The 57,671-nt window shown below is 67.8% G+C and carries 43 protein-coding genes, 2 tRNA genes and 1 pseudogene; 27 read left to right on the top strand and 19 right to left on the bottom strand.

Going from position 1 to position 57,671, the window contains the following annotated elements; all coding sequences use genetic code 11:
- Positions 1-823 precede the first annotated feature (823 nt).
- From AB0I04_RS41850 to AB0I04_RS41835, 4 genes are all read right to left on the bottom strand, one after another.
- A complete protein-coding gene (locus AB0I04_RS41850; RefSeq protein ID WP_360897953.1) occupies positions 824-1,024 on the bottom strand; it encodes a hypothetical protein in 201 nt (66 codons plus the stop codon).
- A gap of 317 nt (positions 1,025-1,341) precedes the next feature.
- Positions 1,342-1,893: a hypothetical protein gene (locus tag AB0I04_RS41845; RefSeq protein ID WP_360897951.1), complete on the bottom strand. Its 552-nt coding sequence runs from the start codon at positions 1,891-1,893 to the stop codon at positions 1,342-1,344.
- A 141-nt stretch (positions 1,894-2,034) separates the two neighbouring features.
- The gene (locus AB0I04_RS41840) at positions 2,035-2,436 is read right to left on the bottom strand and encodes a hypothetical protein (protein WP_360897949.1); all 402 of its coding nucleotides are present in this window, start codon (positions 2,434-2,436) and stop codon (positions 2,035-2,037) included.
- A gap of 87 nt (positions 2,437-2,523) precedes the next feature.
- A complete protein-coding gene (locus AB0I04_RS41835) occupies positions 2,524-2,955 on the bottom strand; it encodes an ATP-binding protein (protein ID WP_360897947.1) in 432 nt (143 codons plus the stop codon).
- A gap of 374 nt (positions 2,956-3,329) precedes the next feature.
- Between AB0I04_RS41835 and AB0I04_RS41830 the strand changes: the two genes are divergently transcribed.
- From AB0I04_RS41830 to AB0I04_RS41820, 3 genes are all read left to right on the top strand, one after another.
- Positions 3,330-4,178 carry a helix-turn-helix transcriptional regulator gene (locus AB0I04_RS41830; RefSeq protein WP_360897945.1) on the top strand — a complete coding sequence of 283 codons (849 nt, stop codon included), beginning with the start codon at positions 3,330-3,332 and terminating at the stop codon, positions 4,176-4,178.
- 17 nt (positions 4,179-4,195) lie between these two features.
- Positions 4,196-4,417, top strand: coding sequence for a DUF397 domain-containing protein (locus AB0I04_RS41825; protein WP_360897943.1), 222 nt, complete (start codon positions 4,196-4,198; stop codon positions 4,415-4,417).
- A 443-nt stretch (positions 4,418-4,860) separates the two neighbouring features.
- Positions 4,861-9,075 (top strand): hypothetical protein, encoded by a 4,215-nt coding sequence (locus AB0I04_RS41820; RefSeq protein WP_360897941.1) that lies wholly within the window; start codon positions 4,861-4,863, stop codon positions 9,073-9,075.
- A 29-nt stretch (positions 9,076-9,104) separates the two neighbouring features.
- Here AB0I04_RS41820 and AB0I04_RS41815 read toward each other — a convergent pair whose 3' ends face one another.
- Entirely contained in the window at positions 9,105-9,788 is a 684-nt protein-coding gene (locus AB0I04_RS41815; RefSeq protein ID WP_360897939.1) for a hypothetical protein, read from the bottom strand.
- 69 nt (positions 9,789-9,857) lie between these two features.
- Here AB0I04_RS41815 and AB0I04_RS41810 point away from each other — a divergent pair, with 69 nt between their 5' ends.
- Complete coding sequence (locus AB0I04_RS41810; RefSeq protein ID WP_360897937.1) at positions 9,858-10,115, top strand: hypothetical protein; 258 nt, start codon at positions 9,858-9,860, stop codon at positions 10,113-10,115.
- A gap of 130 nt (positions 10,116-10,245) precedes the next feature.
- Positions 10,246-10,905, top strand: coding sequence for a hypothetical protein (locus AB0I04_RS41805; RefSeq protein ID WP_360897935.1), 660 nt, complete (start codon positions 10,246-10,248; stop codon positions 10,903-10,905).
- Positions 10,906-11,066: 161 nt separating this feature from the next.
- Here AB0I04_RS41805 and AB0I04_RS41800 read toward each other — a convergent pair whose 3' ends face one another.
- From AB0I04_RS41800 to AB0I04_RS41790, 3 genes are all read right to left on the bottom strand, one after another.
- Positions 11,067-12,071: a hypothetical protein gene (locus AB0I04_RS41800; RefSeq protein ID WP_360897933.1), complete on the bottom strand. Its 1,005-nt coding sequence runs from the start codon at positions 12,069-12,071 to the stop codon at positions 11,067-11,069.
- A gap of 392 nt (positions 12,072-12,463) precedes the next feature.
- Entirely contained in the window at positions 12,464-14,263 is a 1,800-nt protein-coding gene (locus AB0I04_RS41795; protein ID WP_360897931.1) for a S9 family peptidase, read from the bottom strand.
- Between the two features lie 40 nt (positions 14,264-14,303).
- The gene (locus tag AB0I04_RS41790) at positions 14,304-15,251 is read right to left on the bottom strand and encodes a LuxR C-terminal-related transcriptional regulator (protein ID WP_360897929.1); all 948 of its coding nucleotides are present in this window, start codon (positions 15,249-15,251) and stop codon (positions 14,304-14,306) included.
- A gap of 621 nt (positions 15,252-15,872) precedes the next feature.
- Between AB0I04_RS41790 and AB0I04_RS41785 the strand changes: the two genes are divergently transcribed.
- The 4 genes from AB0I04_RS41785 to AB0I04_RS41770 all read left to right on the top strand — a co-directional run bounded on the left by AB0I04_RS41785 (position 15,873) and on the right by AB0I04_RS41770 (position 19,668).
- Entirely contained in the window at positions 15,873-17,399 is a 1,527-nt protein-coding gene (locus tag AB0I04_RS41785; RefSeq protein WP_360897927.1) for a bacterial transcriptional activator domain-containing protein, read from the top strand.
- A gap of 494 nt (positions 17,400-17,893) precedes the next feature.
- Complete coding sequence (locus AB0I04_RS41780; RefSeq protein ID WP_360897925.1) at positions 17,894-18,364, top strand: hypothetical protein; 471 nt, start codon at positions 17,894-17,896, stop codon at positions 18,362-18,364.
- 81 nt (positions 18,365-18,445) lie between these two features.
- Positions 18,446-19,213, top strand: a complete 768-nt coding sequence (locus AB0I04_RS41775; RefSeq protein ID WP_360897923.1) for a hypothetical protein — start codon at positions 18,446-18,448, stop codon at positions 19,211-19,213.
- A gap of 155 nt (positions 19,214-19,368) precedes the next feature.
- Positions 19,369-19,668 carry a hypothetical protein gene (locus tag AB0I04_RS41770; RefSeq protein WP_360897921.1) on the top strand — a complete coding sequence of 100 codons (300 nt, stop codon included), beginning with the start codon at positions 19,369-19,371 and terminating at the stop codon, positions 19,666-19,668.
- Positions 19,669-19,748: 80 nt separating this feature from the next.
- On the opposite strand, the gene AB0I04_RS41765 is transcribed toward AB0I04_RS41770, so the two are convergent.
- The 7 genes from AB0I04_RS41765 to AB0I04_RS41735 all read right to left on the bottom strand — a co-directional run bounded on the left by AB0I04_RS41765 (position 19,749) and on the right by AB0I04_RS41735 (position 28,824).
- A complete protein-coding gene (locus AB0I04_RS41765; RefSeq protein WP_360897919.1) occupies positions 19,749-20,648 on the bottom strand; it encodes a replication-relaxation family protein in 900 nt (299 codons plus the stop codon).
- Between the two features lie 23 nt (positions 20,649-20,671).
- Positions 20,672-23,035 (bottom strand): TraM recognition domain-containing protein, encoded by a 2,364-nt coding sequence (locus tag AB0I04_RS41760; RefSeq protein WP_360897917.1) that lies wholly within the window; start codon positions 23,033-23,035, stop codon positions 20,672-20,674.
- 77 nt (positions 23,036-23,112) lie between these two features.
- Positions 23,113-24,882, bottom strand: a complete 1,770-nt coding sequence (locus AB0I04_RS41755; protein WP_360897915.1) for a conjugal transfer protein TraC — start codon at positions 24,880-24,882, stop codon at positions 23,113-23,115.
- Complete coding sequence (locus tag AB0I04_RS41750) at positions 24,879-25,805, bottom strand: PrgI family protein (protein WP_360897913.1); 927 nt, start codon at positions 25,803-25,805, stop codon at positions 24,879-24,881. Before AB0I04_RS41750 ends, AB0I04_RS41755 begins: the two co-directional genes overlap by 4 nt.
- Positions 25,802-27,232, bottom strand: coding sequence for a hypothetical protein (locus AB0I04_RS41745; protein WP_360897911.1), 1,431 nt, complete (start codon positions 27,230-27,232; stop codon positions 25,802-25,804). The genes AB0I04_RS41750 and AB0I04_RS41745 overlap by 4 nt, the downstream gene beginning before the upstream one ends.
- Before the next feature lie 271 nt (positions 27,233-27,503).
- The gene (locus AB0I04_RS41740; protein WP_360897909.1) at positions 27,504-27,851 is read right to left on the bottom strand and encodes a pilin; all 348 of its coding nucleotides are present in this window, start codon (positions 27,849-27,851) and stop codon (positions 27,504-27,506) included.
- Positions 27,852-28,071: 220 nt separating this feature from the next.
- Complete coding sequence (locus AB0I04_RS41735) at positions 28,072-28,824, bottom strand: hypothetical protein (protein WP_360897907.1); 753 nt, start codon at positions 28,822-28,824, stop codon at positions 28,072-28,074.
- A 359-nt stretch (positions 28,825-29,183) separates the two neighbouring features.
- Between AB0I04_RS41735 and AB0I04_RS41730 the strand changes: the two genes are divergently transcribed.
- Both AB0I04_RS41730 and AB0I04_RS41725 read left to right on the top strand, forming a co-directional pair.
- The gene (locus tag AB0I04_RS41730; protein ID WP_360897905.1) at positions 29,184-30,266 is read left to right on the top strand and encodes a DNA cytosine methyltransferase; all 1,083 of its coding nucleotides are present in this window, start codon (positions 29,184-29,186) and stop codon (positions 30,264-30,266) included.
- 681 nt (positions 30,267-30,947) lie between these two features.
- Positions 30,948-32,063, top strand: a pseudogene (locus tag AB0I04_RS41725) (recombinase family protein); the annotation flags it as partial.
- A gap of 559 nt (positions 32,064-32,622) precedes the next feature.
- Here the strand turns inward: AB0I04_RS41725 and AB0I04_RS41720 are convergent.
- A tRNA-Leu gene (locus AB0I04_RS41720) sits at positions 32,623-32,711 on the bottom strand.
- Positions 32,712-32,933: 222 nt separating this feature from the next.
- Here AB0I04_RS41720 and AB0I04_RS41715 point away from each other — a divergent pair.
- The gene (locus AB0I04_RS41715; protein ID WP_360897903.1) at positions 32,934-34,241 is read left to right on the top strand and encodes a M20/M25/M40 family metallo-hydrolase; all 1,308 of its coding nucleotides are present in this window, start codon (positions 32,934-32,936) and stop codon (positions 34,239-34,241) included.
- A 1,046-nt stretch (positions 34,242-35,287) separates the two neighbouring features.
- Positions 35,288-37,201, top strand: a complete 1,914-nt coding sequence (locus AB0I04_RS41710; protein ID WP_360897901.1) for a chaplin family protein — start codon at positions 35,288-35,290, stop codon at positions 37,199-37,201.
- A 300-nt stretch (positions 37,202-37,501) separates the two neighbouring features.
- Here AB0I04_RS41710 and AB0I04_RS41705 read toward each other — a convergent pair whose 3' ends face one another.
- Positions 37,502-37,687, bottom strand: coding sequence for a DUF5703 family protein (locus tag AB0I04_RS41705; RefSeq protein ID WP_345428742.1), 186 nt, complete (start codon positions 37,685-37,687; stop codon positions 37,502-37,504).
- Positions 37,688-37,834: 147 nt separating this feature from the next.
- On the opposite strand from AB0I04_RS41705, the gene topA reads away from it, so the two are divergent.
- From topA to AB0I04_RS41685, 4 genes are all read left to right on the top strand, one after another.
- Entirely contained in the window at positions 37,835-40,471 is a 2,637-nt protein-coding gene (topA, locus tag AB0I04_RS41700; protein ID WP_360897899.1) for a type I DNA topoisomerase, read from the top strand.
- 26 nt (positions 40,472-40,497) lie between these two features.
- A complete protein-coding gene (gene tmk / locus AB0I04_RS41695) occupies positions 40,498-42,519 on the top strand; it encodes a dTMP kinase (protein WP_360897897.1) in 2,022 nt (673 codons plus the stop codon).
- A gap of 296 nt (positions 42,520-42,815) precedes the next feature.
- Positions 42,816-43,970 (top strand): DNA polymerase III subunit delta', encoded by a 1,155-nt coding sequence (locus AB0I04_RS41690; RefSeq protein WP_360897895.1) that lies wholly within the window; start codon positions 42,816-42,818, stop codon positions 43,968-43,970.
- A 167-nt stretch (positions 43,971-44,137) separates the two neighbouring features.
- Entirely contained in the window at positions 44,138-45,880 is a 1,743-nt protein-coding gene (locus tag AB0I04_RS41685) for a S8 family serine peptidase (protein ID WP_360897893.1), read from the top strand.
- A 60-nt stretch (positions 45,881-45,940) separates the two neighbouring features.
- On the opposite strand, the gene AB0I04_RS41680 is transcribed toward AB0I04_RS41685, so the two are convergent.
- Positions 45,941-46,681 carry a glucose 1-dehydrogenase gene (locus AB0I04_RS41680; protein ID WP_360897890.1) on the bottom strand — a complete coding sequence of 247 codons (741 nt, stop codon included), beginning with the start codon at positions 46,679-46,681 and terminating at the stop codon, positions 45,941-45,943.
- Between the two features lie 77 nt (positions 46,682-46,758).
- Here AB0I04_RS41680 and AB0I04_RS41675 point away from each other — a divergent pair, with 77 nt between their 5' ends.
- From AB0I04_RS41675 to AB0I04_RS41665, 3 genes are read left to right on the top strand one after another with little or no spacing between them, the layout of a single operon-like run.
- Entirely contained in the window at positions 46,759-47,391 is a 633-nt protein-coding gene (locus AB0I04_RS41675) for a TetR/AcrR family transcriptional regulator (RefSeq protein WP_360897888.1), read from the top strand.
- A gap of 9 nt (positions 47,392-47,400) precedes the next feature.
- Positions 47,401-47,880 (top strand): low molecular weight protein-tyrosine-phosphatase, encoded by a 480-nt coding sequence (locus tag AB0I04_RS41670; RefSeq protein WP_360897886.1) that lies wholly within the window; start codon positions 47,401-47,403, stop codon positions 47,878-47,880.
- 2 nt (positions 47,881-47,882) lie between these two features.
- Entirely contained in the window at positions 47,883-48,830 is a 948-nt protein-coding gene (locus tag AB0I04_RS41665) for a fructosamine kinase family protein (protein ID WP_360897884.1), read from the top strand.
- A 48-nt stretch (positions 48,831-48,878) separates the two neighbouring features.
- On the opposite strand, the gene AB0I04_RS41660 is transcribed toward AB0I04_RS41665, so the two are convergent.
- Positions 48,879-51,647 carry a lectin gene (locus tag AB0I04_RS41660; protein WP_360897882.1) on the bottom strand — a complete coding sequence of 923 codons (2,769 nt, stop codon included), beginning with the start codon at positions 51,645-51,647 and terminating at the stop codon, positions 48,879-48,881.
- A 185-nt stretch (positions 51,648-51,832) separates the two neighbouring features.
- Here AB0I04_RS41660 and ricT point away from each other — a divergent pair, with 185 nt between their 5' ends.
- The 7 genes from ricT to AB0I04_RS41625 form a co-directional block, all read left to right on the top strand.
- On the top strand, positions 51,833-52,660 hold the full coding sequence (gene ricT / locus AB0I04_RS41655; RefSeq protein ID WP_360897880.1) for a regulatory iron-sulfur-containing complex subunit RicT: 828 nt from the start codon (positions 51,833-51,835) through the stop codon (positions 52,658-52,660).
- Between the two features lie 84 nt (positions 52,661-52,744).
- On the top strand, positions 52,745-54,250 hold the full coding sequence (locus tag AB0I04_RS41650) for an alpha/beta hydrolase (protein WP_360897878.1): 1,506 nt from the start codon (positions 52,745-52,747) through the stop codon (positions 54,248-54,250).
- 62 nt (positions 54,251-54,312) lie between these two features.
- Positions 54,313-54,385, top strand: a tRNA-Thr gene (locus AB0I04_RS41645).
- A gap of 330 nt (positions 54,386-54,715) precedes the next feature.
- A complete protein-coding gene (locus AB0I04_RS41640) occupies positions 54,716-54,934 on the top strand; it encodes a hypothetical protein (protein ID WP_360897995.1) in 219 nt (72 codons plus the stop codon).
- Positions 54,855-56,306, top strand: a complete 1,452-nt coding sequence (locus AB0I04_RS41635) for a hypothetical protein (RefSeq protein ID WP_360897876.1) — start codon at positions 54,855-54,857, stop codon at positions 56,304-56,306. Before AB0I04_RS41640 ends, AB0I04_RS41635 begins: the two co-directional genes overlap by 80 nt.
- A 44-nt stretch (positions 56,307-56,350) precedes the next feature.
- Positions 56,351-57,049 carry a polysaccharide deacetylase family protein gene (locus tag AB0I04_RS41630; protein WP_360897874.1) on the top strand — a complete coding sequence of 233 codons (699 nt, stop codon included), beginning with the start codon at positions 56,351-56,353 and terminating at the stop codon, positions 57,047-57,049.
- Positions 57,050-57,456: 407 nt separating this feature from the next.
- Positions 57,457-57,671, top strand: a 215-nt coding sequence (locus AB0I04_RS41625) for a hypothetical protein (RefSeq protein WP_360897872.1), incomplete at its 3' end; no start/stop codon positions are given.

Here is a 57,671-nt window from a genome sequence, read left to right as displayed (position 1 = left end):
GTGAAGGGGAGGTCGCTGTCCACGGTGTTTGCGCCGGTGAGGACCTTGAAGATCTCGCGTGCAACGTAGCGTTTGAGGCAGCGTCGTTGACGCGGGGTCGGTGAGGATCGCAACGGGCCCGACCCCAACGAGGACGAAGGCGGCCGGGACGCAGCACCAGCCCTCCGGGGCCAGTGAGGATCGCAACGTGGAGGACATGGGCGGTCCCGCGCCGACGTTCATGCAGCACCGGCCTTCCGGGGTCGGTGAGGATCGCAACCCGCCCGCAGCAGACCACGGACCGCCGAACGGATCAGCGTGATCGTGTCCTGCGTGGCCACCGCGTCAAAGATCGGAGCCGAGTCCAGCACCGCCTGCGGCTCACCAGTCCCGCCTGGGCGGCGCCACCAAAGTCCGCTCGAAGATCCGGTTCGGGCGGACCGAGGCCGCCAGCCGCGCACGCATATCCACCAACACGGTGTCCCGCGTTCGACGTAATTCAGCGGCCTAGAGCCGCGGGTCTGGGGTCTGAGCTGGGCTGACATGCTGATGGTCGCCTGGAGGGCGTTTCTCTAGGCGATGGTGTTGTTGCTGGTCAGCGGGGTGCGGGCTGGAGGTCGATGACCTGCTTGGGGGCGGGGATGTCGAGCTTGGCGAGTAGGTCGATTTGGGGCTTGGTCAGGGCGGTGACCTGCCGGAACAGGCCGGTGGGGCCGGTGATCCATCGCTACGATAAGTCTCGTACCGAGGTCATGCGCCTCCGACCATGCACCCGACCGCAGGGCGATGTTCGCCCCAACCTTGAGAATTCTCTCCTTGACCTTCCAAGGTACTTCCGCCTCGCTCACCGAGGACTCAAGGGGCAGCCGATCGGCCCGCGCCCGCAGTTCGGACGCCTTTTCGAGAAACGACCCACTCCGGGCGCAGGATCGAGCCGCTTGAGGATGCATTCCGTCATCCAGCCGATGAACTCGCCGCTGTGCGCCCAGTTCTCGTTGTAGCTGTCCGCCAGCCGGTCATAGTGAGCCCGCGTCTCGCCGTGCACCGTGGGGAGTCCTCCAGCCCCTCAACCCGCCTTCCCACTGACCATAACCGACACCGTTCGGAGGTACTCACGCTTGACCCAACGAGGCCAACCAGGAACCGCGTCGCCGCCACGAGAGTCCAACCACGTAGCCCGATCTGAACCCAGACCGCGCCCTGCAAGCCCTTCTGTCGTATTCTTGCGCTCAATGTGAGTCGCAGGCCGCGAGTTACGTCTTTCCCGCATCGGCGTTGAATTGGGCAAATCCAGGCATTTGTAGCCCATTTGCGATTGTTGGAACCTGTGTTCCTGAGCGTGTCACTTCCTGCATCACCGCATCACCGGCGTCCCTCCGATGGGCCGAGGTCGAGTGGACGGCCCTGGAGGTGATTGCGGTACTGGACGGCCAAGAGGTCTTTGGAGAGCGGCGGCCAGCGGGTCAGCCGGCCGGTGCGTTTGTCGACGACGAGTAACGTCTTGGCACTCGTCGTCCTCGGCTGCGGCATGGGCCAGGTGACGAAGCCGTCGGGGAATTCCTCCACCGCGATCAAGAGAGGGTGTGCGGTGTCGCGGTTGAGCCAGGCGTCGGCCTGGCGCCAGGCTTCGGCGCGGTCGATCTCGGCAACGCGGCAGGTGCGGTAGGCGAGTAGGGAGTCGTTGATGTGCTGGAGAGTCCGGCAGACGTCTGTCGTTCCGCAGCTCGCGCAGACGGTGACGCCATACGGGCCGGTTACGCACCGGTGTGCATGGAGTACGCCGTTCAGCGCGGCACACGCGCCGAGGATGCTGGTGCGCGCTTGGCGAAGGAACTCCGCGGTGTGAGCATCAAGCCGCCCTCGGGCGCCGACCTCTTCGATGGCGGCGCAGATCGCGGCGTTGTCGGCTCGCATCGCGGTAGCCATTATCGCGATCACATCGCCGTTCGTTTGGGCGTGTACGTCGGTTGCCGAGCGGATCATTGCATTCACTCTCTTCGTCGAGGATCAGAGGAGAACCGGGCAGAAAGCCGCCCGGGTCCAGCCTCCTGAGGGTCATTCGTGTATCGAGTCCTTGTGGAGTCGTCGACGGACAGTTATCGGCCGGACATCCACCGGCTGTGACGATGTGCGCAGGCTCAGGTCCTGGGACCGCGCATCGCCAGGAATGAAGATTTCGCAGATTCCGCGTAGGGTGCGGCAAAGACCGGTGGTTCCGCACTCGGAACAGTGAGATCCGTACCGGTGGGTGTCGACCACGCTGACCAGCGCGGCAGTGGCGTCCAGTGCCAGACGATGGGCGTGGCTGAGGGATGCGGCCGTACCCTGCTCCACCCCTGCTCGAACGAGGTCGTCGAGAAGGGCGCGGATCGTCGGTCCGTCGGTCTGGTCGGCGGCCTCGTACGCTCGATCGATGGTTGCCATGAGTTCGGCGTGCAGTCGCGCGTTGGTGTTCATGCACTGGCCTTTCCTCGGAAGCCCGAACCTGCCTGGGCGTGTGCCGTAGTCGGGCGTCGTGAGAGCCTGAGAAGCGGTTTGGCGTGATCAGCGCTCGTTGAAGACGGCGGTTACCGTGCGGCTGCTTGCGTCGCCGGTCCAACACCATCTGTCGGTCACGACGTTGATCGTGTGGAGTCCCCGTCCGGACTCTGCCGTCTCCGTGGGCGCGCGTATCGTCGGCTCGTTCGGACCGCCCTGGTCGGTCACGGCCACGGCTGCGCCCCCATACCAGCGTCGTACCTCGACGATGAAGAGCCCGCCGGGCTTCCCGGAGTAGGTATGCCGCAGGGCGTTGGCGACCAGCTCACCTGTCACGGAGACGGCGTCGTCGGCGAGCGAGCAACCGGCCAGAAGGAAGGCGACGAAGTGGCGCGCAGGGCGCGCCTGATCGGGATGGCCAGGGAATGTCCGGCGCCAGCGCATGGCGTCGGACTCACCTGCGAGACCGCCGTGGACGTCGACGAGGGAAACGGACACTCAAACACTCCTCCCATGTCGGCTGCGACCCGGCCGAAATGCTCCTTGACTTCATGAGCGTCGGTCGCGGCCGCAGCGTCTGACCGGTGGGGCGGTGTCGGGGGCACCGCCCCACCGGGGTCCTGATTTCCGGTTGGGGACGGGAGAGGTCGGGTGCGAGCCGTTTCCGGCCGATGAGCTGACCAGCGTGATCGGCGATCTCGATGGCTCACGCGCTCTCGTCACCATCCTCACTCTCTGTTCTTGACTCTGAACGCATCGTGCAGGGCGCGAGACGGTATCCGCAACAGTTTCAAGAAACAATTTCAAGATCTGTTGTGGCGATCAGGCCCAACACGGTTGCTGCTGACTGCGACGCTGGGCAGACTGACGCGGTGTCCACACGGCAACCCACAGTGCGCGAACGACGACTGGCCGCCGAACTACGGCGACTGCGCGAGGCGAGCGGGCTGACACTCGAAGAAGCGGCCGAACAGCTCGGCTGGAGCAAGACCAAGCTGTCGCGGATCGAAACCGTCATGCGACGTGTCGCTGCACCCGAGGTTCAGGGCGTTCTCGACCTGTACGGGGTCGCGGGACGCCGGCGCGACGCCCTGATCACGTTCACCAGGACCGCGCGTCAACGCGACTGGTGGGATACAGAGCCGCTGAGCACCGACTACGCCACCTACATCGGGCTGGAGGCCGAAGCCGAAGCGCTGAGCTGCTACAGCATGGGCGTGATCCACGGTCTCCTACAGACGGAGGACTACGCCCGGAACGTCATCAAGGCGGCGCTGATGCGCTTCAAGCCCCCTGCAGAGGTTGACCGTAGGGTGGCCGTGCGAATGGCGCGACAGGCCGTGCTCACCGATCGAGATCAGCCGCTGCGATTCTGGTCGATCATCGACGAAGCCGTACTCCACAGAGTCTGCGGCAGCGGCGAGGTCATGCAAGCGCAGTTCTCGCGACTCCTCGAACTGGCGGAGCTGCCGAACGTCATGCTCCAGGTGATGCCGGCAACCGCCGGTGTCCATCCCGGTGTTGCCGGTTCTTTCTCGATCCTGCAGTTCCCCGAGCAGTACTTCCCGAACGTCGTCTATGTCGAGAATGTGACTGGCGCTCTGTACGTTGAGGACGAAGGGCAGGTGCACACCCACGCCCTAGCGTTCGAGCAGATGCAGGCGACGGCTCTCAGCCCAGAGGAGACGCTGACGCTGCTCGCGCGGCTGGCGAGACAGTGATTGCAGAGGGAGACCGCGTGACCGACCGCAACAGACCTCAGGCCGTCTTCCGCAAGAGCACGTTCAGCGACGCCGGGGAAGGCTGTGTCGAAGCGGCGATGCTGCACACCTTGCGCCTCGTACGCGACTCCAAGGACCCGAACGGGCCGACGCTGGCGTTCACCTCGTCGGCTTGGGCGGCGTTCATCGACGACATCAAGCAGGGCAAGCTGGACCTGACGGGTTCGCTCGGCGCCTGAGGGACTTGCCCCCCGCTTCGCAGGCCGTCCGCAGCACTGGATGACGGAGACAGCCTGCTGATGCTGCCCGTCGGACGTACTGTCATGCCGATGAGAGTGCATCTTCAGGCCGGCTCGATGCTCATCTCGGTGTCGCTGACGCAAGGTTCGGCAAGGTTGCAGGCTCCGGACCTCCAGTGGACCTTGGCCCTCTTACCTTCGCGATCACGACGTGCGGGTCCAGCCGCTGGCGGCGCATCTGATCTCGTGAGACCTGTCCGGTCCCTGTGCAGCGCTAGCCATCTGCCGAATGCCGGTGACCGTGGCACTAAACTCGGCATCGCCGAAAGCCGCGTTGATACTTGGCTCGATTACCGCATCGGGCTTTGGCAGCTGAAATTCGGCACTGCAGTAACCCTCGAACTTGATCGCTGTTCTTGGAAGCGTTGCATTGTGAGGTACTAGTGCACCTGCTGCCCGAGATTAACTTTGAGCATATGCGTGGCAAGGCTCCATCAGGCTCGCGACGTGACGGGTTTGAGGAGCTGTGTTCTCAGCTCATGATTTCTGGTGGTCTCGTCGCCTGGCCACCGGACACCATCTTCAGCACGTTCGGCAATCCCGATGGTGGACGCGAGGGTAGGGGTGTCCTCTCGAGTGGTGCCAGCTGGTGCTGGCAGGCTAAGTACCTGTTCGAGCTCGGCGACGCCGCGTTCAGTCAGATCGACAAGTCGGTCCGCCGTGCGATATCCACGGAAGCAAATCTTGCCCGTTACTACGTCCTTCTGCCGTACGACCCCCCAGCGGGCGATACCCCCAGAACAAAGAGCGCCTTCACCAAGTGGAACGAGTACGTCGAGAGGCGGGAGGCCGCTGCCGAGTCTGTCGGCAAGACCGTTAGGTTCATCTACCTGGGTGAACATCAACTGCGCTCGTGTCTACTGCAGCCCTCACAGGTAGGACGTCTGCGGTACTGGTTTGATCTCGATGGATTCTCCGACGAGCGGTTCATTGAGATCGTTGCGCGTGCCGAGGCCGACGTCGGTGAGCGATACTCTCCCGAGCTCAACGTCGGGCTTCCCATCTCGCAGGTCTTTGAGGGCTTGGGACGAACAACAGCCTTCCAGGATGTGATTCGAGTGAAGCTCGGTGCGTTGCGCAAGGCTCGCGGCGACTACGGACTGTCGGTGCCCGAGGTCGAAACTGATCTGTTCCGGCAGGCGATCGACGACGTGAACCGCTGTCTAGACCAGCTCGACGAAGTCGTCGTACTGGCGTCCTCGCAGGCACGGGGCCCAGATGGGGTTCTCCCGGACCTGCTGTCCGAGATCGAGCCGACGTGGCAACCACTCGATTCAGTGTCGGAACTACTCCGGAAGTACTGCCTCCGCGACGGCTGCTACGTCGGCAATGCGGCCGGCCTTGCCTCAGAAGTACGCGCGATCCGGTCGGCCATCAACGAGTTGAGTGAACTCGCGCACGGCCGCGACTGGCAGAGCTTCGGTCAACGCGCCGTGCTCATCACCGGAACCGGCGGTTCGGGCAAGACGCATCTTCTCTGTGATCTTGCTAAGAAGCGCACAGCGACCGGCCTTCCTACGCTGATCGCGCTCGGGGAACAATTCGAGAAAGGCCCGATAGATGCGGAGCTCAGCAGAATCATTGGCTTTAACGGCCCGCCGGGCCAACTCCTCGCCACCTTTGATGCCGCATGCCAAACTGCTGGCGAAATCGGTCTGCTGATCATCGACGCACTGAACGAAGCGACCGACCGGAAGCTATGGAGTAAGTACCTCGGAAGCTTTTTCAACGAAGTGGCTCAGCGGCCACACCTCCGCTTGGTGCTGTCCTGTAGGACCGAGTTTCTCGTAGACACATTCCCCAGCCGGTTGCAAGACCACATGATGGCGTTTCAGCACACGGGCTTTGCGGAGTTCACGCGCGGTGCGATCCGCCAGTTCCTTGACTGGTACAACATCGAACGGCCTTCGTTCCCCATGCTCGACCCTGAGTTCACCAACCCTCTCTTCTTGAAGCTGTTGTGTACGACCCTGCAGCAGCGCGGAGAGCACAGTTTCCCTCGGACTGGCGTCGGAACCACATGGATTTACGACAGCTTCCTAGACGCAATAGACGCTCGTCTCGGTGCCGAAGACCGATGTGACTACGACCCCGCCAGTGGCCTGGTCCGTATCGTGGTAGCGCAGCTTGCCTCAGCCATGTACGCCGGCGGTCGTAGACTAGCCAAGACTCAAGTCGAAGCCATGACCTCTGCATTGCTTCCGGACAGGCCGTGGAGCGTGAGCCTTCTCAATGGCCTACTGAAGGAGGGACTCCTCTCTGAGCATATGGTGGACGGCACGTCGTACATCAGGTTCGGATACGAGCGCCTCGGCGACATCGCGATAGGCAGACTGATCGCCGCCAAGGACCTGTCCGAGATCGAGGCCGAATGCAGGCGCATGGCGGAGAGGTGGTACCAATACTCTGGCGTGCTGCAAGCCTTGGCCTCGGTGCTTCCAGAGATCCACGGTGTCGAACTGATCGACATGCTCGACGTCGGGACAACCGAATACCACTTCTATGCGCACGGCGACTTCCTGCGCAGTCTCGCCTGGCGACAGAGCACAGCAGTCAGCGACCGGTCCGTTGAGCTGCTTGAGGAGCTACAGAAGAACGCCGATGTATCCGACGCAGCCACAAACGCCCTTCTCCAGGTTGCAGCGGTGCCCAATCACAAGCTGAACGCGGCCTGGCTGCATATTCGTCTTATGGGCACCCCTCTGCCGGAGCGGGACGCGACCTGGTCATGGTTCTGCGATCGTCAGGATGACGTGGACGGACACCTACCGGTCCTCATCGAGTGGGCATGGTCCGATGCCAGCACAGCGGCCACCGACGAGGTGCGGTACCTCGTCGCGCTGACACTTTCCTGGGCCTTGTCGTCGTCAAACCGCCTAACGAGGGACAACAGCACGAAGGCACTCATCGCCCTGCTCGAGGAGTCCCCGCCGGTCTATCAGCAGATGTTGCGCGACTTCCGTGGCGTTGACGACGACTACATCGAGGAACGCCTGCTGTCGGTCGGTTGCGGCATTGCCCAGCGGGCCGAACGTCCCGAGAGCGTCTTCGTAGTCGCTGATGCGGTACGCGACTTCACGTTGACCCGCGGCTATTGGCCCGAGAATCTACACAGTCGCGACTACGTCCGTCGAGTGATCGAGGAAGCACTAGAGCGCGAGTGGACCCCTGGGATCGACGACATCGCGACCCGTATCCGACCGCCATACGAGTCGACGTGGATCCAGGAATGCCGATCACAGGATGAGATCGAAGCTATGTCCGGACCACCGGACTACTTTTACAGTAGCGTCAGTCATAAAGTGATGTCGGACTTCGACGATTTTCGCAAGTACATTATCGACTCGGTTCTCCGAGAATTCGATCTGCCCAGTGAAGTCGACGCCGACGTCGTTGCTCGGCTTATCTTCGACCAAGTCTTGACACTCGGGTGGACCCCTCAACGGTTTCAGTCTATCGACCGAAACCTTCCCCGGCAATCCTCGGGTGAAGGCAAAAAGCTGGAGGGATTCGCGCAGAAGTATATATGGATCGCATTCAAGCGCATATCGGGGCGTATTGCCGACCATCATCGTCTACGCCCGGACTTCCATGGCGGCGGTCGGACTCAATACGACACACCGCTCGACGCCTATGGGCACGACATCGATCCCACAGTTCTATTGCGTCGAACAGAGAATCGCACCTACGAAGACACGTCGAGGACCTGGTTCGCGCCAATTGACGTCGCCTTCCCCGTCCATCTCGACGGGGAATGGCCTAACAACGATTCCAATGTTCCGCAGGTGGATCGCCTGCTAGTCGGCAGGCATCACACCGGATCTGCTTGGCTGGTGCTGGACGGACATTATCAGTGGTCACAGCCCCAGCCTCCTGAAGACGCCGCCACCCGCGAACCCCACCACCAGATCTGGACACAGATCCGCTCCTACATCATCGACCCGGACCATGTCGGCATCTGGCGCGAGTGGGCCGAGGGACAGAACTGGAACAGACGGTGGAGCCCAGAGTCTGGTAGCCCATCAGGGCTGTTGCTCGCCGACCATCCGTACAAATCGGACTGGCCAAGCCCGGCGGAGCGCGACGGCACCTACCGAGAGGAGCTCCAGCCGCCCGGTGACTACATGATCACGACAACGCGCTATGGCGGAGTGGCCAACGACCTGGACCAGTCCGACAGCAAGCACCTGTACGGACTGTTGCCCTCCACATCCTTTTGTGCTCTTCTTGGCCTGCAACGGATGGATGACTTCCGTTGGGGTGCCGAGGGCACCGTGCTTGCGGAGAACTTCTCCATCCGAGAGGTGGGACCCGACACGATTCACGTTTCCATGGAGGCCCTCGCGTCAGTTCTTCGAGCCGATCACCGATGCCTTCTCTGGACCATCATCGGTGAGAAACAGACGCTTAGCAAGCACTTCGACTGGCTCGTAGACGGTAAGTCGATCATTCGAGCTTTTTCGGCATCCTATATCTTTGATGGAGAAATTATACGACTACTATATGCAAATTCGCGCACGCTTCATGTCGGCGGTGGCGAGTCGAATAATACGGCCTGGTCGCTTCCCGCGCGAGTACTAGTCGACGCTGGCCTATGACCCCAATTGTTCGCATTACGGAACTGCGGTCATGGCCACCAGCTACGCGTCGCGCGCCGACGGGCCATCTCATTTGACTGATGGACCACAGGCGCCGTATCGGCGGTCGTCTTGGTCCGCGTTCGACGAGCGTGCGCACATCGGTGCACTCTCATGCCGCGGACAGGACGGCACACCGCGTCCGTCCCTGCCGGTCGGCGTGGTGCTGTGGGGTCGTCGGTCGGGTCAGTTCGCGGGAGGCGTGACGGAGCGCAGTCGGGGCTGACGTGTTTGCTGTAGAGCGGGCCGCAGGGCGTGGTCGCCAGTCGTATCGCAAGGCCGAGCAAGTCCGGCGCCGGGGTGTCGGTGTGGTAGGTCTCGGCGAGGCGGGTGAAGTCGTTCATGATGCCGACGACGCTGCGGTTGGCGGTCTTGGCGAGGCGGTGGTCGTGCATCTGCTTTAGTTCTGCGCTGATGATTGTTTCTGGGGTTCCGTGCGCGGCGAGCACCGTGGCGACCTGTTGCGGGAATCTGGCCAGCAGGGTCGCCGCGGGGGCGAGCGGCATCAGGACGGGCAGCAGCGTGGGTTCGTTGACGAACAATGCGACCTGGGGTTTCCAGAACAGTGCGGTGGCGTACCACTGGCCCAGCAGGGTGGTGGGCTGCTCGCCTTCGTTCAGGTTAGGTGGGCCGATGCGGTCGAGTAGCTTCTTGGTCGCGCGCACGATGAGCACCCGCCCATCCTGCCGCTCCGGCGGGCATGATGCCCGTCGGGGGCGGGCCGATCAGGAGACCTACGCTCGGTGGCTGAAGACACCGCTACTACCGGTAGTCTCACCCGGCCGAGCCGCAGAACCTCGGTTCTCGCGATCGCTGGCATCCTCTTCTGCCGCGAAACGCTCGTCGTCGAAGGTGACGTCGCCGTCGCCGTCGCTGGCGTCCGGACGTGCGGAGAAGAGTGCGACGGCGGGCGCGAGGGGTCGGGAGAAAAGGCCCGCACGATCGGCTGGGCACCTGAGATCATGTTCCGATGCCGTTTGGATCGATCCGTGGTGAGCTGACTAATGAGAAGGTTGACGCCCTACCGCCTGTGGTGCGTGCCTGTCTGGGGGCTCGGGAGCGCTGGGCGACGCAATCGATCTCGTACTGATTCACAATGAACGTCCGAGCGGTGGTGATCAACCGCGGGCGGTGCTGAACCCGCTGGTGGTCATGCTGGCTGTATCGACGTGGGAGCGGCTGGTGTACGAGGTTGGCGCAGCCGTCAGGTTCCCCTTGGGTGAGCGGGAAACTGTAGGCCGACTGGGCCGGCAGGACGAACAGACGAAGACCGCGGGAATCTTGGCGCAGGCAACGGCGCAGTGTCCTGCCTCCTTCCAACTTCCCGGCGCGTTGATCCTCACTTTCTTCGACTCTGCTGTTGGAAAGCGGCTCGGATCCCCCGTTGAGTTGAGCGCTGTCGAGGATTACGACGGCATGTCGAAGCGCTTGGACGACTTCATCGAGCTACGCAACGGCGTGGCGCACCGGGTCCTACCTAACAAGATGGCAGCGCCGTCTTACGAAGGCATGGGCAGCGACGCTGGTGCCGGCCACCGCAGCGGAGAGAAGCCATGGTCGGGCCGAACGGTGAACACAAGTATTGCCCGGAGCGTCCTCGCCACCTATGTCCAATTGGTCGATCAGGCGATCGCGTGCCTGCTCAAGTCCGAAGGCATCGAGGGGCACGGGGCCGAACCGTACCGCCTTCCAGCGTGGTGGTTCACCGATGACCATGAACAGGACGGCACTCGGTCCGCTCAACCAGGCTGCCTGTGGGGCGGGGCGCAGCTTCCACAACGGCTCCAGTAAATGGCGACCTGTATGCAGCGTGGGGATATGAGGCCGGTGCACTCTCATGCCGCGAGGCGCGCATCGGCGGGCGTGCAAACGTAAAACTCCATCGGCGCCGCCCCACGTCCTTCGGCATGGTGCTTACGGGCAATGGGCGGTCGCAGGGCGGTCGTGCCGGGTTAGGGAAGAGTGGTTGGGAGGGCAGACGCCACTGGGTGGTTGTTGGTGTCGTAGGCGATGGTCGCGATGGCGGGTGGTTCATCGTCGGGCGGGGCCGACGTCGTGAGAAACCGGCCGTGTTGGTCTTGAGCGCTCACGTGTTGGCCGAACATCTGGATGCGGTTGATGTGCTGGTTGCCGGCGGCCGTGTAGCACCAGCGGCCGGATGGTGCCCTCCAGCGGGCGACGACCACCGCGATTCCTCCGTTGGCCATGTCCACGCTTTGACTGTGCGCTCCGGCGACCTCGCCGACCTGTTCGCCAGCGATATCGAACACCGCGAAGGTGTCGTGTCCGCGGTCATTACTCCAGACTTCGGCGACATGTGCAGAGGCGTCGCCGCCGTGGGGGAGTCGACCGTGCCAGACCGGCCAGATATTGATGTGGGTCGGGCTGATCACGGCCGGTATCCCTTGGCGGCACGCCACGTCCTTGATCGCCTGCCATTGGTCGGGTGTAGTGATCGGCTGCTGGCGGTCGCGGGCGTCGTCGGGGAGCATCGCCACGTCGGGGTGATAGGCGATCTGGGGATTTCCCGGCCCGAGAGCCGAGATGAAGGTTTCGAGCTCTGGGCCGGATGCTCGCCGCTCCGTCGCCTGGAGGGCGATCATCCCGCGGCATGGGGAGCCATTCGTCTGCTCGTCGGATAGCCGAATCGGGTCGGTCACTCCGCCCCGGACAGCCAAAGAGCGCCCTTGCAGGTTGGCGGCGGACAGGTCGGTGACGCGGACGTTGGTCCGCCAGGGCGGAAACAGGTATCGGACACCCTGCGCTGTGGTGACCAGCCCGATTATGGCCGGGGCGTACCCATCATGGTCGTTGATCCGGACTGCAGCCAAGCGGTGCTCCCGGTTTCGAGCCTTCCGCTCGACGTATCGGGCGATCCCCCGAGTGGAGAGGAACTTGTCGCCTTCATCGCGCATCACGACGACCCGCAGATCGTCGATCTCGTCGGCGAAGAGCACGGTGATCTGCCCTTCGGGCCCGTTCTGGCCGCTGTCTGGTCGCTGCCAGGCTGCCGTGGCGCGCCTGAGGAGCCCCCGGTCGCCTCGCCGGTTCCCCGTCGTAGGCCAAACGTCCAACCCCGGGTCGGCGACCGTACGCCACTGCCGTAGAGACATGACGCTCGGGAAATCGCCTCCGCCGACCCGCGAGACCCAGATTCCGTAGGAGGCTGCGATAAGAAACAGCACACACGCGAGGACAATCAAACGGCGTCGGGTGAGCCACGCAGCGTGTGGCCTGCCTTCGTCCGCCATTGCGCTCCTGTCCGTAGTCATGGCGTAGCGCACAGACACGCCAATATGGCGCCATCGGGCGACTAACGAGCGTTTCCGCAGATGATGAACGCACCGTGTCATCGGGGCTTGAGATGGGTGATGAGGAAGTCGGCGATGTCGGCGTTTGCGGTGATCTCGTTGTCGCGCTTGGTGAAACCGTGTCCTTCGTCGTCGTAGACGCTGTAGCGGACGTCGACTCCGCGGCTGCGGAGTTTGGCGACGATCTGGTCGGATTCCTGCTTGGGGACGCGGGGGTCGTGGGCGCCTTGGATGACCAGCAACGGAGCGGTGAGTTGGTCCACGTAGGTGATGGGTGAGCATCGTCTCAGGCGCTCAGCGTCGGCTTGGTCGTGGGGATCGCCGAGGACGGTGTTGACGAAGGTCCGCCAGGTCGGCGGGCAGGCGGTGGCGAGGGTGACGAGGTTCGACGGTCCGCAGAAGGACACGCCGGCGCTCCACAGGTGGGGGAGTCGGGTGAGACAGGACAGGGCGGCGAACCCGCCGTACGAGGCGCCGGCTACGGCGAGACGGTCCGGGTCGATCGAGGGCAGTGACCGCAGGTGGGCAGTAGCGTCTTCGAAGTCGCGGAGGTCGATTCCGCCCCAGTCCCGGTACAGCTGTGTTCGGAACGTCATGCCGTATCCGGTGGAACCGGCCATGTTGGGGCAGTAGATGGCGATCCCTTGGTTGAGGAGGTGCTGGTAGAGGCCGGATCTTTCGTAGGTGAAGCGTTCTTGATTTTCAGGGCCGCCGTGGATCCACATGACGGCGGGGAATGGTCCTGCCCCGTGCGGGCGGTACAGGAGTCCGTGTACTGAGCGGCCGTCGCGGGCGGAGACGGTGACAGGCTGCGGTTCGATCGCCTCGATCTTGGACAGGGCGGCCGGCCGGGTGTCGGTGAGGTAGGTCAGAGCCCCGCTCTCCAGCTCGAGAACGGCGATTTCGGCGGGGCGTGCTGCGGTCTCGATCTGGATCGTGGCCACCGTGCCGTCGCGCGACAGGTCGAGTGCGCGGATCACACCTGATGGGAGGGCTGGAGATGTCGGCTCCGCCTGTCCTCGGCGTAGGTGGAGTACGGAACGGCCGTTCTCGTTCAGCGTCCAAAGGAGCGTCTCCCCGACCTCGCGGAGGGTCTCGACGTCCCAGTCGGCGCTGACGGCCGGCCGCAGGGTTCCGTCCTGCAGCGAGTATCTGGCACCGGCGACGTACTCCCCCCAGACAGTGGTGAGGAGGTAGAAGCCGGTGGAATCCGGGGCCCAGCAGACCGGGTCGAAGTAGGCGCTGCTGTCGGTCACCAGTACGGGTTCGGCGCCGGGTGCGTGGAGGTCGAGCAGGTAGCAGTCCGAATCGATGTTCGCGCTGAAGCCCTCGATCAGCACCCAACGACCGTCCGGCGATGTGCCAACGGGCTTGTAGAAGCCCTTTCCGACAGGGATGTGTCTGCGCTCGGTGTCGCCCTGGAGATCCCGGATGATGAGATCTTGCACGGCCTGATCGCGGTCGTTAGCTGCGTAGATCAGATAACGACCGGTCGGGTCGTACGGCTTGGCCGCGAGTGTGTGCTGGCGGTCGTCAGCCGTGGTGAGCCTCTCCGGCTGTCCGCCCGTGACCGGAATCCGGTAGATCTGATACTGCTCGTCTCCGTTGCGGTCGGCGGTGAACACCAGGGACTTGCCATCCGGGGACCACGCGGCCTGCCGCACAGCCCGGTCGGGGAACTCCACCAGGCAACGCGGTTGACCGCCGGTGACGGGGGCGATCCATAGGCCGAACTGACGAGCGGGGTTGTAGGAGTAGGCCACCATGGTGGCGTCTGGCGATAGGGCGACGCCCGGTTGGAGCCGGGCCTTGGGGACGAACGAGAGCAGATCGAGCATCACAGTCCCGGAGGGTCGCAGCGCCGAAGTGGTCGGCGCGTCATTGAATCCAGCCGCGGCGCATGGCGGCCACGACGATGGCGATACGGGTGTCGACGGCGAGGCGCTTCTTCAGGTTGGCAAGGCGGCGTTGGACGGTGGGCAGGCTGACCTCCAGCCGGTGCGCTATCGCCTCGTCGGTGAGTCCTTGGGCGAGCAGCGGAAGGACCCTTTCCTCGACGGGGGGCAGGCCGGTGCGTGATTCCGGCTGCGTGCCAACGGGCATCGCTCGTTCCCACAGCATTTCGAAGTATTCGCGTAGTGCACCGACGATGACGGCCGAGCGGATGACCATCGCGCCGTCCATGCCGGTCGGGGTCAAAGGCAGCATCGCCAGCGACGCGTCGGCCAGTTTCATCTTCATGCCGATTCGAGGGAGGAGCCGGGCCTCTTCACCATGGCTTATCGCCTCCCGGACTGCGCGTGCTCCGATCGGGTTGTCCATCACGAAGGCTTCGTAGATCGCGCGGCAGCGAACGCTGTTCTCGAAGGCCGGCGGCGGACTGTAGCCGGTGGCCTCATCCAGAGGCGTTTCGAGGTGGGAATTCTCCAGGCTCATCCAGTCGTCTCGGGCGGAGTTGATCAGGGCGTGCGACAGCCTGGTGATCTCCGTTCTGTCGACGACGACCTCCACGAGCCGGTGACTGATCCCCTCGGCCTTGGGATGTATCCGCTCGATGGAGGACAGACGGCGATGACCGTCCATGAGGCGTTCGCAGTCCTCCATCAGTTGTTGCTGTCTCTTCCGCAGCAGGCCGTGGAGCGCGAGGTCGAGAGGTGCAGGCACGAGGTTCGGGGGATCGGGACTGGCCGATCCGATATGAGCCATCCCGCAGTCGAGTAGTTTTTTCACCAGATCAGGTGGGCCGACGCGATCACCGGCCTGCGAGATCGGGCAACCGTCAGCAGCGACCAATCTCTCGAATGCGGCCAGCAGGTCGTCGCCCACTAGCCCGGTGAAGAGTCGACGGACGGAACTCGTATCGGAAGAGTTCATGCTTCAGCTTTCCGGCAAGTGGGGGATATCGGTACAGCATTCGCGAGTCGCAGCCCGAGTACCTTGGGCCTGCCCGCTGACCAGATGCGATTCGTCGGTTCGATGCGTCCGCTGGGGGCTCTCGTCTTCCGATGTAATCACCTCACTAAGAACTCTCCGTCATCATACAACTGCGTTGCGTCATCTAGCTGGGCTGGTGCCTCGTTGAACACCCGATGCGGTGCGCGACCTGCGGCGTCGCAGGTCTTTCGGCTCCGGGGTTTCGCCATCAGGCGCTCTCGCGGCGACCTGTCGAGCGCTGCCTCAGGCACTGGGATGAGCAGAATCCCTCACTGCGCAGAACCGCATCTTCCCTGCTGCTCAGGCGCACGCTTCTCTGTTCTTCTGGTGGTCTGGGCGCGGCCCAGGCATGTCGGGGAGGTGCAGATGATCCGGAAGACCGACGGAACGACAGGGCCATCGCCGCACGCGCAGCGGCTACGTGCAATCCGCCGTCAGGCGTTCCGACTCATGGGGCGCCGACGCTCGGACACTCGCCGGTCACTGCTGACCTCGTCACTGGTGGCGTCACCGATGAGTGCCGACCAGGGTTCGGGCCGGGACGCCGCTGTCCGCGCGAGTAGCGGGGCGGTTCGGGTCCTGCAGTTCCTTCCGGAGCCCGGTGAGCCGCTCAAGGGCTGGGCGTGCGCGGGTCCGGTCGTCGTCGATATCTCCGCGGCCGGCGGAATCATCGGGGTGGCCGGCGCCGGTGTCCTCCGAGCGGCGATCGCGGCCCTTGCCTATCGGAGACGAGACGTGCTCATCATCACGGCTGCCTGCGCAGCGGAACTGTTCGGCGTCGGACCGGTGCCCGCTGAGGCCAGCGTCGTGGCGACGTTGGACGAGGCGATCGCATTGGTGCACGCCGAACTGTCCGGGCGGGTCCGTACGCAGGAGAACGGTGGAGACACCAGAAGCCTGCGGCAGATATGGCTGTTCGCTCATGCCGACGCCCAGCAGATTCGTCTGCAAGCATTGATCAACGAAGCCGTCCAGTACGGGATTTACGCGCTGCTGTCGGGCCGGTGGTCTCTCGGCGCGAGCCTGGCCGTTGACGATGACGGCCGAGTATCGTCCGCGTCCCCCGAACTCCAAGCGTTGATCGGTGCCCGTCTGACGATCGCCTCGCGCGACTCCATACAGGATGAGGCGCAGGTTCTTCAGTCAGAGGCGAGGGTGGACGGCAGAGTCGATGCCGGTCCGCCGTCAATGGGCACTCCCGATACGGTCGAGGCGGCTCGATCGTCGATCGCGGCATCGGCCCTCACTGTGATCGATGGGGGGAGGGCGCTCCAACGCGCTCAGCGCATCAAGCCACGACTTCAGATACTCGGCCCTGCATCGATCGCCATGGCGGGACGAAGGCTTCCCGGTTTGCTGGAGCGCAAGTTCTCCTGGGAGATCGCCACGTACCTCGCCTGTCACCCCGAGGGTGCCAGCGCGGACCTCATTATCGAGGATCTCTGGCCGTCAGAGCCGCTTTCCTGTGCGCGCAAGCGTTTTAGCGACGCGCTTTACTATCTGCGCAGGGCACTACGAGAAGCAACGGGCGGATCAGGTGCGAAATTCGTGCAGTTGAGGATGAGTCGATACTGGCTCGACCGCAGCCTGGTCGATACTGATCTCTGGGACTTCGAGACGGCGGTCCGCCTGGGCCGTACTGCCTATGACGATACATGTCGCCTGGAACAATTCGAGCAGGCCCTCGAAATATATCGCGGCGAGTTCGCCCATGTCGGCGACGGGTCATGGGCCGAACCGCATCTGCAAGACCTTCGACGTAAGGTCATCGACGCGTCGATGGAGGTAGTGCGGCTGATCGAGGATCAACGTCCCGGAAGGGCGATCACGATCCTTGAGCGAGCCGTCAAGGTAGCCCCATGTCATGAAGAAGCCGACCGCAAGATAATGCGGATATACCATCGGCTGCACCGGATCGAAAGCGTCAGGTCTGCGTATGAAGCGTTGGAGGAGCGACTTGCGCGCCTCGGCGAAGAGCCTTCTCGAGAAACATGCGCACTCTTCCGGTCGCTGACTGTAGACACCAACGTGGCGACGTGACGGCGGTTCGTATCCCGGCCGGACGGCCGCGTTACTTGGGGGGTCCCGGGTCGCCTACCGGATCGGCTATCGACGGCGGCACCGATCTAGAACCGGTGGTGCGAAGCGGGCGTCTTCCGAGGTGACGCGTGATGCGCGCCTCCCGGACGTGCGTCCCGACATGAGGGCTGATGCCCGTAACAGATGCGCGGCGGTCGGTCGGCTCGGCCGTTTGCGCCTTAATGCGCCATGTGTTAACTGCAATTCTCTCTTTAAATGCTATCCCGCCTTTCTTGTATCGCCATGCATGCGAGGTCCCATTGTCGCGTGCTTGCTGGTCGCCTTTTGGATATCGATCATGCCGCTGACCTGCGAATATCTTGAAAAACGCCGCCCTGGGGGGCTCCCAAGCGCCAGGTTTTGTGGTCGAATAGAAGTAGCACAAAGAAGCGCGATCGGGAAGGGGTAAGAAAATGGGCGCAGCGAACCGATCCGAGCGAGGACTACTCGTAATCGTGGACACGCCCGATCTGCTGCCCGAAGCGCACCTACAGATCTGTGAACGCATGGCGGATTTCGTGCCCTCCGTCTCTGCGAAGCGTGGCGCTGCATGCTCCGGATACGTCTTCGATCTGGGTGAGGTACGGGATCGATTCCCGGACGTAACGTTCTGCGAATGCATGGACGACGTCGAACGTCACGGAGTCGCGTACGCGATCGACAACGCAGAAACGCTCACGGAGTGTCTGGAGTACATCGAGACACTTACAAGCGGTGGCGTATCGGTGGACGTGCACTACCAGACAGAGCAGGAGGATTTCGTCTTCACGATTGACGGGCGGATCGGGTCCCGTTTGTCCTTCGACGCGATCAGGGACGAAGCGGCTCGGCCAGAGATCTTCGCCGAGCGCGCCGCACGCGCCGTCCGTGCGATCCGCTGGGCCGAACAGGACTGGCGGTGCCGTAGCACCCACCGCTCCTCCTGACCGCGTCAGCGGCACGTCAGCCGCACGCGCTCACGAGGCAACACCAGGAACGCATCACCTTCATCCCACCGGGGAGATTCCATGTCGACGACGCATGTTTTGACGCTGCCCGAAAACTCACAGCCGCCGCATCTGGTGCTGGTGTGGCGTATCGACGCCGATCACATCCTCGAGATAGGAGCCGACGGCCGTACCGACGATCACCGGATCCGCTACCGCTACCGTCTGTCTCACAAGAAACAGACGATCTTCCACGGTCGTGACTTCTGCTCTGGGAGCGGCCCACGACCCGTCGCCGAGACGCTCCTTCAGGCTGCCCGTAGCCTGCTCGGCTACCTCACGCTCCGTCCCGGAGATGTCGAAGCCGACTACTTCGACGAGTACACGCCTGAACAGCTCATGTGGCGTGACGAGTTCGCCGAGGAACTGTCGGCCTACGCCGAGGACCGCTGCTGCGGCTACTGCGGGGGCGATCATGACTCGCCCGCTTGCTTCACCACACCCTTCGAGGGTGACGGGGGCGAGCAAACGAGCACCAACGATCAGTTCGACGGCTCCTTCGCCTACGTGCGAGCCGGGGATTTGCGCCGTTGGGACGTGCTGTTCGCCCCGGTCCGGCAGATCACCGACGAACCCAGCAAGGAAGACGCCGCGATCATCGCTGTCCAGACTTCGATCGGGCCGCAGTGGTATGACGCCGACGTGCTGGTCTGGGCTTTCCGCCCCGCCGACCCGCAGAGAGGCTGTGACGAGTGCGGCGCAGACCCGGGCGCCCCGTGCAACCCGGTCACCTGCTGCGCACTGGCGATGCTCGAAGACGCCGCTGAAGCCGCACGAGAAGAGCGGTGACGTCCGCAGGATGGTGGAGGCGCCGTGAGCCGCACAGTCCCAGGGCTTGCCCACGCAGCTCACGGCGTCATCTTCTCGGTTAGCCGGACCACCACATCGGCATCGGGAGCACGAGCAGCCTGAGCGGTTCAGTCGGTTCGGCTGCCATCGATGCGGTGGCCTGGGCTGTGCAGCAAGCGGTGACGACGGGCTTGGAGAGCACCGCTGCGGCCACAAGGGCGGTCACGGTGACGACGAAGCGGATCCAGTTGATGCCAGGCGGATTCGATCTCTTCAATGCCGACGAACCTCCTCATCATCGAGGGCGTCGCCAGACCTGCCGCCAGCTCGGCGGCGTGCTGCCTGTTCGCAAGGGCTGGTCTGACGAGGTCAGCGGCGGCGGGGTGAAGGTGCGGGCGGGGCCGTGGCCGCACCGGATGATGTCGATCAGAGGCGTACGCGGCTCGCGGTTCTGACGCGGGAGCGGTGGGGCCGCAGGGCGTCCGGCGCGGCTACGCCGGCTCGGGACGGCGACGGTCCGGGCTCGGGGTAGCGGTCACCGCTCCCGCGGTCGGGTCGTCCACGCGCTGGGTTCCAGTCCAGGTGCGGGCGAGCCGGCGCTGTCCTGACGGTGTCTGATGGGGTTGGCGAAGTCCGCCAGTGGGCGGCGGTCATCGGTGCCGAGGCGCGCCCAGATGGCGTCTGCCGGTTCGTTGAGGTCTGCTCGGGTGCTGGCGGTCAGGATGGGCAGCCCGACTGGCGGGCAGCCTCGCCGGAAGTTCGCCTCTCGGCGTGGTGAGGTGAAGTAGAACAGTGCAGGTGTGCTGATCCCGGTGGTTTGGGCGAGGCGCATGTAGGAGTCGATCTTCGCGATGACGCGTGCGAGGGTCTCGGTGCCGTTGTCGTACTCGAGGAAGAAGTCGAGCGACCGATCGCTGGTGTTCCACCGGCCGTATCCGTCGGGTTGGACGAACTTCTTCCAGGTGGCGGCGCAGCGGGCTTCGGGCCACCACTCGCTGAGGCGTCCTTGCTCGGACCGGGCGGCAAGGCGGGTGAAGAAGCCGTTGACGCCGAGCAGGTGGCCCAGTTTGGCGGACAGCATGACGGCGGTCGCACGGTCTCGCCGCCAGCCGAGTTCCTTGAGGGACAGGCCCCGCTCGGCGGCGATGACCTCGGCGCCTGCGGTGTTCAACAGCCAGTGGCAGGGTGCGGATCCGCCGCCGGGGCGAAGCGGGCGGATTTTCTGGAGGACGTCGAGCCGGCGCAGGATGAGGAGTCGGTGGTCGGCGGTGTCGGTGTTCCCGGCGAAGGCGAGGTCGGCGACGTGGGCGGTGGTGAAGACCTTGTGTTCGTGAAGCATCCGCAGGAGCCAGCGATCACGCTCGGTGAGCCGGGTCGCCAGGATGCCGAGCAGGTCCGTGGTCCGGTTTCTGGATCTCGTGGCGTCGGTGGGCATGACTGATCCCCCTTCGTACGGACTCAGGCGGTGTATCGCGGGTCGCCGGGCAAGGGCCCGGCAGCCTCGGCCGTGGGTTTGCGGCCGTAGTGCGCGCGTGAGGCTTCCCGGATGGCCTTCTCCCGGCCTCGTACGGGCGCCGGCAGACGCCGGGTCCGGAAGGTGAAGGCGGGAGTGAGCGCGCCATGGTTCACCAGGCGGGCAGCCGCTTGGAAAGCGTCGAGGTTGGCGAGGTCGTGCGCGCTCAGGCTCGGGGCCAGGTGGCGTTCGAGGTGGCGAGCGTCGTTCGGGGAGACGGTGAAGAAGATCTTGTTGCGGGCGTTCGCGGCGAGCGACTCGCGTAGGTCGGACGGCAGCTGCGCGAGGTTCTGGTGGGCGAGGACGAGTCCGGCGCGGTACGACCGGGCCTCGGCCAGCATGTCGTCCAGCCCGTGGGGCAACGTCAGGAAGTTGTGGCACTCGTCGATGTAGATCGCGCAGTCCGGCCGGTCCGCGTCCGGGCGGCGGGCCCGGGCCTGCACGGCCTGCCAGGTCTTGGCCAGAACCAGTGAGCCGAGGAGGCGGGCGGTGTCCTCGCCGAGGACGCCTTTCGGGAGACGCGCGATCACGGCACCGCCGGTGTCGAGGAGCCGGCCGATGTCGAGGCTGGTCGGGCCCGCGGCCAGGACCTGTCTGGCGAAGCCGCGCAGCAGGACGGCGCGAAGCTTGTTCATCACCGGCCCGGTGACCTGCGCACGCTGAGCGGCGGACAGCTCGTCGTACCAGTTCCAGAAGTCGGTCAGGAACGGGTTGGTCACGCGAGCGACCGCCTGGGCGCGGTAGGCATCGTTGCCGAGCAGGCGCGGGATGTCGGCCAATGTCGCGTCCGGCCTGATCATGACCGTCAAGATCGCCGAGCGGAGAAGGTCGTCGGTGCGGGGGCCCCAGAAGTCGGCGTAGATGCGGCGGAAGATTCCCACCACCACGTCAGCGCTGAGCTCCGGTGTCGCGCCGTCGAGGATGTTGACGCACGGTGGCGGTGCGCCGTCGTCGGGGTCTATCACCGCCACCTTGCCCACGACGGTTTCGGGCAGGCGCGACAGCAGCAGGGTCGAGTCGCCCTTGGATTCGATGGAGACGAACGCGCGGCCTGCCTGAGCATCGCTGAGCTGCATGGACAGCAGGCCGGTGGTCTTTCCGGCACCGGTTTCGCCGATCACGTGGGTGTGATGGCGGGCGTCCGCGATCCGCACCCCTATGGCCCTGCGGGGGCCGGCGTCGGCGTCACCCAGCACCCGCACTTCTGATCCGCCGGACGGCACTGCCGGTGGCGGCGGGGTCGGCCTGGCTCCGGAGCGGGCCAGACCGGGAACCGTCTCGTCGACCGGCAGATGGCAGACGGCAGCGAGTTCGGGGACGGACAGCAGATCTCCACGGCACATCCGGCGCGATCGGATCGCCTTTTCGCATCTGCGGAGCCGCTGACGGCGCAGATGGTTCATGCCGGTGTAGGCGGCGTACGCGGAGGCGATCGCGTGCGCCCGCCCGCGTAGCCATTCACGGCCGCTGGGACCGGCATCGTCGGTTGCGGTCGCATACCGGATCACCGTCTCCAGCCGTGGCTGCGATGCCTTGGCCACGATGGCCCGTACTTCCGCGAGTGTCTCGGCGGGGAGCGGCGCCCCTGTGCTTCGGTGCTGTGTGTGGGCGCCCACCGGCAGGAGGTCGAACAGGCTCGCCTTGACGTTCGTCGCGAGGCCGGGCGAGCGCAGCGCGGTGGCGTACCTTCCGGCCCGCCGTAGCCTGCGGCCGGTCACCGGCCGAGCGAGGATCTGCACGACCACGCTTTCCGCGTCGGTGAGTCCTCCGGCGGCTGCCAGCAGTCCGCGTACCGGGTCGGTGTCGAAGTCCGAGCGCAGCGGGAAGTGGTCGGGTCGAGACAGCCGCAGCCGTCCGCCCGCGGCAGCGTGCCCGAGGGGCATCGCCGGCCGCTTCGCCACCCGTACGGTGCAGGTCGCTGCTCCCGGCCACGCGCCCTCGATCGCCCGCTCGACCAGGCCAGGTGGGATCACCCCGGGTACCCACAGGCGGATTCGGATGCCGGCCGCTGTGAAGACGTACTCCCAGGCGACGTGGGGCACGCCGGTGATCGGGCGCAGCCATCGGGGCCGCAGCAGGCCCAGAAGCTGTACCCACAACGCTTCGGCCCCGGCAAGGTCCGCAGACGGCGGCGGGGTTATCTCGATGACCCGGGACGCCGTGGCCAACCGGCGATGCCGCCATCGGATCAGCGCCGTACGCGTCGTGGCGACCGCGACCGCGGCCGTGAGGACGACGGCGACCAGCATCATCCAGTGCGGACGGGCGAGACCCTCGATGGCCTCCAGCCAGTGGCGCAACGTCCCCATGGGATCGTTCAGGAACCGACCGGCCGGAGACGACGGCGTCGGTGGCCCTGATCGACCTGCTGACACGGGAAGTCCGTTCATGCCAGGTCGCCGTCCTCGAGGTCGGCGAGCTCGACCGGATTCGTTGTGCAGATCCGGTCCTCGGCGGGAGACGCCAGACTGCGAAGGGCGACCCGTTGGGATCCGCAGCTGAGGAGGGCTTCGCCTCTGTCCGCGGCGAGCAGGAACGCCCGCTCGCCGTCGGAGAGTCGGAAGGCGTCACAGACCTGGTCGATTGCCTGCGGGGCCTGCCTGAGCAGGATCTGCGTAGCGCTGTTGCTGACCACTGCCCGTCCGAGGTCGGAGGCGAGGACATCGGCGGCGTCCTGGGTGACCACGGTGAGGCCGGCCCAGTACTTCCGCGCGGACTTGGCGAGCCGGTACAGGAACTTGGCGCCCTCACCGTCACGAAGCAGCAGCCACGCCTCGTCGACGATGACGAACCGCCGTCTGCGATCGCGCGGATCGCTGATCCTGCGCCAGGTCGCGTCGAGGGTCAGGAGCGTGGCGACGGTCTTGAGCTCCTCGGGCACGTCCCGCAGCGAGAACACGACCAGGTGACCTTCGGGCCTGGTGGTCGTCGGCCCGTCGAAGAGCTGACGGAAACTTCCGGTCACGTACGGGGCGAGGCGCACGCCGAGTTGCCGTGCCTTCGGATCTTCGCTGGTGTTGAGCGTGGCGGTGAGGTCGCGCAGCAGTGGCGCGGGCCGACACCAGGTGCGCGGGTCTTCGGTGATGCCCGCGGCGTAGTAGGTGGCGAATACCGCGTGGTCGAGTACCGCTCGCGAGGCCGGGTCGAGCGCTTCGCCCAGCAGCACCGCGGTCAGGGTGTGCAGGAACAGCGCGCGCCGGGTGAGCGCGTCGGCGGTCTTGCCGGCGCCGGACGGCAGGTCGAAGGGGTTGAGCCGTACGCCGGGCGAGCCAAGGGCGATGCGGGCACCGCCGGCCGCGTCTGCGAGCCGCGCGTACTCGTCCTCGGGATCGATGACGGCGATCTCGACCCCTGCGTACATCGAGCGCAGCGCCTCCAGCTTGGTGAAGTAGGACTTACCGGCGCCGGAGCGGGCGATGACCACGGCGTTGTGATTGTCGAGCGCCCAGCGGTCCCAGGTGACCAGTGACGTGGAGGCCACGTTCGCGCCGTACAGCACCGACGTGTCCGACAACGGGCAGGCGAGGTCGGGCGAGGTGAACGGGAACGCGGCGGCGAGCGCGTGAGTGTCCATCGTCCGCCGCGTGCCGACGGCGTCGATCCCGAGCGGGAGCGTGGATGTCCAGCCCTCCAGGGTGCGGAACGTGGTGAGCCGGGCGTCGAGCAGCAGCGAAGCGGCCAGCGCTCGGATCCGCCGTAGTTCGCGGGACAGCTCGGCCTCGTTGGCGGCGTGAACGGTGATGTAGAGGGCTGCGCGGAAAAGCTTGGCCTCACCGCGGGCGAGGGCGGCTGCCAATGCGTGGGCGTCATCGGCGGCGGCGTCGGCTTCGAAGTCGACCAGCCGGCCCTTCGCGACGTCCGACCGGGCCGACGACTCGAGCCGGGCGAGGCGCTTGCGGAGGCGATCTGCCGCGACCTGGTTCGGGATCGGCTCGATGTGCAAGGCGACGTCGATTCGGCCCGGGTCGCACAGCAGCGGCTCGAGCCAGCCCGGTCCGACTTCGGCCGGATAGCCGGTGATGGTGAACGTGGCACATACCCCGTCGCCGAGCGTGAGGGTACGGCTGCCGACCTCCACGGCATCCGGCCCGAGCGCGAGGGCAGGCGGTTGGGTGCGGCGGCGCGGGAACGCGTGCGACCTCGTGATTCGCTTCATCGGCTTCTGACCACCTCGTACGGGTCCCTGAGGGAACACGGCGTCGGGTTGTTGGGATCGCAGGCGGCCGCGAGCACTGTCGAAACGGCCGGGCCGTCCAGCACCCGTGCCTCGAAACCTGCGGCCGTCAGCGCGGCGGCGACCTGTTCGGCTTGGCGCAGCGCCGGCGTGCTGTCGGCGTCATTGGGATCGGCTGAGTCGTCTCGTACGACGACGAGGACCTGCCGCCAGAGCAGCTCCGAATGGTCAGCCAGGTCGGCGAGGAACCTGGCATGTTCTTTCGCGGCCTCTTCGAGCTCGGCGTCCGGTAGTCCGGGCGCTGCCTCGAAGACGCGGACAGCCATCGGCATCAGGTCCATGCGTTCGGCCCGCGCCAGGATCTGGATTCGCGAGGAGAGCCCGTGCAGGCAGCGGGCGAAACCGGCGACGAGCGCCTCCTGTTCGCCGATGGTCGCGAGCGCGAAGCTGACCGTGCCGCAGGCGATGACGGCAGCGCAGCCGTGCCCGCCCAGTTCGACCAGCCCGTCGGGATGGATGCCGGTGACCGGCAAGGCGAACGGTGCCGGGGGATGGCCGCCGGAAGTCCCGAGCCGGTGCGGCATTCCGCCGACGTCACGAGGGACGTATCGGCGCGGAGCCAACCGCTGCCTGACGGCCGCGAGGGCGAGCCGGTCGAGGCTCTGGCCCTCGCGGCGTACGAGGGCGAACGCGACGGCGACCGATGCGAACGGCACGCTGCAGGCCAGGAAGACCAGCGGTGGGATGAGATGCCGGGTGGCCATGAACGCCGCCCATAGGGCGGCACCGGCACCGCCGAGGATCGCGACCTGCCTGGCAGTGAGATTCGCCAAGATGCGATCCTCGCGGTCGATGTCGGCGGGGATGCGTGTCGCATACCGCCCGCCATGAGGGACGCGGCTCATCTGTGATCACCTCGCGGACGCTGTCGGCCGAACAGCGGCGGTGGCTGTCGGCCTTCGGACGGAGCGGACCCCCGTGGCGGGAAGTCCTGGATGCGGGGGCGCGGTCGGCGCCCTCGGTCGAAGTCGGTGAACAGCGGCGGCTGCACCGGCCGTTTCGGCAGGTTCAGCGGCAGGCGGAGTTGCTCGGCATGCTGCTCGATGGGCAGTTCGCCCTGCCGCCAGTGGCGGGGCACCTCTTCGCCCGGCCGCAACGGCAGTTGCAGCTGGATTCCGCGCCGTGGGGTCGGCCGTAGCCGCGGCATGTTCGGCAACTCCAACTGCCTGCCGCGTGGGGACGGCCATTGCAACGGAAGTTCCGGCTGCACCCAGGGGCCTGGGCGCGGTAGCGGACGAGGACTGGGCGGCGGTGGGCCGGGCGGCCGACCGGGCGGAGGTACGGACGCGGGAGGCGGCACGGACGGGCGGCTGCCGCCGGTTCGGCCAGAGATTCCACCGGTGATGCGCCGCAAGATGAGGATGGAGAACGCGGTCCGGGCGGCAGCGGCGATCGGATTGCGGCCCAGCGCGCCACGCCAGATGGCCTTGGACACCCACGACGGGATGCGGGCCAGGATGTACAGCAGGCAGACGACCAGCAGCAGGTCGACGATCCCCTTCTGATCAGGGAAGCCGGCGAGGGGCAGCTTGTCGCCGTCCTTGGCGGACAGGACGACCACGGCGGTGGCGAACACCAGTGACTGGGCGACCTGGATCGCGAGCATGCCCGTCAGAGCCCGCCACCAGAGCCGAGCCAGTCCGTCGGTCTGCGGCAGCGCGTGGCAGATCAGCGCCAGCGGTGCCGCGATGACCAGCAGCATGGTGACGGTGACCCGCATGATGTAGCCGCAGACCACGAACAGCGCGAGGACGACCGCCACCAGCGTGACCAGGCCGGACAACATCCCGAGTGTGGTGACGTTGTCGACGAGCCAGCCCTCCATCAGCTTGGCCGCGCCGTGCGGGTCGGCGTTCGCGGTCCCGTAGTCGATGAACGCCCGCGCGAGCCCGTTGGCGAACCTGATCGCCTGTTCGACGAGGAGCCTGCTGCAGTTCGCCGCCACGAAGGCGAGCAGAAGACGCGGCACGATGTCCTTCGCGGCCGTCTCTGGTGCCACGGCGTTCCCGGACATGAGAAGCAGTCCGCCGATGACGACCAGCACGACGAAGCAGGTGTCGGCAATCGTCTCGCTGGCCGTCCACAGCGAGCGAGCGCGCGCCATCGGCGGACTGTCGAGCTCCGGAGTGGTCAGTAGCGTCTTGCCGAAGAGGTCCATGACCGGCGGGATCGCCATCATGGCCAGCCCCGTGAACCAGGTGTCGATCGCCGAGCCCAGCTGGCATTTGAGGTTCCAGGGTGCGCATCCCTGACGTGCAGCCGGGGGATTCACGACCGGTGTCGGCGTCGAGCCGTTCCCCGCGCAGTGCGGTACCGGTTCACCTGGGGTGATCTGAGCGGTCTGGCAGGGACGCGGGGTCTCGGTCTGGTGGCTTGGCCGCGCGGACGCGTGCGGGCGCGGGTGCGGCGAGGGCGAAGCCGTGGTCGGATGGGGAGTCGGCGGTGGCTGAGCATGCGCGACGCTGCCGGCCGCGGTGAGCGCGGCCAGGGCAACGAGGAGCGCGCAAGCCCATCGAGCGCGGCGTGAGTATCGTCCTCGCATCTCACGCCCCGACGATCCGCTTGAGGATTTCCACGAGTCCGGGCGCCAGCGCGGCGATGCCGTACCCGATCGCGGCGTACTTCAGGGTCTCCTTCGCCTTGTTGACCTCTCCTGGATCGCCTGCGGCGAGCAGGTAGCGGAGCCCGCCGATCGTCAGGCACAAGGTGGCCAGCGCCACCAATAGGCCGATCAGCCAGGACCGAAGGTTGTTGATCACGGTCTTCAGATCGGCGGGCGCAGCCACGACGCCCTTCCCGGCGGCGTTGACGGCCGCTGCCGTGATGGTGATGGTGGCGCCTGCCGCAGCGGCTATGACGACGGCGCGTGCGACGTTCTTGGACAAAGCCATTCCTGCTGCCCTCCTTCCACGGGCGCTTCCCCCGCCTGCTGCTTCTTCGTAATTCCGTGACGACAGCGCCGAATAAGGGCGAGAAACGGGCCGATCTCCTTCCTGAGGTGGTTGGTCTTGGTGGCGAAGCGGCCGGTGGCCTTTTTCTCGCAACTTGGGTGCTGTCGTTCGGTGGGCGCTCACTACGAACTGCGATTTCGAGGCTGAATTTTTTCGAAGATCACGACGAGTTGTCGTTTTCTTTGATCCATGAGGCCAGTCGCGTCTCGGCGCTCTTGCGGCGACACCACGCGGTGGTGACGGCAATTCCAAGCTCTTTCGCCACCGTGCTCAGCGGCAGGTCTTCGAGGCGTGTGGCGCCGATCAGTTCGGCTTCACGGCGGTCGATGACGGCGGCGCGGATCGCCTTGGCGAGGACCAGATCGGGGTGTCCGTGCTGCGTGGCCGGAGTGATCGACTCGGGGACGGTGTCCAGGTCGACGGTCCGTGCTGAGTAGCTGACGGTGCCGTACCGCTTGCGGCGGACCTGGTTGTAGGCGACCGCGCGCAACCGTCCGCAGACGTTGTGCCTACCGATGTCGGCGGACGCGAGGGCTTCGTAGAACGCCGTGACCAGTTCGGCGTCCAGATCTCCTGAGTCGCCGACATAGCCGCGAGTGAGTCGGGCAGCAGCCGTACGCAGGCCGGGCAGGGCGATGCCGATCGCGATGGTGGGCCATGGCCCGCCGTGCTCGCGCGACAACCGGACCAGTTCCCGCCAGACCGCGTCTCGGCCGTCGGCCTTGAGCAGTGGCAGGGTCTCGACCAGCTCCCGCACGTTCACCGGGCGGCGCGGTAGCCCGTGACCGATGCGCCGGCCGTCGACGGCGGGCGCATTGACGCGAGAGCAGATCTGGCCGAACGCCTGAGCGGCCCGATCGAGCGGCGTCGGCCGGTTGGTGCTGAAACAGATGGTTCCGTTGCTGGCAGACATGATGGGCTCCTTCCGCTCCGGTGAATTCCGGAGCGAGCCCATATACACACGCCTGCTTCGCTGCGCAATCGTTCGACTTTCGTCCGGTCTTCGATTCGCTGTCGCCGAGCGCCGATCGGAGCCCGAACGATGCGTAGTCGAAGATCAAACGAATGCCGAAACGGTAGGCGATCAGCGAAAATCTGAGAGGCCGGATCGCGATTCGTAGGTGAAGCGGCCGGTGGCCAGGGTCGAAGAAACCTATGGCCACATCACCGGCTAGATCTGCACCCGAACAACGCCCGGAAAAGCGCACAACCGTCGCCCAGGTTCCGCCGTCAAGGGGAACTGCACGAGACGTACGCCCGAGGATCGGGTCGATGTGCACCGGCTACGGCGGCCTCGACCTCGCCGCACAAGCCGTCTACGGCGGGGAACTGCGATGGTGCGCCGACAACGACGCGCACGCGACCGCACTGCTGCATCGGCGCTTCCCCCGCGTGCCGAACGTCGGCGACCTGACCGCCGTCGACTGGACCCAGGTCCCGGCCGTCGACATCATCACGGCCGGGTTCCCCTGCCAGGACATCAGTTTCGCCGGCCACGGCGCCGGCATACGGGAGGGAACTCGCAGTGGACTCTGGCTCACCATCGTCGACGCCCTTCGCGTACTACGACCAGGCCTCGTCTTGCTGGAGAACGTGGCCGCCCTCCGCACACGCGGACTCGCCACGGTTCTTGGGGGCCTTTCCGCCCTCGGGTACGACACGGCATGGATGTGCCTTCGAGCATCGGACGTCGGGGCGCCCCACCGCCGCGACCGGATGTTCATCGCTGCTGCCCACCCCGCAGTCCCGGGAGTCACGTGGTCGAACCTGCCCGCGGCGCCGCAAGAAAGGGCGGCATCAGGTCAACCTGTGCGACGTGGTGTGCGCCGACCTGCTGCCGACCCCGACGGCGTCGAACGCCAACGACGGCGAACGGGTGGAGTCGTGGCTGGATCGGGCGGCGAGGCAGCAGCCGTCCCGGGCGATGCCCCTGAGCGTGGCCGTCCGGCTCCTGCCGACCCCGCGAGCCGGCGATGGCTCCAAGGGCAGCCCGAACCAGCGCGGTTCCAAGGGGGACCTGACACTCCCGTCGGCGGCGTTGAGGATTCCGACGACCCGGCGGCCGGAGTCGAGTGGGGACCGTACGCGCCGGCGATCCGCCGGTGGGAGGCGATTCTCGGACGCCGTGCGCCACAGCCCACCGAGACCGGAACCCGGGGACAGCCCCGTCTGAGCGCTCGTTTCGTCGAGTGGATGATGGGCCTGCCCGCGGGGTGGGTCACCGACATGCCCCTCACCCGCACCGCCCAGCTGCGCCTGCTCGGCAACGGGGTCGTCCCGTTGCAGGCCGTGGTCGCCTTCCGCGAACTCGATGGCATGCTGCACGCCGGGACGGCCGGACGGGGCACGCCGTGACCGGGCGGCACCGAGGCGGCATTCGCGTGGCAGCCAGTCGGCAACCAGGCGACGCTCGCGAGATGATCGTCATGCCACCACGCCGTGAGAGCTGCCGAATGATGGCGACGACCCCTGCCATGCGGAGGCGCCGGGCGGCAGCGTACGTAGAGCGTCGGCAGCCGGTCGTGTTGGCGCGGCAATCCGAGGATGCCGCCACGGCACGGACGCGACCATCGTCGGCTCCCGCACCCGCGCGCCGTTGTCCACATCCTGTGGACAACGGTCGCTGTAGCGACCCTAGACCAGCGGAAATCCGGTTCGGCAGCGGATTCGGCAACCGCTTTGCCGCATGGTGCCGATCTGCCGCAGGTGATGCCGGAAGGGAAGAACCAGTGGCCTTGGCGGCACCGGGTGGCACCCTCGTCCGGCGGCGAGCTGCCGGGGGAGCGGCCTGCGGGCGGTCATGCGGCAATGGAGGGGTGGCATGACGCCGGAGGAACAAAAGGGCTGCTCAGGGGCTCCTGAATCCCGTTCAGAGGCGTACGGTCACGAGAGTGAATCCGGCGCGGCACCGCGCGGGATCCGCGTGATCATGCCAAGTGAACCGCCGCGGCTGACTCCCGCAGCGGCTCGCGTGCTCCTGCGGATCCTGATCAAGGCCCGCGCCCGCCTCTCCCGAGCCCAGGAGGAGGATGGGTGATGCGAGAATCCGCAAGCGATCAAGGTGAACCGAAGCCGATCCGGTTCGCCTTCTACGGGCGGGTATCGACTGAGGACAACCAGGACCCTGAGGCATCGCGCGCCTGGCAGCTCAGCCGCGCGCGTGCGCTCATCGGACCGCGCGGCGGCGAGATCGTCGTCGAGTACTTCGACGTGGACAAGTCCCGTTCGATCCCATGGTCGCGGCGCCCGCACGCCACAGCGCTCCTCGCCGAGCTGAAGAACCCCAACCGAGGCTTCGAGGCGGTGGTGATCGGCGAGCCGCACCGGGCGTTCTACGGCAACCAGTACGGGCTGACGTTCCCCGTCTTCGAGCACTTTCAGGTGCAGATGTGGGTTCCTGAGGTCGGCGGGCCGATCGATCCGGCCAACGAAGCCCACGACATGATCATGGGTGTCTTCGGCGGCCTCAGTAAAGGGGAGCGGAACCGGATCAAGATCCGTGTCCGCGCTGCCATGGCTGCCATCACCGCGACCGAGGGCCGCTACTTGGGCGGCCGCCCGCCGTACGGCTATCGGCTGGCCGACGCAGGCCCGCACCCGAATCCGTCCAAGGCCGCCGACGGCAAGCGGCTGCACCGGCTGGAACCCGACCCGGAAACCGCTCCGGTAGTGCAGCGGATCTTCACCGAGTTCATCGCCGGGCGGGGCATGTTCGCCATCGCCGAAGGCCTCACTTTCGATGGGATCCCGTCGCCGTCGGCCAGCGACCGTGCCCGCAACAAGCACCGTTCCGGGGTCGCCTGGGCCAAGTCCGCCATCAGGGCGATCCTGATCAACCCCCGCTACACCGGTCGGCAGGTGTGGAACAAGCAGCGCAAGGACGAGGTCCTGATCGACGTCGATGACGTCGCCCTTGGTCACATGACGAAGATGCGGTGGAACGCGGCCGACAAGTGGATCTGGTCGGAGGAAGCGGCGCACGAGCCGCTCATCAGCGTCGAGACCTTCGAGCAGGCGCAGGCGACCCTGGCGCGTCGAGGCCGGACGCGGGAAGGGGTCGCGCACCGGCCGCATCCCACCCGCCGTCCGTACGCGTATCGGGGCGTGCTGTTCTGCGGCTACTGCGAGCGGCGCATGCAGGGCAACTGGAACAACGACCAGGCCTACTACCGCTGCCGTTTCCCGGCCGAGTACGCCCTGGCCAACCGCATCGACCACCCGAAGATCGTCTACCTGCGCGAGGCGGAGATCCTCGATGACGTCGACGCCTGGCTCGCCAAGGTGTTCGCGCCCGACGCCTTGGAGGCGACGGTCGACGCCCTGGCCGGGCACGGTCCCGACCCCGCGGAGGCAAAAGCGGTCGCGATACGGAAGATGATCGCCGAGTGCGATCAACGGATGTCGCGTTACAAGGCGGCGCTGGACGCGGGTGCCGACCCGGTTGAGGTCACGCAATGGATCAACGCGGCCAAGGCGGACCGCGCCCGCGCCGAAGGGGAACTACGTGCCCTCGGCACCAGCAAGCGCATGACCAGACAGGAGATCACCCAGATGATCACAGAACTCGGCGACCTCGCACGGGTCGTCGTCCAGGCCGATCCGGCCGACAAATCCGATCTCTACCGGGATCTCGGTCTCCGGCTCACCTACCGGCCCCAGAAACAGCTAGTCGAGGCCACGGTGACCCCTGGCCTCGACATGTGCAATCGGTTGGTGTCCGAGGGGGGACTTGAACCCCCATGCCCCGTAAAGGGCACTAGCACCTCAAGCTAGCGCGTCTGCCTATTCCGCCACCCGGACGTGGTGACCTACGCGGCTTCCCGCGTCGGCTGCCACAGGTTAGCAAATCCCCGGTGATGCCGCGAAGTCGGTTTCGCTGGAGGGTGGGGTCGCCGAGGAGGGAGGGGCCTGGGGGAGGATGGTGCCGCCGGAACAACCTGGGCGAATCGAGCCGGACGCCGGTGATCGGCCGCTCTGCGGCTGGTGCGTCTCGGTTCGGCGCCGCGCACGCGAGGAGGCAATGTGAGCAATCCTTCGGCGGAGGATGAGGTCGTCCAGCTGTGCAGCGACCTGATCCGCATCGACACCTCGAATCCGGGGGACCACAGCGGGCCGGGGGAGCGGGCGGCCGCGGAGTACGTCGCGGAGAAGCTTTCCGAGGTCGGCCTGGAGCCGAAGATCTACGAGTCGCACGCGAAGCGGTCGAGTGTGGTCGTACGGATCGAGGGGACCGACCCGCAGCGGGACGCCTTGTTGATCCATGGGCATCTCGACGTCGTTCCGGCGCGTAGGGAGGACTGGACCCGCGATCCGTTCGGTGGGGAGGTCGCCGACGGCTGCGTGTGGGGGCGTGGCGCGGTCGACATGAAGGACATGGACGCGATGGTCCTCGCGGTGATCCGGGAGCGGCTGCGTCAGGGCAGGCGGCCGGAGCGCGACGTCGTGCTGGCCTTCCTCGCGGACGAGGAGGCGGGTGGTAAGTGGGGTGCGCACTGGCTGGTCGACAACCATCCGGAGCTGTTCGAGGGGTGCACGGAGGCGATCGGGGAGGTCGGCGGGTTCAGCCTGACGCTGCCGAACGACGAGCGCATGTACCTGATCGAGACCGCGGAGAAGGGCCTGGCCTGGATGCGGTTGATCGCGGAGGGTACGGCCGGGCACGGGTCGATGGTGCATCCGGACAACGCGGTCACGGCGCTGGCGGCGGCGGTCGCGCGGCTGGGTGAGCATGAGTTCCCCGTACGGCTGACGAAGACGGTGCGCGCCTTCCTGGAAGAGGTGTGCGATGCGACGGGGGTCGAATTCGACTCGGACGACATCGAGAAGACGGTCCGCGATCTCGGGCCGTTGTCCCGAATGATCGGGGCGACCCTGAGAAATACCCTGAATCCGACTGTTCTGGACGCAGGTTACAAGACCAACGTAATTCCGCAGAGCGCCACCGCTCAGGTGGACGGGCGATTCCTGCCGGGTCACGAGGAGGAGTTCTTCGCGACCGTCGACGAACTGCTCGGCGAACACGTCCGCCGGGAGTTCGTCCACCATGACATCGCGGTGGAGACGGAGTTCGACGGGCCGCTGGTCGCGGCCATGGCGGCGGCGCTGAAGGCGCACGACCCGCAGGCCCGGCCGGTGCCGTACTGCCTGTCGGGCGGGACGGACGCGAAGTCGTTCGCCACGCTCGGCATCCGCTGCTTCGGTTTCGCGCCATTGAAACTGCCGAAGGATATGGATTTTTCCGGAATGTTCCACGGCATCGATGAGCGCGTTCCCGTCGACGGTCTCCGTTTCGGGGTAAATGTCCTCGACCATTTTCTTGATCACGCCTGAAAAACGGCTTCGATTGTCGATTCAATGCTCTCCGTGGTGATAGCGTGACTCACCGTACGGAACGCCTTTGCGTTCCGCGCGGTGGGTCGATGCCAAGGAGGGCGCGTGGTGTCCAGGTGGTCGTGGTCACGGAGGTCCGCCTCCGTCCCGTGCCGCCTGGGTGTCCTCGCGCGGCCGGTCACCCGGCGCCTGCTCGCCATGGCGGGCGTCGCCGTCGCCGGCTGGCTTCTCGGGGCCGCGACGCAGGCACACGCCGACACCGTTCCGGGAGCACGCCTTCCCCATGCGGCCGCGCCCGCGGGCGGGCATGTCACCGCGACCTCGCGTGACGTGCCGCCGCTGCGCGCCGCCGCACTGGCCGTGCGCCTTCCCCGGACGGCCCAGCGGCATCCACACTCACCGCTGATTCCCGCTTCGCCGTCACAGGCGGCGGGCGGAGTGGCCGGAGCCCTCCGGCCCGGCACATCGAAGATCACGGCGGATCCTTCTCGGGCACCGCGGCAGTCCGGTGACGGTCGGCGCGCCGTGACCGGGCATTCCGGTCACGGCAACCGCGCCACGGTAGGGCGTTCCGGCCATGGCCACCGTGCCGCGGCCGGGGGCGGGCCGGTGACGAGCACCGGTCCGTTCGCCGCAACGGGGGCGTCCGAGAAGGCCTCCGCCGTTCACAAGACCCGTTCCCGGGGTTCCGCGCCGGCCGTGCCACGGATGCCACGACCCCTGCCGCACCGGGCACAGGCGCTTCCGCCGTCCGTCGGTGACGGCCTCACCCAGCAGGCGGGGCTCTGGCGCGCCCTCGGGACCGGGGCGGCCTCGGGCTGCCCGCGGTCGTCCGTCCTCCTCGTGGGGGCGGTTCCTCCGGCCGTCCGCACTGCAGCGGACGAGCCTTCCTTTTCGCCTGACTAGTTCCCCCATCACCGGCCCGGCCCCCGCCGGGTCGAGGCGTGCCCGCATTCCCGCGGCCACGCCGTGAATCCCCCCATGCGAGACGTCCTCCGAACTCACGAGAGACGTTCTCCGATCTCTGTAATGAAGGAGCTTCATCCATGCCTACGTGGGCGAAGAGCACCGCGCGTGCCACCCTGCTCACCGCGAGCTTCGTCGCGCTCGGTGCCGGTCCGGCCCTTGCCGACGTCACCGACGGCACGGGCAGCGTGCTCGGCGGCAACCAGATCAAGGCGCCCGTCTCGGCGCCCGTCGACGTCAGCGGCAATGCGCTCGCGGTCGCCGGCCGCTCGGTCGCCGGCTCGACCGGCGGCGCGTCCGTGCGCCGCGGCGACCCCGGCGGCGGGCAGTCGACCTCAGGACGCCACAGCGTCGGCGGCGGCAACCAGGTCGGCGCACCCGTCAGCGCACCCGTGAACGCCTGCGGCAACGCCGTCGCCGTCTTCGGCCGATCCGCGGCCGGCTGCGAGGGCGGCGCCGCCGTCTCCGGCGGTCACGGCGGACACACGACCGGAGGCGGGCACACGACCGGAAAGGGCTCCGTGCTCGGCGGAAATCAGGTCAACGCCCCCATCAGCGCGCCGGTGAACCTCTGCGGCAACTCGGCGGCCGTGCTCGGCGCGGCGGTCGCCGGCTGCAAGGGCGGCGCGGCGGTCCGGCCCGGCGGCCACGGCAACGGCAACGGAGGATCGACCTCCGGGCGGCACAGCGTCGGCGGCGGCAACCAGGTCAACGTTCCGATCAAGGCCCCCGTCAACGTGTGCGGCAACGCCGTCGGCCACGCGGTCGCCGGGTGCGAGGGCGGCGCGGCGGTCACCGGCCCCGGGTCCACCGGCGGTGGCCGTACGAGCGGTCGGCACAGTGTCCTCGGCGGCAACCAGGTGACCGCCCCGGTGACCGCGCCGATCAACGTCTGCGGCAACGCCGCCGCGATCCTCGGCGACGCGACCGCCGGCTGCGAGGGCGTCATCCCGCCCGTGCGCGGCGGCTCCGGCACCGGCGGCCGTACCAACGGCCGGCACAGCGTCGGGGGCGGCAACCAGGCCACTGTCCCCGTGACCGCGCCGATCAACGTCTGCGGCAACGCCGCCGCCGTCATCGGCCACGCGGTCGCCGGCTGCGACGGGGGCGCCGGAGCCACCGGCGGCGACCACTGCGCCTCTCCGCACCACTCCCTCCACACGATGCGGGCGCCGCTGAGCGAGCTCCCGCAGCTGCCGGGCACGTCGCCGCGTACGGGAGCGGTGGCGGCGAACCCGGCGGCGATGCCGGCGTTCCCCCGGCTGCGGTTCCAGCCGATCCGGCACCTGACCGCGCCCGTCGCGCCGGCCATCCCTGACACGCCGAAGCCGCCCGTCGCGGTCCCGGTCCCCCCGACCGGGCGGAGCACCTCGGGGAACACCCCTGTTCCGACTCTTTCGGTCGGGAGCCCCGTTCCGCCCCTCCCGACCGGGCAGAGCATCCCCGTCCCATCCATCCCGGCCACGGGGAACACCCCGGCCGCAGGGAACACCTCCGCACCGGCCGAAGGGGCCGCGGCCGTCCCGACCTCCCAGTCCGGGCAGAGCGACCCCATCCCGACGGGCCGCCTGGACGATCTCGCCGGCGGGATCGCGGGCGCTCTGCCGGACCTGCCGAAGCCGGTCCGGGTCGGTGCCCCGATGAACGGCCGGCCGACTGCGGCCGGCACGGCAAAGACCGGCTCCCCCATCGGCTCCGCCGTCACCGGGACCGGCGTCGCCGACGCGATCCCCGGGGCCCGGGCGCTGCCCGATCTACCGAGCGTCCCGGTCACCCGGCCGGTTCCGCAGGCGGGAGCCGCACTGCCCGTCCCGGGCCGGTTCGGTGTGCGGCCGGTGAACGGGCAGCCGGAGCGGATCCCCTCGATGCGGACGGTGGCGGCGCAGGAGCCGGCTCAGGCGGAGCGGGGAGCGCTGGCCGCCCTCGCGCTGGCCGGGCTGCTCGCCGCGTCGTCCGGCGCGATCTCGATGGTCCGTCGCTTCCGCGGCCGCTGAATCCGCGTCGCGACCACTGAGGCTCGGTCGCGACCACTGAGGCCCGGTCGGCCGTGATCGCGGGGGCGCGCCCGCAGAGGAACGGCAGACCGTGATCTCGAGCACTCCTTTGCCTGGCCCGGAGACCCCGGGCCAGGCAAAGTCCATCACCGACCACACAAGCCCCATGACGGGGCGTAGCAAAACCTTGTGTCGGACCAGGCAAAGCCCTATGAAAGGGAAAGTTCACGCCAAGCCGTGCCTTGCGCTCACGTGCAGGGCACATTGCTGTAGCGTCGAAGGGGCCGAGAACTGGCGGCCCTACATAGTGCGCGTCGCGCGGATGACCTTGCGTCGGAGCTGGATTCGCCGGCGTCCGTCGGGGTACACCCGGACCCGGACGAGTTCCCACCCGCCGTGTTCGGCGTGCTCGACCATCACTTGCCTGGCGGCATCCCGTGTCGTGCCGCGCGGCAGGTGTAGTACTAGGTAGGAGTACTCCAGCATTGGCCTTATTCTGCTCCGTCTAGGGGTCCTCACGGGGAGCGTGTGATCCTCTTCCGCGGAATCGGTCTGCCGCGTCGCGCGTTGACCGGCTTCGGGGTGGCACTTGATGACTCCCGCCGCAGTCGAGATTTGTGAGGTTCAAGCACCGTGCCCGACAGCAACGGCACCACGAGGTCCAACGGCAACCGCCTGGTGATCGTCGAGTCGCCTGCCAAGGCCAAGACGATCGCGGGGTATCTCGGCCGTGGCTACGTCGTGGAGTCCAGTATCGGCCACATCCGCGATCTCCCGGAGAAAGCAGCCGATATTCCGGCGAAGTACAAGGGCGAATCATGGGCCCGGCTCGGTGTGAACGTCGATCACGACTTCGAGCCACTGTACGTCGTGAACGCGGACAAGAAACAGCAGGTCGCCAAGCTCAAGAAGCTGCTGCAGGACGCCGACGAGCTCTTTCTCGCGACGGATGAGGACCGCGAGGGTGAGGCGATCGCCTGGCACCTGCGCGAGGTCCTGAAGCCGAAGGTGCCCGTGCACCGCATGGTGTTCAACGAGATCACCCGGGACGCCATCCGCGCCGCCGCGCAGAACCCTCGTGACCTGAACATCAAGCTCGTCGACGCGCAGGAGACCCGGCGCATCCTCGACCGCCTGTACGGCTACGAGGTCAGCCCGGTGCTGTGGAAGAAGGTCATGCCGAAGCTCTCGGCGGGCCGGGTGCAGAGCGTCGCGACCCGCCTCGTCGTCGAGCGGGAGCGCGAGCGCATCGCGTTCGTCCCGGCGCACTACTGGGACCTGTCGGCGACGTTCGACACCGGCAAGCCGGAGCAGCCCTCCTCCTTCGACGCCACCCTCGTCTCGCTGGACGGCAAGCGGGTCGCCCAGGGCCGCGACTTCACCGCCCAGGGCAGGCTGAAGACGCAGGACGTCCTGCACCTGGACGAGGCAGCCGCGCGGGGCCTGGCCGAGCGTCTGCGCGACCGGCCGTACGCCGTCTCGTCGGTGGAGCGCAAGCCGTACCGCCGCAGCCCGTACGCTCCGTTCCGTACGACGACGCTGCAGCAGGAGGCCAGCCGCAAGCTGGGCTTCTCGGCGAAGTTCACGATGCAGATCGCGCAGCGGCTGTACGAGAACGGCTTCATCACCTATATGCGAACCGACAGCATCACGCTGTCGGAGACCGCCATCAAGGCCGCGCGCAGCCAGGCGAAGGCGCTGTACGGCGCCGACTACATTCCGGACAAGCCACGCGTCTATCAGAGCAAGGTGAAGAACGCCCAGGAGGCGCACGAGGCGATCCGGCCGGCCGGCGACAGCTTCCGCACGCCGGGTGAGACCGGGCTGTCCGGCGACCAGTTCAAGCTGTACGAGCTGATCTGGAAGCGCACCGTGGCCAGCCAGATGAAGGACGCCACCGGGCAGTCGGTGTCCGTCCGGGTCGGCGGCGAGTCGACCACCGGCGAGCGGGCCGAGTTCGGCGCGTCCGGAAAGATCATCACGTTCTACGGCTTCCTCAAGGCGTACGTCGAGGGCGCGGACGACCCGGCGTCGGACCGCGACGACCAGGAGCGCCGTCTGCCGCAGCTGGCGGAGGACGACCCGCTCACCGCGACGGAGCTGGGCGCCGAGGGCCACTCGACGCGGCCGCCGGCCCGCTACACCGAGGCCAGCCTGGTCAAGGAGCTGGAGGATCGGGAGATCGGCCGGCCGTCCACGTACGCCAGCATCATCGGGACGATCCTCGACCGCGGCTACGTGTTCAAGAAGGGCACCGCGCTGGTGCCGTCGTACCGGGCGTTCGCCGTGGTCAACCTGCTGGAGAAGCACTTCGGCCACCTCGTCGACTACGACTTCACCGCGCACATGGAGGACGGCCTCGACGAGATCGCGCGCGGCGAGGCCGAGCGGGTGCGGTGGCTGGAGCGCTTCTACTTCGGGAGCAACGGGGACGAGGGGCTGAAGCAGCTGGTCAGCGACCTCGGCGAGATCGACGCCAAGGAGATCAGCTCGTTCCCGATCCTGGACAGCGACATCATGGTCCGGGTCGGACGCTACGGGCCGTACCTCGACCGGGACGGCGAGCGGGTCAACATCCCCGACGATACGGTGCCGGACGAGCTGACCAAGGAGAAGGCCGAGGAGCTGTTCGCGCAGCCGAACGGCGACCGCGAGCTGGGCATCGACCCGGGGACCAAGCACCCGATCGTGGCCAAGAAGGGCCGGTTCGGGCCGTACGTCACCGAGATCCTGCCGGACGACGCTCCGAAGAGCGCCAAGCCGCGTACGGCCTCGCTGTTCGCGTCCATGGCGCTGGACACCGTGACGCTCGAGGACGCCCTGAAGCTGCTGTCGCTGCCCCGCACCCTGGGGGAGATCGACGGCGAGCCGGTCACCGCGCAGAACGGCCGGTTCGGCCCGTACCTCAAGAAGGGCACGGACAGCCGGTCGCTGCAGAGCGAGGACCAGCTGTTCACGGCCACCATCGAGGAGGCCAAGGAGATCTTCGCCCAGCCGAAGCAGCGCGGGCGCGGCCGGGCGGCCGCGGCGCCGCCGCTGCGCGAGCTGGGGGAGGACCCGGCCAGCAAGACTAAGATCGTCATCAAAGAGGGACGTTTCGGCCCATACGTCACGGACGGCGAGACCAACGCCAGCCTGCGAAAAGGCGACGAAGTCGAGTCGATCACCATGCAGCGGGCGCTCGAGCTCCTCGCCGAGCGTCGCGAAAAGGTGGCTGCGGGTGGCGGAAAGAAGCCGGCCCGGCGGCGTACGGCGAAGTCTCGTTCCTGACGCTCTGAGGTGGATACGCTGACACAATGACCAGAACGGGCAGCTCTCCCGGCGTGCTGTCGATCAAGCCGTTTCGTCGGCTCTGGATCGCGCTTTCGTTGTCCAGCTTCGGCGATTGGCTGAGCATCCTCGCGTTGACCGCGCTGGCCGGCTCGCTCACGAAGGGCTCCGCCGAGAACTACGCGATCGGCGGCGTCCTCGTCGTCAAACTGCTCCCGGCGCTGGTCTTCGGGCCGCTCGCCGGGGCGGTGGCCGACCGCTTCGACCGCCGCACCACGATGGTGATCGCGGACATCCTGCGATTCAGCCTGTTCCTGTCGATCCCGATCGTGGGCCGCCTCGACTGGCTGTACATCGCGACCTTCCTGATCGAGGTCGTCACGCTGTTCTGGATCCCGGCCAAGGAGGCCACGGTCCCGAACCTCGTGCCGAAGGACCGGCTGGAGAAGGCCAACCAGATCAGCCTGATCTCGACGTACGGCTCCGCGCCTGTCGCGGCGGGGACGTTCTCGGTGCTGGCACTGATCGCGGGCGTGGTGTTCTCGAACCAGCGCCAGCAGGCCAACCTCGCGCTGTACATCAACGCGGTGACGTTCCTGGTCTCCGCGATCACGATCTTCACACTGCGTGAGATCCCCCGGCAGGGCGGCAAGGTCTCGGTCCCGTCGATCCTCAAGCAGATCATCGCGGGCTGGCGGTTCGTCGGCTCGACGCCACTGGTGCGCGGCCTGACCGTCGGGATCGTCGGCGCGTTCGCGGCGGGCGGCGCGGTGATCGGCATCGCCAAGGTCTACGTCAAGGCCCTCGGCGGGGGCGACGCCGCGTACGGTGTCGTCTTCGGCATGGTGTTCGTCGGCATGGCGATCGGGATGTTCCTCGCGCCCCGCATCCTGAAGGACTTCAGCCGCCGCCGCCTGTTCGGCCTGTCGATCATCGGGGCGGGCATCGCCCTCGCACTGATCGCGATCATCCAGAACCTCGTCATCGTCGCCCTGCTGACAGCCCTCCTGGGGGTCGGCGCGGGCATCGCCTGGGTGATCGGCTACACGCTGATCGGCCTGGAGGTCGAGGACAGCCTGCGCGGCCGCACCTGGGCGTTCCTGCAGTCGCTCGTCCGGGTCGCGCTACTGCTCACGGTCGCCGCCGTGCCGTTCATCGCGGGCGCCGTCGGCGACCACCGCCTGAAGTACGGCAAGAACGGCATCTATCACTTCGACGGCCCCAACGCCGTACTGCTGCTCGGCGCGCTGGTCGCCGTCATCGTGGGTCTGCTCGCCTACCGGCAGATGGACGACCGCAGGGGTATCCCGCTGTCCCGTGACCTGATGGCGGCGCTGCGCGGCGAGGTGTACACCCCCGAGGAGCCCGGCAGCGGCGAGCGCGGGGTGTTCCTCGCGTTCGAGGGCGGCGAGGGCGCCGGGAAGACCACCCAGGCGCGTCTCCTCGCGATCTGGCTCCGCGACCAGGGCTTCGACGTCGTCACGACCCGCGAGCCCGGCTCGTCGAAGATGGGCATGCGGCTGCGCGCGATCCTGCTCGACAAGGAGACCACGGGCCTGTCCTCCCGCGCCGAGACCCTGCTGTACGCCGCCGACCGGGCGCAGCACGTCGCCGAGGTCATCCGCCCGGCGCTGCAGCGCGGCGCGATCGTCGTCACCGACCGGTACGTCGACTCGTCCCTGGCCTACCAGGGCGGCGGCCGCGAGCTGAAGGTCAAGGAGATCGCCGAGGTGAACCGCTGGGCCACCGGCGGCCTCACCCCCGACCTGACGATTATCCTGGACGTGCCGTCCGAGGTCGGGCTGGGCCGGTTCGCCTCCCCGGCCGACCGGATCGAGTCCGAGCCGCGGGAGTTCCACGAGCGCGTACGCCGCGGGTTCCGCGCTCTCGCCGAGGCCGAGCCGCACCGGTACCTCGTGATCGACGGCACCCAGCCGCAACAGGAGATCAGCCGGCAGATCCACGACCGGGTCCGCGCCATCCTGCCCGACCCCGTCCCCGCCACCGCCGAGGCCGTCACGAGCACGATGCCGATCATCTCCGACTGACCGGATGGCCGCCGCGCCGATGTGCCGGACCGCCTACGGCCGCGTCAGCAGTCGGTGCTGGTCATGCAGCTTCCGCCTGTACCCGAACGGTCCACAACGTGGGGCGCTGGCCAGGGCGTTCGGGTTCTGCGGCACGACCGTCCACGCGGGCGACGCCCGGACCATCACCCAGAGTCCCGTCCTGGTCCGCTCCTCGTAACGCCGGCCCCGCGACGTACGCTCCGGTGGCCGGTGGCAGCCGTTAGCATCGAGTACGCCCGCGGGTCGGCAGGCCAGGGCTTGGAGGAGATCGACGCGTGACGGTGTACGACGATCTGGTCGGGCAGGGGCCCGTCATCGAGCAGTTGCAGGCCGCCGCTGCCGCCGGGGCGAAGGCCCTGGCCGGAGAGGGCGGCGGCGGGATGACGCACGCCTGGCTGTTCACTGGTCCGCCCGGGTCGGGCCGTTCGACGGCCGCCCGTGCCTTCGCCGCCGCGCTGCTGTGTCCCGACCAGGGCTGCGGGCACTGCGCGTCCTGTCACCAGGTGCTGTCCGGCACCCACGCCGACGTCGAGGTCGTCCGCCCGGCAGGCCTGTCGTACGGCGTGCGGGAGACCCGTGAGCTGGTGCTGCGGGCCGCCTCGTCGCCGACCGGCGGGAGGTGGCGGATCGTGCTGTTCGAGGACGCCGACCGGTCCACCGAGCAGGCGGCGAACGCCCTGCTCAAGGCCATCGAGGAGCCCCCGACCCGTACGGTCTGGCTGTTGTGCGCGCCGTCGCCGGACGACCTGGTCGTCACGATCCGGTCCCGCTGCCGCCTCGTGACGCTGCGGACGCCGCCCGCGCACGCGGTCGCCGACGTGCTCGTTCGCCGGGACGGGATCGACCCGGACGTCGCGGCCGCCGCGGCCCGGGCCGCGCAGGGGCACGTGGGCCGGGCGAAGCGCCTGGCCACCGACGAGCAGGCACGCCAACGCCGCGCCGACGTCCTGGGTGTCCCGGCCCGGCTGTCCGGCGTCGGTCCCGCCGTCGTCGCGGCCGAGTCCCTTGTGAAGGCCGCGGAGGCCGAGGCCAAGGAGCTGGGCGTGGAGAAGGACGCGGAGGAGACCGCCGCGTTGCGTCAGGCGCTCGGTGAGAGCGCCAAGGGCCGCATGCCGCGCGGCACCGCCGGCGCCCTCAAGGAGCTGGAGGACCGCCAGAAGTCCCGGACGACCCGCATGAAGCGTGACGCGCTCGACCGTGCTCTTCTCGATCTGGCTTCCTACTACCGGGACCTGCTGGTTGTGCAGCTCGGCGCCGGCGTCGAGCTGGTCAACGTCGACCGTGGCCGGGAGCTGCGCTCGGTCGGGGGCACGCCGGAGGCCACTCTCCATCGCCTGGAGGCGATCATGGAGTGCCGGGAGCGCTTGGAGGCCAACGTCAACCCGCTGCTCGCGGTCGAGGCCATGGCGATGGCCCTGCGCACCGGCTGATCCACTTCTGCGGGCGGTGGTGTCGCACACCCGCTGACCTCGCTCTGGCCATTACCGGCCACAGGTCTCATACGTCGCAACACTGGACGAACGACGCACTCAACCGTTCTGATGCCTCCATTGCCGGTTCTTTACCAGCACTCGGTTGACATATCTGGAGGTGTGCAGTGCGGCGCGCCATCATTCTCGTCGCCTGTGCCGTCGTCACGGCGGCACTCGCGGCACCCGCGCAGGCGGGGCCCACGGCGACGACCTCGGCCGACGGAACGGCCGCGGAGTACGTCGTGCTCTACAAGGACGGCGTCTCCCTCGAGAAGGCGCACGCGGCGATCCGAGCCGCGGGCGGCACGATCGTCCGGGAGAACACGGACGTGGGCCTGGCCACCGTCCGCTCGACGCGCGCAGCGTTCGGCGCCGACGCCCGGCGGCAGCCCGCCGTCGAGGGGGTCGCGCGCGACCGTGCCGTCGGAGAGGCGCCCAAGGTGACGCATCGGGCGGCCGACAAGAACATCGCGGTCGAGAAGGAAGGACGCGACGGCGGAACCCGCACGGCAGGCCGCGACGGCGGGAGCCGCGCCACCACCGCGAAGGTGAAGGGTGATCCGCTGGCCGGCAGCCAGTGGGACATGCGCAAGATCCACGCGACCGCCGACGGGTCGTACCGGGTGGAGCCCGGTGATCGCGGGGTGCGCGTCGGGGTCATCGACACCGGCATCGACGGGAACCACCCCGACATCCGGGCGAACTTCGACCGCGGGCTCAGCCGCAACTTCACCAAGGACATCCCGGTCGACGCCAACGGCACCGAGGTCGACGGCTCCTGCGAGCACCCCTCCTGCGTCGACCCGGTCGACGAGGACGACAACGAGCACGGCACGCACGTCGCCTCGACGATCGCCTCCCCACTCAACGGGCTCGGCATGGCGGGCGTGGCGCCGAACGTCACCCTCGTCAACATCCGGGCCGGTCAGGACTCGGGGTACTTCTTCCTGCAGCCGGTGGTGGACGCGCTCACGTACGCGGGGGACGCCGGGATCGACGTCGTCAACATGAGCTTCTACACCGACCCGTGGCTGTTCAACTGCCCGGACAACCCGGCCGACTCGGCGGAGTACCAGGCCGAGCAGCGCACGGTGATCGCGGCCTCCGAGCGGGCGCTGGCCTACGCCCACCGGCACGGCGTCACGCTGGTGTCGGCGGCGGGCAACGGCGCCACCGACTACACCAAGACGATCGTCGACGACTCCAGCCCGGACTACGCGGCCAAGCCCGGCGAGGCGCCGTACAGCCGGACGATCCCGCCGAGCTGTATCTCCGAGCCCAGCGAGGGCCGGAACGTCATCTCGGTCTCCTCGGTCGGCATCAGCGGCCGGAAGGCGTACTACTCCGACTACGGCAACGGATACGTGGACGTCGCCGCGCCCGGCGGTGACGTGTACGACACCGCCGACGGCAAGCGCGACGTGACGAAGGGCATCCTCGCGGCCTACCCGGAGTCGCTGGCCCGGGCCCGCGGCGAGCTGAACGCCGACGGCACGCCGAACGTCCCGTACGTCGTCCGCGACTGCAAGGGCACGACCTGCGGCTACTACCAGTACCTGCAGGGCACCTCGATGGCCTCCCCGCACGCCGCCGGCGTCGCGGCGCTCATCGTCAGCCGGTACGGGCACCGCGACCCGAGGCACGGCGGCCTGACCCTGTCCCCGGACGTGGTCCAGCGGATCATGCAGGGCACGGCCACCGAACAGCCCTGTCCGTCGCCGCGCGACTTCACCTACACCCGGTACGTCCTGCAGCCGGACGGCACGTACCAGAAGGTGACCGCCACCCACACCTGTGAGGGTTCGACCCGTCACAACGGCTTCTTCGGTAGCGGCGTCGTCGACGCGCTGCACGCCGTCGGCCGCTGACGCGTTCCACCGAAGCCACGGCCCACTACGGGTGGGCCGTGGCTTCGTCGCGCGGGCGGGTCACAGGTCGGAGCCGCCGGTGACGTCGATCCAGTCCGCGGTCACCCAGCGCGCGTCGTCGGAGGCGACGAACGCGACGACGTCGGCCACGTCCTCCGGCCGGCCGACCCGTCCGAGCGTGGCCCGGGCGGCGGCGGCCGCCTCGGCCTCCGGGTCGCGCAGCCAGGAGGCGTTGACGTCGGTGTCGATGATGCCGGGCGCCACCGTGTTGACGGTGATGCCGCGCGGGCCGAGCTGTTGCGCGAGAGTGCGGGTGAAGGTGTCCAGCGCGCCCTTGGTCATCGCGTAGGTGATGATCTCCGGCATCGCGATCCGGGTGACGCCGGAGGAGATGTTGACGATCCGGCCCCCGTCGCGGAGCCGGGGCAGGGCCCGCTGGGTGATGAAGAACGGCGCGCGGGCGTTCACCGTGAAGATCCGCTCGAACTCCTCCGGCGTGGTGTTCTCGAAGTCGCTGGACGTCGCGATGGCCGCGTTGTTCACCAGGATGTCGAGGCCGTCGAACTCCTCGTCCAGCCGGGCGAACAGCGTGTCCACCGCGTCCGGCGCGCTCAGCTCCGAGCGGACGGCGAACGCCCGGTCCTCCCCGATCGCCGCCACCGTCTCCTTGGCCGCCGCCTCGTTGCTGCCGTAGTGCACCGCGACGCGCGCGCCGTCGGCGGCCAGGCGTTCGGCGATCGCCCTGCCGATGCCCCGGCTCGCCCCGGTCACCAGGGCCGTACGGCCGCTCAGGTCGCTCATCACTCACTCCTTTTATGTAGCGATCGATACAGTTAAGGACTGTAGCCTGATTTTTTAGCGATCGCTACACTTAGGTCATGGCCAAGGGACGACCGCGGACGTTCGACCGCGATGAGGCGCTGGATCGGGCGACCATGGAGTTCTGGCGGCACGGCTACGAGGCCACCTCGATCGCCGGGCTCACCGGGGCGATGGGCATCAACCCGCCGAGCCTGTACGCCGCGTTCGGCGACAAGCGGCGGCTGTTCACCGAGGTGGTCGAGCGCTACCAGCGGTCGTACGGGGCGTTCGCGGCGCGCGCCCTGGACGAGGAGCCGACCGCCCGCGCGGCGATCGAGCGCGTCCTGCGCGAGGCCGCGGCCGAGTACACCGACCCGGCCCACCCGTGGGGCTGCCTGATCATCTGTGCGGCGGTCAACTGCGGGTCCCCGGACGTCGAGGCGGAGATGCGCGGCCGGCGGGAGGCTTCCAAGGCGGTGATCCGCGACCGGATCGCCGCCGACCTCGACGCCGGCCACCTCCCCGCGGGCGTGGATCCCGACGCGCTGGCCACCTTTTACGCGGCCACGATCCAGGGCATGTCCACCCAGGCCCGCGACGGCGCGCCCCGGGAGCGGCTGGAGGCCGTCGCCGACCTGGCCATGCGAGCCTGGCCGTCCTCGGCGGCTCGTCCACAGCCTGTGGATGCCGGACCGTCGCGTGCTGATTAGTCTTGCCGCATGCCGTACCGCGTCACGTTCGTCTGCACGGGCAACATCTGCCGCTCCCCGATGGCCGAGCACATCTTTCGCCGGCACGTCCAGGACGAAGCCCTCGACGTGGAGGTGGACAGCTCCGGCACCGGGCGCTGGCACATCGGAGATTCCGCCGACCACCGCACCGTCGCGACGCTGCGCCGCGCCGGATACACCTCCTCCCACCGGGCGCGCCAGTTCGAGCCGACCTGGTTCGACCACTACGACCTGATCCTCGCGCTGGACGAAAGCCACCAGCGCGACCTGCGCCGCCTGGCTCCCGACCAGGAGGCCACGGGCAAGATCCGCCTCCTGCGCGAGTTCGACCCGGACGCCCGAGACCTCGACGTCGCCGACCCTTACTACAGCCGCGACTCGGCCTTCGAGGAGGTCCGCGAGCAGATCGAGGCCGCTGTGCCGGGCCTGCTCGACCACGTCCGCGAAGAGCTCAAGAACGCCGACTGACCATGGAGCGGCTTCTCGGCACACCCGTCGCGGACGTCGCCGACCTCGGCACGAGCCACGAGTGGTCACTGCGCCGGGTCACCCTCGCCGACGGGCGCAGGGTCTTCGTCAAGGAGGCCCGGCGCAGGATCGACGGCCTCTTCGCGGCCGAAGCGGCCGGACTGCGCTGGCTGCGGGACGGCTGGCGACAGGCCGCCGGCGGGGAGACGCCCGAGGCGAAGCCGTCCGGTGAGGGGACACGGGGAGAGGAGCCGTCTGGCGAGGGGAAGCTCGAGGCGAAGCCGTCCGGTGCGGAGGATTCCGGGCCCGTTCCCGAGGTGCTCGCCGTCGATGACACGACGCTCGTCCTGCCGTGGATCGAGAGCGGGTCGCCGACGCCGGAGGCGGCCGAGCGGTTCGGCCGGGAACTGGCCGTCCTGCACGGCGCGGGCGCGGAGGCGTACGGCGCGCCGTGGCGCGGCTACATCGCCTCCCTGCCGCTGGACAACGCCCAGGGCTCGTCGTGGCCGGAGTGGTACGCCGAGCGCCGCGTCCTGCCGTACGTCCGGATGGCGGTCGACCGCGGAGCCCTGTCAGCGGGTGACGCGGCAGAGCTCGAGCGCGCCGCCGAGCGCATCCCCGACGTCGCCGGACCCGAGGAGCCGCCCGCCCGGATCCACGGCGACCTGTGGTCCGGCAACCTCCTGTGGGGCCGCGACCGGGCGTGGCTGATCGACCCGGCGGCGCACGCCGGGCACCGGGAGACCGACCTGGCCATGCTGGCGCTGTTCGGCGCGCCGCAGCTGGAGCGGATCCTCGCCGCGTACGACGAGACGGTGCCGCTCGCGGACGGTTGGCGGGCGCGGGTGCCGCTGCATCAGCTGCACCCGCTGCTCGTCCACGTCGTCCTGTTCGGCTCGTCCTACCGCGGCCAGACCCTGGCTGCGGCGCGGTCCGTACTCACCGCCTGAGGCTCTGGCGGCGCGGCCGCGCGGCAGCGCAGGCCGCGCCCCCGGCGGTCAGCCCGGCAGCGTCCACCGGCGGCCGTCGCTTCCGTCGCAGGCGGCGAGCTGGAGCTGGGTCGCGTCGACCGGTTGTGGGGCGGCGAGGCACTTGCCGGAGCGCTGCTCGACGAGGGTCTTCGCCGCCGCGTTGTACGTCCACCGCTGGCCGCCGCCCGTACCGCCGCACTCCCAGAGCCGTACGTTCGCGCCGTCCGCCGTGCCGTCGGCGTCCAGGCACAGGCCGAAGGACGTGAGCGTCCCGTCGTCTTGCACGGTCCACTTCTGGGCGTTGGTGCCGTTGCAGACGAACAGCTGGACGGGGTTGCCGTTCGCGGCCCGGCTCGACCGGACGTCGGCGCATTTCCCGGCGATCGCCGACGTGATCGGCCCGGTGCGGGTCGGCGGCGCGGCGGTGCCCGCGAACGAGGGAGGCGCCGATGACGTGGCCGTCGCCCAGGACGTGTTCGCCGTGGTGCCGAGGTCCAGGTGGAGCGTGCCGCCGTTCAGGACCGCGGACGGCCGCAGGTAGGCGTTGTTCCAGGCGCGGCCGTTCCAGGTGGCGCTCTGGACGTACGGGGCGTTCGGCGCGGCCTTCGGCGCGTCGATCGTGAGCGTACGGCCGGTGCTGAGCTTGATCACGACCTTGGTGAACTCCGGGCTGCCGAGTGCGAGGTCGGCCGTGCCGGGGGTCTCGGGGTAGGCGCCGATCGCGGACCAGACGTACCAGGCGCTCATCGTGCCGAGGTCGTCGTTGCCGACGCCCCAGCCGGTGGGGGAGTCCGGCCACAGCTTGTTCTCCACGTCGCGGATGATCTCCTGGGCGCGCCACGGCCGGCCGACGTAGTCGTACTCCCACGGCAGCTCGATGCTCGGCTCGTTGCCGAGGTTCGCGTGGTCGCCGCCGCTGCCGTCGTACGCGGCGAGCACGTGGTCGAGATAGGCGATCATCGCGGCGTTCCCGCCCTTGACGTCCGCGAGGCCGCGCACGTTGAACGGGACCATGCCGGTGTACTGCCAGGACGTTCCCTCGGTCATGTTGCTCTTGGACGCGGGGTCGAACCCGCTGGTCCAGGAGCCGCTGGCGGTGCGGGGCTGCATGAAGCCGCTCGCGGTGTTGAGGAGGTTCTTCCAGTCCTGGGCCCGGCCCACGAACCGCGTCTGCGTGGCCTTGTCGCCGAGCGCGCCGGCGAACGCGCCGATGGCGAAGTCGGCGGTGTTGTACTCCAGGGTCGTCGAGACCGAGCCGTTGTAGTTGCAGCAGCCGTACACGCCGTTGCTCGGCGTGTACCCGATGCTCTGGAGGTAGTTCAGCCCGGGCCGGATCTTGCTGGCGACCGTCGCCCCGCGGACCATCGCGTTCTTCGCCGCGGTCGTGTCGAAGTGCCGGCCGCCGAACGCGTACAGGTCGGCGATGATCGGATCGATGGGATCACCGATCATCGTGTACGTCTCGCCGTTGGCCTGGGACCACTTCGGCAGCTGGCCGCTCTGCGCGTAGTCGTTCACCGCCGACTGGGCGATGTCGCTCGCCTGCCCCGGCGCGATCATGCCGAGGAGCTGCGCCTGTGCGCGGTAGATGTCCCAGCCGGAGTAGTTGGCGTACTGGGCGTGGCCGTGCGCGACCCGGTGCACGGCGTTGTCGAAGCCCATGTAATGGCCGTCGGCGTCGCTCATGACGTTCGGGTGCAGGAGCGCGTGGTAGAGGGCGGTGTAGAAGACGTGCCGCTGCGCGAGCGTGCCGCCGGCCACGCGGATCCGGCCGAGTGCGGCGTTCCAGGCCGTACGGGCGGCGGTCCGTACGTGCTCGAAACTCGGCGTGCGGACCTCGGCGTCCCGGTTGGCCTGGGACTCGGCGTCGGAGGTGAACGAGAGGCCGACCCGGGCGGTCACCACCGAGTTCTTGGTCGTGTCGAACGTCAGGTACGCGCCGTTCGGGTCGGTCAGCGGAGCGGCCTGCGGCCGCTGCGGGCCGTGCGGGCGCGGGCTGTTCGGCGCGTCGCCCTCCTCGGCCGGGGCGGCCTGCGACGTCACTCGTGCGGTCGAGGTGGCGGTGAGGGTCTTCGCGCCCGGCCGCACCGTCGCGGCCTGCCACGTGCCGGCCGTGAACGGGCGGTCGAAGGTGACGGCGAAGTGGACGGTGTAGCGGTTGCCCTGGCCGCAGAAGTTCCCGCTGGTCACCGACCCGACGACGGCCCGGTCACCGACGACCTTCCAGGTGTCGGCGAACGTTCCGTTCTGGCTGCCGGTCAGCTTGAACAGCAGGTTCGCCTGGGTGGTGGCCGGGAAGGTGAACCGGCCGATCCCGCCGCGGGTCGTCGTGGTCAGGTCCGTCCGGACGTCGTTGCCCAGCTTGACGGAGTAGTAGCCGGGCGAGACCGACTCGTCCTTATGCGAGTAGGAGGCGCTCGCCGAGCCGGCGTCGGTGACGGCGCCGACGGTCGGCATGATCGGGACGTCGCCGTACGCCTTGCAGCCCGGCCCGGCCATGTGGGTGAGGCTGAATCCCGTGATCGTCGAGCTGGTGTAGGAGTAACCGCCGCCGTACGGGCGCGGGTTCGTGTCGGGGCTCCACTGCACCATTCCGAACGGCACGTCGGCGCCGGGGAAGTCGTTGGCCGCGTTCGTGGTGCCGAGCAGGGGGTTCACCAGCGCGGCCGGGTTCGTGACGAGCGACGCGGCCTCCGCTCGTACGGGGGTCAGCAGCGCACCCAGGACGGCGACGGCGGACAGGAGAAGGGCGATTGGCCTGGGGCTTGGTGGGGCTTTGGGGCGGGGGAGGGCCATGGGGGTCGTCCTTCGGATGAGGCGGCCGATGACAACGTTGTCTGATCACGTCTACGCTCCGTGAGCGACGACGTCAATGAATCTGTCAGGACCCGGCCATTCGTGTGATGTCGCTCACGTCAGAGTCATACCGGTTGCGCGTAGGCTGACGGCCAGATTCAACCCCCCGGCGGACGGAGCGAGTCATGGGCATGATGATGGCCGTCAGCTTCATGCGGTACGGACGTCTCTACTACCTGGACCCAGGGCCGTACTCCCCGAAGGTCGGCGACAAGGTGCTCGTGCCGACCGAGGCCGGCGCGGAGGTCGCCGAGTGCATCTGGGCGCCGCAGTACGTCTCCGAGGACGTCGAGCTGCCGGTCTGCGCGGGTATCGCCGGCGAGGAGCACCTAGCCCGCGACGAGGCCAACCGGCGACGGCGCACGGAGGCGCGGTCCATCGCCAAGAGGCTCATCCGCAAGCACGAGCTCCCGATGAAGGTCATCGGCGTCGACTACCTCGACCGCGACAACACCTACAAGATCTACTTCTCCGCGCCGCACCGCGTCGACTTCCGCGCCCTCGTCCGCGACCTCGCCCGCGCCATGAAGGCGCGCGTCGAACTCCGCCAGGTCGGCCCCCGCGACGAGGCGCGCCTGCAGGGCGGCATCGGCCCGTGCGGGCGCGACCTGTGCTGCGCGACCTTCCTCAAGGACTTCGAGCCGGTGTCGGTCCGGATGGCCAAGGAGCAGGACCTCCCCGTCAACCCGCTGCGCATCGCCGGCGCCTGCGGGCGGCTGATGTGCTGCCTGAAGTACGAGCACCCCCTGTACGTCGAGGCGCACAACCGCATGCCCCGGCTCGGCGCGCGGGTGCAGACCGAAAAGGGCGCCGGGCAGGTCGTGGGCCGAAACGTCCCTTCCGACACGGTTACGGTCCGGCTCGACGACGGTGGCCGCTGTGCCTGCCCGTCCGCATCCGTATGCTCGCCTCGCAAACAGCACGACCGTCACTATGGCGACACTCTCGGATGACTCGCCGGTACGCTGAGTAGCGAAATAAGGGCCACGCCCGCGTAGGCTGCGAGCGAACCCAACGGCGACGAGAACGGCTACGGCGTGAACAAGTTCCGTACGGTCTCCGTGCTGGCGGCGGCCGCGATCGTGGTGACCGCTTGCACGGACGCCCCAAAGTCCACCGCGTCGGCCCCGTCCCCCAGCGGCACCGCGAACATGTACGCCCAGCGGATCTCCTGGCGCGACTGCGGCAACGGGTTCCAATGCGGCACCCTGCAGGTCCCGTTCGACTACTCCCACCCGACCGGCCGCTTCATCACCCTTCCGGTGATCCGCCTGCCCGCCGAAGGCGGCCAGCGCAAGGGCTCGCTCGTGCTCAACCCCGGTGGCCCCGGCGGCTCCGGCGTGGAGTTCGCCCGCAGCTCGGCCCGGCAGTTCGGCGCCGACCTGCGAAGAAACTTCGACATCGTCGGCTTCGACCCCCGCGGCGTCGGCCAGAGCCGCCCCACCGTCCGCTGCCTCACCGGCAAGCAACTCGACAAGTTCTTCCAGACCGACACCTCACCCGACGACCCCGCCGAGGTCAACGCCCTCGTCGACATCAGCAAGATGTGGGCTGACGAGTGCAATAACCACATCCCCACCCTGCTGCCGTACGTCGGCACGGCCAACGCCGCCCACGACATGGACATCCTCCGCGCCGCCCTAGGCGACCAGGGCCTCACCTACTACGGCGCCTCGTACGGCACCTACCTCGGTGCCTACTACGCCGAGGAGTTCCCCAAGCACGTCCGCGCCCTCGTCCTCGACGGCGCCATCGACCCCAAACTGTCCGCCGACGACATCAACATCGAGCAGGCCAAGGGCTTCGACACCGCCACCAAGGCCTTCGCCGCCGACTGCGTCAAGACCAAGGACTGCCCGCTTGGCACCGGAAGCACCAAGTCCGCGCTGGCCCGCCTGTCCCAGTTGTTCGCCCAGGCCGACAAGAAACCCCTCCACAACGGCCTGAACGACGGCCGCATCGTCGACGAGTCCCTCGTCGAACTCGGCGTCGCCGCCGCCCTCTACAACAAGCAGACGTGGCCCGTCTTGAAATTCGCCCTCAAGAGCGCCATCGACAACAACGACGGCACCACCCTCCTCCGCCTCGGCGACCTCCTCGTCGAACGCAACAAGGACGGCACCTACTCCAACCAGAGTGAGGCCAACATGGCCGTCAACTGCGTCGACAAGCCCTACGAGCGCGACATCAACGCCTGGAAGAACCAGGCCGACCGCGCCAAGAAGGCCGCCCCGCTCTTCGGCCAGTTCGTGGTCTGGGGCACCCTCCCATGCGGCTACTGGCCCGTCCAGGACGGCACCAAGCCGAAGGCCTTCACCGCCGAGGGCGCCAAGCCCATCCTGGTCGTCGGCACCACCCGCGACCCCGCCACCCCGTACAAGTGGGCCCAGGGCCTGGCGTCGCAGCTGAAGTCGGGTGTCCTGCTCAGCCTCGACGGCGACGGCCACACCGCCTACCTGCAGGGCAACCCCTGCATCACCACCGCGGTGGACCGCTACCTGGTCACCGGCACGCCACCGAGGAAGGGCACCATGTGCCACTGATATGGGTGCGCGAGGAGTGCTGAGAACCCGGTAGACTCTCTGCGTCACACCCTGTGTGGCAGGCCGCCTTAGCTCAGTCGGCAGAGCGATTCACTCGTAATGAATAGGTCGTCGGTTCGATTCCGACAGGCGGCTCCCACGTTGACCTGGGCGTCTCTCCCTCGGAGAGGCGCCCAGGGTCGTTCTGGTTCATTTTTGGTCTCATTCGTTACCGAAGCGTAGGTGGCCCGTGTGCTGAGAGCCTCTTCCCCTTGGGGCAGGGGCGTGCCCACCGCCGTAACCAGAACCTGATCAGGTAAGCGTGCAGCGAGCGTCGGGGTGCGTTGTGGAGTGAAGTCGTCGCCTCGGGCCAATCGTCCATCCCGGCAGCTACGCACCGTTGGGATGAGGCAGGCTGGCCCGCCGGGTGCCGCCGGAGGGCTCACGCCGTCCAGCGAATACGAAGTAGCCGGGCAAGGAGGGATCGTGTCCGCCTCGGTCACCGCCCGGACCTCCCGGAACTCCGGCGGGGCGTACCGCTTCTCGGCGCTGGCCGCGACATGGAACACAGGCCAGATCGAAACGCCGATTTCCTACTACTACTATCTGTGTAGTAATTTCGGGCATGGCTTCCTCGATCCGGAGACGACCGGACAAATCCAGGCGGCCGCACTCCCACGCACCCGGCGTTGCATGCGGCCGTGAACCCCGTGTCGCGTTGGTCGATCAGGAGGCTGATGTGCCGGTGTCATCTCGCGACGACCCGGTAGGTGACCGGACGCCGCGCCCGTGGGCCAGCACGACGGCCCGGCATTCCGATGGACAACTGATCGTCATCATCTCGGCGAGCGTCGGCGCAGGTCATGATGGCGCGGCCACCGAAGTCGCTCGACGTCTTGCGGCAGCGGGATACCGCATCACGCGCCTTGACTTTGTGGACCTACTCCCGGCCCGTCTCGGGAGGTTGCTGCGCGCCGGGTATCGCCACATGCTGGTCGTCACGCCAGCGGCCTACCAGCGGATCCACGCCACGACCGAGCGCGCCCGCCGACCGGGTCTGGTCCTGCGGGCCTTGCTCCGCAGCGCCGAGCGCCGCACTCTACGGGCACTGCCACCGGACACCTGCGCGGTCGTGTCGACCTATCACGCGGCCAGCCAGGTCCTCGGTGCACTGCGCCTACGCGGTCGCCTGACCGTGTCGGCGCTCACGTACCTGACCGACTTCTCCGTACATCCGATCTGGGTCGCGCCGGGCATCGACGCCCATATGGCCATCCACCCGATACCCGCCGGCCAGGCTCGCGCCTTGGGAGCCGCGGTGGTCTCCGTGACGGGACCTGTCGTCAATCCGGCCTTCTCCCCTGGCACGCCGGCCGAGCGGCAGGCGGCACGGGCCCGCTTCGGGCTGCCGGAGAACGCTCCGCTGGCGCTCCTGGTCGCTGGTTCCTGGGGCGTGGGATCCGTTCGGGAGGCGGCCACCGAGATCCTGAACAGTGGCATCGCGGTGCCCGTCGTGGTGTGCGGCCGCAACCAGGCCCTGGCCGACCGGTTGCGGAACGACGGCATCGGTTACGCCTACGGCTGGGTCGACGACATGCCCGGCCTGATGCGGGCCTGCGACGTCCTTGTGCAGAACGCAGGCGGCCTGACCAGTCTGGAAGCGTTCGCCAGCGGGCTCCCGGTGGCGAGCTATCGCTGCATTCCCGGCCATGGTCAGACGAACGCCGCCGCCCTGGAGGAGGTGGGCCTGGCAGCGTGGATCTGGGCGGCGGACCAGCTCAAGCCGGTGCTCGCCGAACTCCTCGACGGCCCATTCGGCCGTCGCCAACGTACCGAGGCGCTCAGACTGTACGAGGCCGGCCCCGGTCCGGTAAACGCCATCGCCTCGGTCGTCGCGAACGGGACGGTTGACGCACGTCCCAGGACCAGCCCCCGCCTAGTCCGGCGCAGAATCAGGGTCTTCGCCGGCGCCGTGGCTGCCACCGTCTGCCTCGGCATCAGCGCCGGAGTCGTGGAGGACCACCTACCCGTACACTTCCACTCGCCCACAAAGTTGCTCGAGGCACATCACCGATGACGTCCGGACGCCTGATCCGATCCGCCCTGTCGGCCGGAGCCGCGGTGGCACCCGCGTTGGCCGCCGTTCATGCGGCCCCCGTCATCTCCACCTTCGGGCCGCTGCGCAACCGGATCATGCCTCGCCTGTCCGGACGAGGTCGGCCCGACCACATCTCGATCAGCTTCGACGACGGACCCGACCCTCAATCCACTCCGCATTTCCTGCGCCTGCTGGAAGCCCGCAGGATCCACGCGACCTTCTTCCTGCTCGGGTCCATGCTCGATCGCGCACCTGGCCTGGCCGCGGAAATGGCGGCCGCCGGGCACGAGATCGCCATCCACGGCTGGACACACCGGCCGCTGGTGATGCGCGGCCCCCGCGCCACGTACGACGACCTCGCCCGCGCCCGTAATGCCGTCGCTGACATCGTGGGGAAGGAGCCACGTCTGTTCCGGCCTCCGTACGGCGTAATGAGCACCAGCGCGCATCTCGCCTGCCGCCGACTCGACCTGACCCCGGTGTTGTGGACCGCCTGGGGCGAAGACTGGCGCGGCCGCGCGACCGCGCAGACCGTGTACGACACCGTCACCCGCGATCTGGACGGTGGAGGCACCGTCCTTCTTCACGACTCCGACTGCACCTCGGCGAGCGGCTCCTGGCACTCCACTCTCGGGGCCCTGCCGGCTCTCCTCGATCATTGCGAGGAGAGGGGCCTTCAGGTCGGCCCGCTCAGGGACCATGGGATGCGTACTCGGGCGTAGCCCGGAAGGGCGAAGCGGGCTCACTGAGCGTAGAGCTGTCGCAAACGTGGTCTCATTCCGACGCACGTAAGCCGAGATACACATCCGTCCGCTGAGGTACGCCACATGCCAGCTGGGCTGGTCAGGCGTATCTCGGCGGACGTTGCCGAACTATTCGTACCGGAACTCGTAATGAATAGGTCGTCGGTTCGATTCCGACAGGCGGCTCACCCGTTGACCTGGGCGTCTCTCCACCGGAGAGGCGCCCAAGGTCATTCCGGTTCATTTTTGGTCTCATTCACCGCCGACGAGTGCGCGGCCGCCCCACAGCGGCTGGGATGCCTCTGCCCTGCTGGGGCGTCCGTCAGCGCCGAGCGCGTTGCCGGGCCCCTGTTCCGGTCGCACTCGGCGTCCATGCGGTCGCCGTCGTGGTGGCGGCGCTGGCGATTGCGGTGGTCGGCCCGCTCGCCGGATTCCTCGGCGCTAACGGCGTAGTGATCCGCCGCCACGCTCTCTGCCGCTGGCCTCGCGTCTTTCCCGGCCGGTGCGCTCATGGCACCCCTCTATGTCAAGGGGCTGTCTTCTCCGGTTTTGACGAGGTTGGCCTGCTGGGCTCGTGCGTCCGCGATGAGTTGTCGGTAGA

It is taken from the genome of Actinoallomurus sp. NPDC050550, from assembly GCF_040655075.1.
Taxonomy (GTDB): Bacteria; Actinomycetota; Actinomycetes; order Streptosporangiales; family Streptosporangiaceae; genus Actinoallomurus.
The sequence above is the reverse complement of the archived record's forward strand: the minus strand, read 5'-3'. Positions and strand labels throughout refer to the sequence as shown.

What these genes read in the sequence shown, in the direction of transcription:
- AB0I04_RS41710 (WP_360897901.1), top strand. Translation starts at nt 35,288, where the DNA reads ATGCCTACGTGGGCGAAGAGCACCGCGCGTGCCACCCTGCTCACCGCG.
- AB0I04_RS41755 (WP_360897915.1), bottom strand. Translation starts at nt 24,882, where the DNA reads ATGAAGCGAATCACGAGGTCGCACGCGTTCCCGCGCCGCCGCACCCAA.
- AB0I04_RS41750 (WP_360897913.1), bottom strand. Translation starts at nt 25,805, where the DNA reads ATGAGCCGCGTCCCTCATGGCGGGCGGTATGCGACACGCATCCCCGCC.
- AB0I04_RS41785 (WP_360897927.1), top strand. Translation starts at nt 15,873, where the DNA reads ATGAGTGCCGACCAGGGTTCGGGCCGGGACGCCGCTGTCCGCGCGAGT.
- AB0I04_RS41635 (WP_360897876.1), top strand. Translation starts at nt 54,855, where the DNA reads ATGGCTTCCTCGATCCGGAGACGACCGGACAAATCCAGGCGGCCGCAC.
- AB0I04_RS41765 (WP_360897919.1), bottom strand. Translation starts at nt 20,648, where the DNA reads ATGCCCACCGACGCCACGAGATCCAGAAACCGGACCACGGACCTGCTC.
- AB0I04_RS41845 (WP_360897951.1), bottom strand. Translation starts at nt 1,893, where the DNA reads ATGCGAGCCGACAACGCCGCGATCTGCGCCGCCATCGAAGAGGTCGGC.
- AB0I04_RS41665 (WP_360897884.1), top strand. Translation starts at nt 47,883, where the DNA reads ATGGAGCGGCTTCTCGGCACACCCGTCGCGGACGTCGCCGACCTCGGC.
- AB0I04_RS41730 (WP_360897905.1), top strand. Translation starts at nt 29,184, where the DNA reads ATGTGCACCGGCTACGGCGGCCTCGACCTCGCCGCACAAGCCGTCTAC.
- ricT (WP_360897880.1), top strand. Translation starts at nt 51,833, where the DNA reads ATGGGCATGATGATGGCCGTCAGCTTCATGCGGTACGGACGTCTCTAC.
- AB0I04_RS41840 (WP_360897949.1), bottom strand. Translation starts at nt 2,436, where the DNA reads ATGAACACCAACGCGCGACTGCACGCCGAACTCATGGCAACCATCGAT.
- AB0I04_RS41680 (WP_360897890.1), bottom strand. Translation starts at nt 46,681, where the DNA reads ATGAGCGACCTGAGCGGCCGTACGGCCCTGGTGACCGGGGCGAGCCGG.
- AB0I04_RS41795 (WP_360897931.1), bottom strand. Translation starts at nt 14,263, where the DNA reads ATGCTCGATCTGCTCTCGTTCGTCCCCAAGGCCCGGCTCCAACCGGGC.
- AB0I04_RS41670 (WP_360897886.1), top strand. Translation starts at nt 47,401, where the DNA reads ATGCCGTACCGCGTCACGTTCGTCTGCACGGGCAACATCTGCCGCTCC.
- tmk (WP_360897897.1), top strand. Translation starts at nt 40,498, where the DNA reads ATGACCAGAACGGGCAGCTCTCCCGGCGTGCTGTCGATCAAGCCGTTT.
- AB0I04_RS41675 (WP_360897888.1), top strand. Translation starts at nt 46,759, where the DNA reads ATGGCCAAGGGACGACCGCGGACGTTCGACCGCGATGAGGCGCTGGAT.
- AB0I04_RS41660 (WP_360897882.1), bottom strand. Translation starts at nt 51,647, where the DNA reads ATGGCCCTCCCCCGCCCCAAAGCCCCACCAAGCCCCAGGCCAATCGCC.
- AB0I04_RS41740 (WP_360897909.1), bottom strand. Translation starts at nt 27,851, where the DNA reads ATGGCTTTGTCCAAGAACGTCGCACGCGCCGTCGTCATAGCCGCTGCG.
- AB0I04_RS41775 (WP_360897923.1), top strand. Translation starts at nt 18,446, where the DNA reads ATGTCGACGACGCATGTTTTGACGCTGCCCGAAAACTCACAGCCGCCG.
- AB0I04_RS41760 (WP_360897917.1), bottom strand. Translation starts at nt 23,035, where the DNA reads ATGGGGACGTTGCGCCACTGGCTGGAGGCCATCGAGGGTCTCGCCCGT.
- AB0I04_RS41735 (WP_360897907.1), bottom strand. Translation starts at nt 28,824, where the DNA reads ATGTCTGCCAGCAACGGAACCATCTGTTTCAGCACCAACCGGCCGACG.
- AB0I04_RS41705 (WP_345428742.1), bottom strand. Translation starts at nt 37,687, where the DNA reads ATGCTGGAGTACTCCTACCTAGTACTACACCTGCCGCGCGGCACGACA.